The sequence below is a fragment of the Halomonas sp. EF61 genome (assembly GCF_040147045.1).
Taxonomy (GTDB): domain Bacteria; phylum Pseudomonadota; class Gammaproteobacteria; order Pseudomonadales; family Halomonadaceae; genus Halomonas; species Halomonas litopenaei.
Genome location: NZ_JAMSHM010000002.1, coordinates 858,793 through 916,463, shown reverse-complemented (window position 1 = coordinate 916,463; position 57,671 = coordinate 858,793). Strand labels below are relative to the sequence as shown.

Genomic DNA, 57,671 nt, shown 5'->3' with positions numbered 1-57,671 from the left:
GGTCGGGGTCGGGCATGGCGACGATCATGACCGCGCCGATGCCCTTGCCGTTGCCAAGCAGCCGTTCGAAGTGACGCTCGGCGCCGTTGGAAAAGCGCAGTTCGAGTTCCTCGACCCGGAACAGACGGCTCTCGGCGACGGTCTTGCGTGAGAGGATGCGGGGTTTTTCCGGGGAACTGTCGTCCATGGGGGCTCCTGGGCGGTGGGATGGGCTGGTGGATCGCGTAATGAATAACGCAACGAATAGCGCAATGACTAGCGTAATGAACATGGGGTTGGCGGCGTCGCGGGACATCCGCCGTCCGCACCGGGCCGAGACCAGGCGCAAGCGCCCGGGCTGCGAGCCCGAATGCCTTTGAGGTACACTAACACGTTACTCAGGTGTCGGCGGACGTTCGCCGGCGCAGTGGAACAAGCATTGAGCTGGTGATGGCGGGAGATGAGGTAATGCTCGATTGGGACACCATCGATACCGTGCTGCTGGACATGGACGGCACCTTGCTGGACTTGCACTTCGACAGTCATTTCTGGCTGGAGCATCTGCCTCGCCGCTACGTTGAACTGCACAAGCTGGATGAGGCCACCCAGGAAGTGGTGCGCGCGCGGATCATCCGGGAGCAGGGCACCCTCAACTGGTACAGCCTGGCCTACTGGAGCCGCGAGCTCGACGTGGATATCGTCGCGCTCAAGCGCGAGGTCCAGCATCTGATCGGCCTGCGCGGCGATGCTCTGGACTTTCTGGGCTGGCTCAAGAGCGCCCATCCGCGAGTGGTACTGGCGACCAATGCCGATCGCGAGAGTCTGGCGCTGAAGCTGCCGCTGACGGGCCTCGACGACTACCTGGACGCCATCGTGTCGTCTGCCGATATCGGCGAGCCCAAGGAAGAACAGGCGTTCTGGCATGCGCTCAACGAGATCGAACCCTTCGACCGCGAGCGGACCCTGTTCATCGACGACAACGCGGTGGTGCTCGAAAGCGCCCGCGAGTACGGTATTCGCCATCTGCTGGGGATCCGCCAGCCGGACAGCCGGCGGCCGGAGAAGTCGCTCAAGGACTTTATCGCGCTGGACCGTTTCGCCGATATCATGCCCTCGGCGCCGCAGACTCCGGAGGCCCCCCGTGGATAGCGTCAGACTCGACAAGTGGCTGTGGGCGGCACGATTCTTCAAGACCCGCGCCCTGGCCAAGAAGGCCATCGAGGGTGGCAAGGTCGAGGTCGACGGGGCCAGGGCCAAGACCAGCAAGTCGGTGAGCCCCGGCATGTTGATACGTGCGCCTCAGGGCTGGGATGTGTGGGAGGTCGAGGTGCTCGAGGTCAGCGAGCAGCGTCGTGGGGCGCCGGAGGCGCGGCGGCTGTACCAGGAGACCGAGCAGAGTCGAGAACGTCGCGAGCGCGAGGCCGATCAGCGCCGCCAGGCCAACGAGGTCTTCAAACATCCGCTCAAGCGCCCCGACAAGCGGGCGCGCCGCGATATCAAGCGCTTCCAGCGCGAGGGCGGCTCCTGACGGCGCGCGTCTCGCTCATCCCAGCGCCCTCGTCGAACACCCTTCTTCTTTTCGTCAGACGCGCGCCCGCCGGGGCGCGCCCAGCAGAGATCGTTTTTCATGGCTGATCAGATCCAGCGATTCATTATCGATGACACCAACGTCCGCGGCGAAGTCACCCGCCTGTCCGAGGCCTACGACGAGGTACTGAAGCGTCACGAGTATCCGGCCGCCGTCAATCGCCAGCTCGGTGAACTGCTGGCGGCGGTGGCTCTGTTGACCGACACCGTGAAGCTTGACGGCACCATGACCCTCGAGGTGCGCGGCAGTGGTGACGTCTCCTTGATGATGGCGGAGTCCAATCCTGGTGGTGAGCTTCGCGCCATCGCCCGCCTCGCCGAAGATGCGGCACTACCCGGCGATGAGGCCGGCTTTCGCGAGCTGGTGGGAGAAGGCCAGATCGTGATCACCCTCGACCCCAAGGAAGGGCGGCGCTATCAGGGTATCGTCGGCATCGAGCACGATCGCCTGGCCGGCTGCCTGGAAGCCTACTTCACCCAGTCCGAGCAGCTGCCCACGCGGCTGTGGCTGGCGGCGGACGGTGTCAGCGCCGGTGGCCTGCTGCTGCAGCGACTGCCCGACGAGTCGCTCAATCAGGATGACGACGCCTGGGATCGCGCCTATCACTTGGCTGCCACCCTCAGCGAACAGGAATTGCTGGAACTGGATGCGGCAACTTTGCTGGTGCGGCTGTTCCATGAGGAGCCATTGCGTACCTTCGAATCCAAGGCGTTGCGTTTTGGTTGTACTTGTTCTCGTTCGCGCATCGCCGGGGGACTGATGTCGCTGGGGCACGAGGAATTGCGTCAGATCGTCGCGGAGCAAGGTACGATCGAGACCCAGTGTCACTTCTGCAACACTCGCTACGCCTTCACCGCGGCCGATGTCGAAGCCTTGATCGAGGACCCCAGCGACGGCAGCCCAACGGTGCATTGAGCGGTTGCAGCGTCCAGGCCCGAGCCGTCTCGCTGGCATGAATGGCAGGCTCGAGGTTATCGGGGCTGCGGTGGTGGTTGCAGGTTTGTAGTGGAATGACAGGAAATGCACCAAAAAAGCCGAAATGTTGTAATTAAACTACAATAACGTCTTGAAAAATGGGCATTTCCTGTCTCGGGGTTTTTTGCCATAATCCCCGCCGATCCCGGACGCGTCGTCAGTCGAAGAAGACGGTCGAACCGCGTAGTCGACTCGCCGGATCCCTTGCGCCGTTCGCCCTGTCGGATGGCGCCAGTCCACGAGAGAGAAGCCGAAGGCCCAGGAATCCTATGACCACCACCACGCAGTCTTCTACCGTTCACGTCAACCTCAGCACTGCCGAGCTCATCGAGCGTGCGGTGGCCCAGGGCGAGGGCCGACTGGCCTCCCACGGCGCCCTCGTGGTCAAGACGGGTGAACGTACCGGGCGCTCCCCCAAGGACCGGTTCATCGTCGACGAACCGTCCACCAGCGCCCAGATCGACTGGGGCAGCGTCAACCGTCCCTTCGACGCCGAGCGTTTCGATGCACTGTGGGAGCGAGTGGAAGGCTACCTGGGCGAGAAGGACAGCTATGTCAGCGAGCTTCACGTGGGCAGCGATCCGACCCACTACCTGCCGGTTCGTGTGACCACCGAGACCGCCTGGCACAACCTCTTTGGCCGCACCATGTTCGTGCGTCCCGAGGCCTACAATCCGTCACGCAAGGACGAGTGGGAAATCCAGAATGCCCCGCACTTCGTGTGTGAGCCAAGCCGTGACGGCACCAACTCCGATGGCTGCGTGATCATCAACTTCGCCAAGCGCCGGGTGCTGATTGCCGGCATGCGTTACGCCGGCGAGATGAAGAAGGCCATGTTCTCGGTGCAGAACTTCCTGCTGCCCGAGGCCGACGTGCTGCCCATGCACTGCAGCGCCAACGTCGGCGAAGACGGTGAGACCACCCTGTTCTTCGGCCTGTCCGGCACCGGCAAGACCACCCTGTCAGCGGACCCGGGTCGCTACCTGATCGGCGACGACGAGCACGGCTGGGGCGTCGGTACCGTGTTCAACTTCGAGGGTGGCTGCTACGCCAAGTGCATCGACCTGTCGGAAAAGAACGAGCCGGTCATCTGGAACGCCATCAAGTTCGGTACCGTGCTCGAGAACGTGGTGCTCAACGATCGTCGTGAGCCGAACTACGCCGACGACAGCCTGACCCAGAATTCCCGCGCCGCCTATCCGCTCGAGCACGTCGACAAGCGTGTGGCCGAGAACCGCGCCGGCGAGCCCAATGCCATCGTCTTTCTGACCTGTGACATGAGTGGCGTGCTGCCGCCGGTGTCGGTGCTGTCTAAGGAAGCCGCCGCCTATCACTTTCTGTCCGGCTACACCGCCAAGGTGGGCTCCACCGAGATGGGCTCTTCCAGTGGTCTGGAAGCGACCTTCTCTACCTGCTTCGGTGCGCCGTTCTTCCCGCGTCCGGCCCGCGAGTACGCGGATCTGCTGATCAAGCGCGTGGCCGAGAAGGACGCTCAGGTCTACCTGGTCAACACCGGCTGGACCGGCGGTGCCTATGGCGAGGGCGGCTCACGCTTCTCCATCCCGACCACCCGCGCCATCATTCACGCGATCCAGACCGGCGTGCTGCGTGACGTCGAAACCCGCCACATCGACGGCCTGAACCTGTCGGTGCCGGTGTCCGTGCCCGGCGTCGACTCCAGCCTGCTGGATCCGCGTCAGACCTGGGAAGACCAGGCAGCCTACGATCGCAAGCGCAGCGAACTGGCGGGCAAGTTTGTCGAGAACTTCAAGAAGTTCGACGGCGTCAGCGACGCCATCGTCAAGGCAGGCCCGAGTCTGGTCTAGGCGGCTACGGGCCTGGTCTAGGCGGCTCCGGGCCTGGTACAGGCCGAGGGCCAAGTTTGTCGGGCTGACATACGGCCAAGAAGTTCGACGGCGTCAGTGACGCCATCGTCATGGCGGGCCCGAGTCTGGTTTAACCTGCGGGTTGCCAACGCAGTAAACGACTGAACCTTGCCGCGAGGCAGGGGTCGAGAAGAGGAGAAGGCGATGGCCTTCTCCTCTTTTTTTGCGCTTGTTCCAGCGCCTTGCCGTCGATAGTTGGCGAAGGACCGGACGGACAGCGACGATTGAGTGTAAGGAAGGGGAGGGGCAGACCGACCCAGCACAATCCTTGACGCAGGAGACTCTACAATGAAACGACGCAATTTCCTCGCGCTGCTCGGGCTCGGCGGCCTCGCCAGCATGGTGCCGGCGGTGGCCAATGCCCGCCCGGAGCTGGAGCTTTCGCCAAGTCCCGATATCGAGCCGCTGGAATTGAGCGAGAGCGAATGGCGTGAGCGCCTGAGCCCGGCCCAGTACGATGTGCTGCGCGAGGCAGGGACCGAGCCGGCAGGCTCCAGTCCGCTCGACGGCGAGAAGCGTGAAGGCGAATTTCGCTGTGCCGGTTGTGATCTGTTGTTATTCACCAGCGCCATGAAGTACGACTCCGGCACCGGCTGGCCGAGCTTCTACGAGCACGTGGAGGGCCACCTGCTGACCAGTGTGGACTACAAGATCCTGTGGCCGCGTACCGAGTACCACTGCGCTCGCTGTGGTGGTCATCAGGGGCACGTGTTCGAGGATGGGCCCGATCCCACCGGTCTGCGCTGGTGCAACAACGGGGTCGCGCTCAAGTTCGTTCCGGCCTGAACGAAAAGCTGCCCGGGGGATGACGCCGGGCAGCGGGTGGCGGCGGCGCAAAAGGGCGCTTTGTGATACCTTGGCCGGATCACAGACGTCGTATTGCCAAGGATTTCATGGACGCTACAGCCAAGATCATTGCCCGCCTGGCCGAAGAACTGGCGGTCAAGGCCCCTCAGATCTCCGCGACCGTCGAGCTGCTGGATGGCGGCGCGACGGTGCCGTTCATTGCGCGCTATCGCAAGGAAGTGACCGGAGGACTCGACGATACCCAGCTGCGCAACCTGGAAGAGCGCCTGGGCTATCTGCGTGAACTGGAAGAGCGCCGCACCACGGTGCTTGCGGCCATCGACGAGCAGGGCAAGCTCAGCGATTCGCTGGCCGCCAGCATCCAGGCCGCCGATACCAAGCAGCGCCTGGAAGACCTCTACCTGCCCTATCGCAAGAAGCGCCGGACCAAGGCACAGATCGCCCGGGAAGCGGGTCTCGAGCCGCTGGCCGACGCGCTGCTGGCCGATCCGACCCTCGACCCCGAGACCGAAGCCGCGGGCTACCTGCGGCCTGCCGAAGGCGAGACGCCGGCGATCGAAGACGCCAAGGCGGCGCTCGATGGCGCCAAGCAGATCCTGATGGAGCGCTTCGCCGAGGACCCCGAGCTTGTCGGACGCCTGCGCGAGAGACTGTGGAGCGAGGGCGAGCTGTCCAGCCGCGTGATTGCCGGCAAGGAGCAGGAGGGCGCCAAGTTCTCCGACTACTTCGAACACGACGAACGGCTCGCCAAGGTGCCTTCTCACCGCGCCCTGGCGATGTTCCGTGGCCGTAACGAGGGTGTGCTGGCGCTGGCGTTGCGCCTGCCTGGCGAAGACGAGGCGCCGGTGCACCCAGCCCAGGTCGCCATCGCGCGTCACTTCGAGATTCGCGACGAGGGGCGCAAGGCCGACCGCTGGCTGGCCGAGGTGGTGCGCTGGACATGGCGGGTCAAGCTCTACACCCATCTCGAGACCGAGCTGATGGGGCGTCTGCGTGAGCGGGCAGAAGGCGAGGCCATCGACGTCTTCGCCGCCAACCTCAAGGATCTGCTGCTGGCGGCGCCGGCCGGCCCCAAGGCCACGCTGGCCATCGATCCCGGCCTGCGCACCGGCTGCAAGGTGGCGGTGGTAGATGCCACCGGGCAGTTCCTCGAGCAGGCCACCATCTTTCCCCACGCCCCGCGCAATCAGTGGGATGCGTCGCTTGCCGAACTGGCGAAACTGGTCAAGAAACACGGCGTCGAGCTGATCGCCGTAGGCAACGGCACCGCCAGCCGGGAGACCGATCGGCTGGCCGGGGATCTGCTCAAGGCGATGAAGGATCTCCGGTTGTCGAAGGTCATGGTCTCGGAGGCGGGGGCCTCGGTGTACTCTGCCTCCGAGTATGCCTCCCGCGAGCTGCCTGATCTCGACGTGACCATTCGTGGCGCGGTGTCGATCGCGCGCCGCCTGCAGGACCCCCTGGCCGAGCTGGTCAAGATCGAACCCAAGTCCATCGGCGTCGGCCAGTACCAGCACGACGTCTCCCAGGTCCAGCTGTCACGCAGCCTCGAGGTGGTCATCGAGGACTGCGTCAACGCGGTGGGGGTCGACCTCAATACCGCCTCCTCGGCGCTGCTGTCGCGGGTGGCGGGGCTCAATCCGGGGCTGGCCGAGAACATCGTCACCCAGCGCAACGCCAAGGGCGCCTTCCGTGATCGCCGTGATCTGCTCGAGGTGTCACGGCTGGGGCCCAAGACGTTCGAGCAGTGCGCCGGCTTCCTGCGCATCATGAATGGCGCCAATCCGCTGGACGCCAGCGCCGTGCACCCGGAGGCCTATCCGCTGGTCGAGCGTATCGCCGAGCGCAGCGGGCGCGAGCTGTCCGGGCTGATCGGCGACAGCGCCACGCTGAAGGCGCTCAAGCCCAGCGAGTTTGCCGACGAGCGCTTCGGGGTGCCCACCGTCAGCGATATCATCGCCGAGCTCGACAAGCCTGGGCGCGACCCTCGCCCCGAGTTCCGTGCAGCGCAGTTCCGCGAGGGCGTCGAGACGCTCAAGGACCTTGAGCCGGGCATGGTACTGGAAGGTACCGTGACCAACGTCACCCACTTCGGTGCCTTCGTCGATATCGGTGTGCATCAGGACGGTCTTGTGCACATTTCAGCGCTGTCGGACCGCTTCGTCGAGGATCCACGCACCGTGGTCAAGGCGGGCGACATCGTCAAGGTCAAGGTGATGAACGTGGATCTGCAGCGCTCGCGTATCGGGCTGTCCATGCGCATGGACGATACGCCCGACAGCGCCGACGGAGGTGACGCTCGCCAGGCCCCCAGACGTCGCGAAGGCGGTGGCAAGGGCAAGGGCCCTCGGAGCCAGCAGGGTCGCGGTCAGGCAGGCAAGGGAGGGCGCGACGAGGCCGCTCCCATGGGCGCCCTGGGTGCCGCTCTGCTCAAGGCGAAGCAGGGTCGTTCTTGAAACCTGCCAATGGAACGCCATAATCTGTCGACCTTATCCAGCGATCTCGACTGTCGACCTTCGCTGTCGACCGTATCTGTCGACTGAAACAACGGGCGCCTGAGCGCCCGTTGCCGTCGCCGCCATTCGAAGCAGGCCCCCGGGCCCTTCCACGACACGGGGTGTTCACCTTGTCCACTCAGCTTTCTTCGCTCCTCGAACGCCTGCGCGGCCCGGCGGCCGCACGACGCTTCGGCCGCCTGCGCCGCGGCATTGAAAAGGAGGGGCTTCGGGTCGACGACCGCGGCGTGATCGCGGCGACCTTCCATCCCCGGGCGCTGGGCTCCAAACTGACCCACCCCCATATCACCACGGACTACTCCGAGGCGCTGCTGGAGTACATCACGCCGGTCTACAGCCGTCCCGACGAGGCGCTGGAATTTCTGGCCGATCTCCATCGCTACACCTATCGCCATCTGGACGGAGAGTGGATCTGGCCGGCCAGCATGCCTTCCCGGCTCAATGGCAACGACAGCGTGCCCATTGCCGACTACGGGAGCTCCAACGTCGGCACCATGAAGCATGTCTATCGTCGCGGCCTGGACGCTCGCTACGGGCGGATCATGCAGTCGATCGCCGGCATCCACTACAACGTGTCGCTGCCCGACGACCTGTGGACGCTGCTGCAGACCCTGGACGAGCAGGAGCAGGTGTCCATGGGCGAGTACCGCTCGTCGCGCTACTTCGGACTGATCCGCAACTTCCGGCGCCATAGCTGGCTACTGCTGTATCTGTTCGGTGCATCGCCCGCCATCGACGACAGCTTCCTGGATGATGGCGAGATCCCCGAGGGGCTGGAACGCCTCGGCGAGCGCACCCTGGTATCTCGCTATGCGACGAGCTTGCGGATGTCCGATCTGGGCTACCAGAACAAGGTGCAGGATCAGCTCAAGATCTGCTTCAATTCGTTGTCGAATTACGTCAACACCCTGCGCCATGCCATCGCCACCGGCTGGCCGGACTACGAGGCGTTGGGTGTGCGTGATGGCGATAGCTGGCGTCAGCTCAACGCCAACATCCTGCAGATCGAGAACGAGTACTACAGCGATATCCGTCCCAAGCGGGTCACCCGTCACGACGAGACACCGAGCCAGGCCCTCGAGGCCCGCGGTGTCGAGTACATCGAGGTCCGCTGTCTGGATATCGATCCCTTCGCTACCCTGGGGATCGATGCCGCCCAGACCCGCTTTCTCGACACCTTCCTGGTGTGGTGTCTGCTGTCCGACAGTCCCTGGATCTCCGACGAGGAGTGTGACCACCTGGACGACAATCGTCGCCTGGTGGTGGAGCGCGGTCGCGAGCCCGGGCTCGAGCTCAATGACCGAGGCAACCGCCGCGGTCTGGTCGACTGGAGTCGTGCCATCGTCGCCGAGATGCGCGAGGTCGCCGCGCTGCTCGACCAGCTCGAGGATGGCAGTCCCCACCAGCAGGCGGTGGACGCGATCGCGCCGCGCATCGATGATCCGTCGCTGACGCCTTCTGCTCGCGTGCTGGCGCGCCTCGAGGACAACGGTGAGGAGTTTGTCGAGGCCATGGTCGCCATCGCCCGTGAGCAGGCCGCTGCGCTGGCTGACGAGCCGCTCAACCGGTGTCGTGCGTCCATGCTGGAAGACCTGGTCGAGACCTCTCATCAGCAGCAGCGGGAGATCGAGGCATCCGACACCAGCGATTTTGCTCAATTCCTGAGCGACTATTTCAGCCGAGCCCGGGAGACCCGGGCGTTGGCACCCACGGATCAACCGACCCATAGCGGAGAGGGCCTGAAATGAGCGAGTGGAGCCTGCGGCAGTGGAGCCTGGCGGGACTGGGCTTTTGCGTGGCAATGATGGCCGTCGCCCTGGGGCTTGAGCACCTGGTCGGGCTCGAGCCCTGTCCGCTTTGTGTGTTTCAGCGGGTGGCGGTGATCGCGGCAGGGCTGGTGTTTGCCGTGGCCGCGTTGCATGGACCCCGTGGTGCATTCGCCACAGTGGCCTACAGCGGTCTGGCGGCCCTGGCGGTGCTGTCCGGGATCGCTGTTGCCGGGCGTCATCTGTGGCTGCAGTCGCTGCCGGCGGATCAGGTGCCGAGCTGTGGCCCTGGTCTTGACTACATGATCGATGTGCTGCCGCTGCAGAAGGTCATCGCCTCGGTGTTGTCCGGCTCCGGCGAGTGCGCCGAGGTCGGCGCTACCCTGCTCGGGCTGTCGCTGCCAGGCTGGACGTTGATCGGCTTTGTGGTACTGCTGGCGGTGCCGGTGGGCATGCTCACAACGCTGCGGGCCACGACCAGCGGCTATCGCTGGAACGGCTGAAGCTTGGCGGTAGAGGCGTGCTCTGCGCCGTTTTGCTGTCGGTGATGACGGCCAATCAGGTACTTGGCATGCATTCGTTGACAGGGGCGGCGGCACGAGGGAGTCTGTTCATCCGCCTGGATTCGGGGTGAGGCAGTGCTAGGGAGGCCGCCATGTTGGAAGATTGCAAGACCGCTCGCGAACGCTGGGGAGGCGTCCATCGACTGATCGACCGCTGGCTCGAGCAGCGCGAGGGTTTGCTCGTTGTCTTGAATGAGCTCGAACAGTCATGCGATGCGGATCTGGAAACCATCACCAAGGAACGCATCGACACCTTCAGCGAGACGCTGATGGACTACATCAGCGCCGGCCATTTCGAGGTCTATCCGCAACTGAGGGAAGAGGCGCGTGCCTTCGATGACACGTCGGCACTGAATATCGCCGATCGTCTGCTGGAACGCCTCGAGATGTCCACCGAACTGGTGCTGTCCTTCGACGAGGACTACTCTACTCCGGTGCGCTGCCAACGCTTTCTGCCGCGTTTGCCGGCCTGGCTCGAGCGTCTGAAGAAGGGCCTGTCGGAGCGCTTCGGCCTGGAAGATCAGCTGATTGCACGGCTCCACGACGAGCACGCCCCCGCCGAAGGCATCTCCTGACAGGGGGTGCCGGCGGTGAAGGAGGGTAGTGAGGGCGGACCGTGAGGGCGGACAGTGAGTGAGAGGGTTAGTGAGAGGGTGAGTGAGCGCGCAAGGCCAGCGCGGTGCCTTGATCGCCTTCGATAACACCGAAGGCTTTGGCGGCGTCGTTCGCACCAGGCCGCCGATTTTGCCCGCTCCCGATACTCGAGGATCCGACACTTCTGGATCTGGCTCTTGAGGGGCCGCCACGTCAGGTCGTCCAGGCGGACGTGTCTGGCGACAGCCAAGGTCGGCGGTGCGAAGCCAGGTCAATTGCGTCGGGCCAATTGAGTTTTGTGCACTGCAAGCATAAGATTTTCCGCGTCCTGAACGCCGCCCGAGGCAGCCAAGGTGTCGGCCGACGTCTGCAAGATGCCGCCCGGGCCCCTTCACGGCGACAATCCCAAGGAGCCATGATGAAAGACCCCGTACGTATTGCCATCACCGGTGCCGCCGGTCAGATCAGCTACTCTCTCGCCTTCCGTATCGCCGCCGGCGACATGCTGGGCCCGGACCAGCCGGTCATCCTGCAGCTGCTCGAGATCACTCCGGCCATGGAAGCGCTGAATGGCGTGGTGATGGAGCTCAACGACTGCGCCTTCCCGCTGGTTCAGGACATCGTCGCCACCGACGATGCCAACGTGGCCTTCAAGGACGCCGACTTCGCCCTGCTGGTGGGTGCCCGTCCGCGCGGTCCGGGCATGGAGCGCAAGGACCTGCTCGAGGCCAACGCCGCCATCTTCTCCGCCCAGGGCAAGGCCATCAACGACAACGCCAGCCGTGACATTCGCGTGCTGGTGGTGGGCAACCCGGCCAACACCAACGCCCTGATCGCCTCCTGCAACGCGCCGGACCTCGACGCCGGTCAGTTCACCGCGATGATGCGTCTGGACCACAACCGGGCCAAGACCCAGCTGGCGCAGAAGGCCGGCAAGCACGTCACCGACGTCGACAGCATGATCGTCTGGGGTAACCACAGCGCGACCCAGTACCCGGATCTGTCCCACTGCAAGGTGGACGGCAAGCCGGCCTTCGACCTGGTCGAGCGCGACTGGTACGAAAACGACTTCATCCCGACCGTGCAGCAGCGTGGCGCCGCCATCATCAAGGCGCGTGGTGCATCCTCCGCTGCCTCCGCCGCATCCGCCGCCATCGATCACATGCGTGATTGGGCGCTGGGCAGCGACGGCATCGTCAGCATGGGCATTCCCGCCGACGGCAGCTACGGCGTCGAGCCGGGCATCATGTATTCCTACCCGGTGGTGTGCAAGGACGGCAAGTACGAGATCGTTCAGGGTCTCGAGGTCGACGAGTTCAGCCGCACCAAGATGAAGGCGACCGAAGACGAGCTGCGCGAAGAGCGCGCTGCGGTCGAGCACCTGCTGGGCTGATATCGGTCTCGCAAGGCCCGACAGGGCCTTGCACAGCATCGCCGGCACGTCGACCAGCGGTCATCGTGCCAACGAAGAACCCCGCCACATGTGGCGGGGTTCTTTTGTGGATGGCGTCGGCGTCGTGCGAGGGGGTTTGGTTCAACCGCGCTTGGCTCAACCGCGCAGGGAGATGATCTTCCAGCCCTTGGCCTCGGCGACTTCGCGCAGCGCCGGGTCCGGGTCCACCGCGACCGGATGATCGACCTGCTCGAGCAGCGGCAGGTCGTTGTGGGAGTCGCTGTAGAACCAGGCGCCGTCGAGGGTGTCGTCGCGCTCAGAAAGCCACTGTTCCAGGCGGGTCACCTTGCCCTGCTGAAAGCTCGGCACGCCGCTGACCCGGCCGGTGTAGCGTCCATCGACGAGCTCCGGTTCCACGGCGATCAGGTCATCGATGCCCAGGCGTTCGGCGATGGGGCCAGTGATGAAGCGATTGGTGGCGGTGATGATCAGCAGGGTGTCGCCCCGCGCGCGGTGGCGGGCGATCAGTTCCTCGGCCTGGGGCAGGATGGCGGGCTCGATCTTGCTGGCCATGAACTGCTGATGCCAGGCGGCGAGCTGTTCCATGGAATTGTCCGCCAGTGGCTTCAGGGCCACCTCCAGGAAGGCCATCATGTCGAGACGACCGGCATCGTAGTCGGCCTTGAAACGGTCATTGGCCTCGCGATAGGCCACCGCGTCCACGGCGCCCTGCTCGAGCAGAAATTCGCCCCAGGCATGGTCGCTGTCGATCGACAGCAGGGTATTGTCCAAATCGAAGATGGCCAGACTCAAGGTGTGTCTCCCGGCGCTTGGGTGAGGCGACCTCCCGGCCCGGCGATCTGTGTCGGAGTGGCCAGCAACAGGCGTACGTCATGCCCATGGGCCCCTGGCCCGGGAAGGCCACAAAGGGGGCGATTATGTCAGAACCTCGGCAGGGGTTCGAGATGTCGTATTGATGCGCTTCGAGCCATTGTGGAAGAATGCAGTCAATACCGATTGGAAAGGTGAAGCCCGTGATCGACGCAGACGGCTTTCGCCCCAACGTTGGCATCATCATCGTCAACGACCAGGGGCAGCTGCTATGGGCGCGTCGGGTAGGGCAGAACGCGTGGCAATTTCCCCAGGGAGGCATCAAGTCAGATGAGACGCCCCAGCAGGCTTTGTTCAGAGAGCTCCACGAAGAAATCGGCCTGACCGCCGAGGATGTGGAGGTACTGGCCTGCACCAGGGGGTGGCTACGCTACCGCCTGCCGCGACGCATGGTTCGCACACATTCGCGCCCAGTGTGCATAGGACAGAAACAGAAGTGGTTCCTGCTGCGGATCCGCTGCCAGGAAAGCCGCATCTGTGTGGATGGCACCCCCAAGCCCGAGTTCGATGGCTGGCGTTGGGTCAGTTACTGGTATCCGCTGGGGCAGGTGGTACCGTTCAAGAGGGAGGTCTACCGCCGAGCACTACGTGAGCTATTGCCTCGCGCCCAGAGCCTGGCGCTGGAGAAGGGATGAATCCAGCGCCCGCGGCAGCACATCAGCCACGTCGGCGAGAGGCCGGTGGCGTTGCTGCCTCCCACTTATCGTTCGGTCGCCCCATGGCCGGACCAGTACAAGAACAGGGGTGAGACCTTTCCATGCTCAAGGTCCTGCAACGAATCATTCAGGAGGTCAACAGCGCGCGCAGCCTGGACGCGGCGCTGGCGACCCTGGTGCGCCGGACACGCAAGGCGATGCAGACCGATGTCTGTTCGTTCTACCTGTTTGACGGCGAACGCGATGCGCTGGTGCTGATGGAGACCATCGGCCTGAGAACCCAGGCGGTGGGCCAGGTGGCGCTGCCGGTAGGGGAGGGGCTGGTCGGCACCGTGGCCCGCCGCGAGGAACCGCTCAACCTGGAGGACGCCCAGGCTCACCCCAGTTTCCGTTACTTCGAGGCCACCGGTGAAGAGCGCTACTCGAGCTTTCTCGGTGTGCCCATCATCCATCAGCGCCGCATGCTCGGTGTACTGGTGGTGCAACAGGCAGAGCGTCGTCGCTACGATGAATCCGACGAGGCCTTCCTGGTCACCATGGGCGCCCAGCTTGCCGGCGTGCTGGCCCATGCGCTGGCTACAGGTGGGCTGACCTGCCCGGCCTTTCCCGGTGTCCAGGCGACCTTCATCGGGGTCGCCGCCTCACCCGGCATGGCCATCGGCGAGGCGGTGGTGCTGTCACCGCCGGCCGATCTCGACAGCGTGCCGGATCTGGTGCCCACCGACGTCGAGTTCGAGATCGCGCGGCTCAAGGACGCCATCGCTCGGGTGCGCGAAGAGATTCGTGCCGCCGGCGAGCGGCTGGCCAATCGTATCTCGGCCCAGGAGCTGGCGCTGTTCGACGTCTATCAGCAGATGCTCGGCGAGGCGGCGCTGTCCCAGGAAGTCGAAAAGCGCATCCGCGAGGGCCAGTGGGCGCCTGGCGCCCTGGCCGACGTGGTGCGCCGCCATGTGCAGTATCTGGAGCGGGTGGACGACGATTACCTGAGAGAGCGTGCCGCCGACGTGCGCGATCTCGGACGTCGAGTGCTGGCCCATCTGCAGGAAGAGTCGCCGCGGTTGCCTGAACACTACCCCCAGGGGGCCATCCTGATCGGTGACGAGATCAGCGTCGCGCTGCTTGGCGAGGTGCCCCGGGACCGACTTGGCGGACTGATCTCGGTACGCGGGTCGAGCAACTCCCATGTGGCCATCATCGCCCGTGCCATGGGTATTCCGCTGGTGTCGGGGATGATCGACCTGCCGTTGCCGCGACTCGACGGCGCCCCTCTGGTGCTGGATGGTCACCGAGGGCGCGTGTTCGTGCGTCCTGGTCCGGAGCTGGTGGCCCATTACCAGAGCCAGATCGACGAGGAGAAGGCCCTGGCGGCGCTGCTCGAACACGAGCAGGACCTGCCCAGCGTGACCCCGGACGGCCACGCCATGACGCTGATGGTCAATACCGGACTGACCGTCGATACGGTCGCATCGCTCAAGACGCGTATCGGCGGGGTTGGCCTGTATCGCACCGAAGTACCGTTCATGATCACCGAACGTTTCCCCGGCGAGCAGGAGCAGACCCGGCTGTACAGGGAGCAGCTCGAGAGCTTTGCCCCGCTTCCGGTGGTGATGCGGACCCTGGATATCGGTGGCGACAAGGACCTGCCGTACTTCCCCATCGAGGAGGCCAACCCCTTCCTCGGCTGGCGCGGTATTCGCGTCACCCTGGATCACCCCGAAGTGCTGATGGTACAGCTGCGCGCCATGCTCCGGGCCTCCCAGGGGCTCGACAACCTCGAGCTGCTGCTGCCCATGGTGACCAATGTCGATGAAGTCGATGACACCCTGAAGCTGATCGAGCGAGCGATCATCGAGCTGGGCGAAGAGGGGGTGGAAGTGCGCCGGCCGCGCCTCGGGGTGATGCTCGAGGTGCCGGCGACGCTCTACCAGCTCAGGGCACTGGCGGCGCGGGTCGACTTTTTCTCCGTGGGCAGCAACGACCTGACCCAGTACCTGCTGGCGGTGGATCGCAACAACCCGCGGGTCGCCGACCTCTACGATTCCTGTCACCCTGCGGTGCTGTCGGCGCTGCATCGCCTGGCCGCCGAGAGCAGCGAGCTGAACGTGCCGACCTCGGTGTGTGGCGAACTCGCCGGCGACCCGGCTGGTGCGCTGCTGCTGATGGGCATGGGCTTCCGGGTGCTGTCGATGAATGGCCCCAACCTGCCCCGCGTGCGGGCGGCCATTCGTCGGGTATCGCGGGAGGCGGCAGCCGAGCTGGTGGAGCAGACCCTTGCGCTGGATACGCCAGCCGAGGTGCGCGCCCACCTGGCGAGCCGCATGCAGGCCTGGCAGCTGGCTCATCTGCTGCCGCCCAGGGATTGAGCGAGACAGCGGCCGTCAAGGATGGCCGCGCGCCTTGGCATCTCGCAGCGTGGCCAGCGATGCTTCAGCCGTCTCGTTCGATGGTCAGCGCCAGCCGAGTCTCGTCCTGAGGCCGCCCGCCCGGGCCGAAGCGCCGTTCCGAGATGTCGAAACGCTCGCCGTTCACGTCTCGGTGCAGCGTCAACTCGCTGGTGGCACGGGTGCCGTAGTCGTCGCCGACGATAAAGGCTGGTGACAGGAAGCGTTCGAGCTCCAGCCCCACGCCGGTGTCCGGCAGGCTACCGTCCGGTGCAGGGCCGCGGTCGAGGAAGCCCTGGCGGGCGCTTGCCAGGGAGGCGTGTCTGGCCTCGGCGATGTCTTTGGCCAGGGCGTTGCGCACCTGGACCAGCTTGGGCCAGGGGGTATCCAGAGAGGCGTTGGACAGGCCGTGCACTCCGGCCTCGACCGCCTGCAGCGCGCAGCCGTGGCGATGCCGCTCGAGGTGCCACAGCCGCTTGCCGTCGCCGATCAGCAGATTGAAGCCACCGTAGCGCAATGCCTCGCCCGCACTCTGGCATTCGAGCCAGGCCTCGAGGTCATCGGTTTCAAGGCCACGGCGCACCAGCAGGCCGCGGCTTTCGCTCGGTTGCGGTGGTATCAGTTCCGGGTCGCGAACATTGGTGATGGCGGCGAAGCGGCCGCGACGATGGATGCCGAGCCAGGTCCCGCCGGCCTCGAGGTCGCGACCGGCGACCAGTCCCGGGGCATCCGGCCAGGCGGCCAGGGGCGCGGTGGGGCGCGAGTGGACTTCGTCGCGGTTGGCGATCAAGGTGATCGGCCGCGCACTGTCCGGGGCGAAGTGAAAGGCAATCAGGCACATGGGCGCAGCGTAGCCGGATTTTCTGCCCAGGGGAATCCGGGGCGAGCCTACAACTGTGCCACCATGACAGGCTGCGGCCGGCAACGTACACTCTTGGCTTCTTCATTCAACAGGATGGAAGATGGAAGGCGACGATAGCAGGGATCGCTTTTGGCGCAGGCTGGTGATTCCCATCCTGTGGCCAGTGGTAGCCGCCCAGGGGGTGCTGCTGGCGCTGTGTCTGGTGCTGGGCGCCTCGCTGCACTGGCTGATGCCCGCCGCCGCCGGCTGGAGTACCACCCTGTGGATCGTCATGGGGTTGCTGGTGGGCACCACGCTCAACATCCTCGTTTTCCTGGTGCTGCTCAAGCATCGCCTATCCCGCGCTCAGCGTGACTTCGACAGCCTGCTCGAACGGGTCGAGAGCCAGTTGTCGCCACAACTCGATGGGCGGCACGAAGCACCCTCGCCGGAAGACTCGCTGATGGAGCGAGTCAGGAGGCTGCTCGAGGCCATCGACGCTCGACCGAAGGCAGGCCAAAGACGGCGCGGCAGTCCGCCTGACGTAGAGAGCAGTGATGCGGTTTGGCTCGAAAGCCAGGGGGAAGTCAGAGGAGATATCGGAGTAGATAGCCGAGCAGATAGCCGAGCAGAGAACACGCCGGATTCGCTGGGCGAGCCCAGCGACTGGGAGCACGAAAGCCGGCGCCTGGCCGCGGCGCTGTCCCGCGCCAGAGAAGAGTCGCGTCTGAAGTCGAGCTACCTGAGCCACGTCGGCAAGGCATTGGCGCCCTTGATCGCCGAGCTCGATCAGCTGATCAACCGGGCCGGAGACGGCGCCGAGCCCGAGGCGTTACGCCGACTGAGCGATATACGGTTGTTGCTCGACAACCTCGAGGACGGCGCCGACACGGCGCCTGTGGCAGAGCCTTCCGAGGCATCGGCCGACGAAGCGACACCCAAGGTGCTGATCGTCGACGATGGTCCGGTCAACCTGATGCTGGCGCGGGAGGTTCTCGAGCGCCGAGGCGTCGAGGTGGTGACCGCGACCCGCGGAGAGGAAGCGCTGGAGCGGCTGGCGGCGGTTGCCGTCGATCTGGTGCTGATGGATATCGTGCTGCCGGATATCGACGGCGTCGAGACCTGCCGTCGTCTACGCGCGATGGAGGCGGCGGATTCGGGCCGCCCGCGTGCGGTGGTGATCGCCCTGACCGCCAATGCCAGCGACCAGGACCAGGCGCGCTTTCAGCAGGCCGGCATGGACGCCTGGCTGGCCAAGCCCTATCGTCCCCAGGCGCTGCTCGAACTACTCGATCACTGGTTGCCGCTGCCGACGAGGTCGGTCTGATGCTGGCGTCCCTGGTCTCCTATCTGGCGCTCGGTACCGCGGCGGGCTTCCTGGCCGGTCTCTACGGTGTGGGTGGCGGGCTGATCATCGTGCCCAGCCTGATGGCGGTATTCGCGCTGCAACAGGTGTCCGGCGAGGTGGCTATGCATCTGGCGGTGGGGACCTCGCTTGCGACCATCGTGATCACCGGCGCCTCGTCCGCCTGGGGCCACTTTCGCCGGGGCAGCATTCGGCGTGACTGGTTGGTAGCGCTGCTGCCGGGGCTGGTGATGGGCGCCGTGCTCGGGGTGTTCGTCGCCGGCGCCCTGTCGGGCGGCCTGCTCGGCACGCTGTTCGGCGTCTTTCTGCTGCTGGTCGCCGCCAAGCTGGTGCTGGGGCGCTCGCCCAAGGCGGGGCGTCAGGCACCCGGGCGTGGCAGCATGGTCGTCGCCGGCGGTGTCATCGGTGGCGTCTCTGCCCTGTTCGGTATCGGTGGGGGGACACTGAGCGTTCCCTGGCTGATTCGCTGCGGTGCCAGCATGACCCAGGCGGTCGGTACCTCGGCGGCCTGCGGACTGCCCATCGCCCTGGTCGGCGCCGTGACCTTCATCGGCGTTGGCCTTGGTGATCCGCGGCTGCCCGATGGCGCCTTCGGTTTTGTCATGCTGCCGGCGCTTTTGGGGATTGCCCTGACCAGCGTTCCCTGTGCGCGGCTTGGTGTGCGACTGGCGCATCGGTTGCCCGCTCGGGTGCTCAAGCTGTCGTTCGCGCTGTTGCTGACGGTGGTGGGGCTCGGCTTCCTGCTGTAGCGAACCGTCGCCGCCGCTTGCTGTCCTATTGCCGCTGTGGCGTTTTTCTGGCGGTCATCCGCTTGTATAGCGCTACGTTACTCTCTGGTCACCTCGGTCACTTTCAGGAAATCTACCGACTATGCTGTCTTATCCCCAGATCGATCCCGTTGCCATCTCGCTGGGTCCGCTCCAGGTCCACTGGTATGGACTGATGTACGTGGTGGGCTTTGTCGCTGCCTGGTGGTTGGGCTGTCGGCGCGCCCACTGCATCGGCCTGACCCGGGACGACGTGGGCGACCTGCTCTTCTACGCAGCCCTCGGCGTGGTGCTCGGCGGACGCCTTGGCTACGCGCTGTTCTACGGGCTGGATCAGTGGCTCGCGGACCCGCTGTGGATCGTCAAGGTGTGGGACGGCGGCATGAGCTTCCATGGCGGCCTGCTCGGGGTGTTGCTGGCGGCCTTGCTGTTCGCCCGGCGCAAGCACCTGGCGTTCTTCACCCTGACCGACTTCGTCGCGCCGCTGGTGCCGATCGGCCTGGGGGCTGGGCGTATCGGCAACTTCATCAATCACGAACTGCCGGGCCGCGTCACTGACCTTCCCTGGGGCATGCCGTTCCCTGGCTACGGCCCCGAGCCGCGTCATCCTTCCTCGCTGTACGAGGCGCTGCTCGAAGGCCTGGTACTGTTTGTGGTGCTGTGGTGGGTGTCGAGCACACCGCGACGTCGCGGCCTGGTCTCTGGTCTGTTCCTGTTGATCTACGGCTTGAGCCGTTTCGCCGTGGAGTTCGTGCGTCAGCCGGACCCGCAGCTTGGCTTCATTGCCCTGGGCTGGGTCACCATGGGCATGCTGCTTAGCCTGCCGATGATCCTGTTCGGCGTGCTGTTGGTGGCCTGGTCTCGCCGCCAGCCGGTGGATGCCAGTACCGCGCCTGAGGCCGGCTAGGCGCTGACGATCCGCCGATGCATGATGCGGCCGCCTTGGCCGGGCCCAGTTGGTCACGCCCGAGAGGCGGCGTCACGCAGACCGGGCCCCAGTGGCCGCGCCAAGCTGGCCGCGCCAAGCTGGCCGCGTCTGGCATCGAAGCATGCCGAGCAGTACAATTGCCGGTTTTTCTGGTTTCGAGAAACCGTCCCGAATCCGTCACGACCAAGCGAGTGAATCCCGATGCCTGTTGATAGCGCTGCCGAAGCCACCGACCTTCCCGCCCTGGAGCAGCCGTATCTGGATTTGATGCGCAAGGTGCTGGACGAAGGTATCGAGCGTGACGACCGCACCGGCGTGGGCACACGCTCGATCTTTGGTCATCAGATGCGCTTTGATCTGTCCCGTGGCTTTCCGCTGGTGACCACCAAGAAGCTGCATCTGCGTTCGATCATCCATGAGCTTCTGTGGTTTCTGAAGGGCGATACCAATATCGCCTACCTCAAGGAAAACGGCGTGCGTATCTGGGACGAATGGGCCGACGAGAACGGCGACCTCGGCCCTGTCTATGGCTATCAGTGGCGTAGCTGGCCCGATCCTCGCGGTGGCAGCGTCGATCAGATCGAGACACTGCTCGACCAGCTTGCCACCAATCCGCGCTCACGGCGGCTGATCGTGTCCGCCTGGAACCCAGCGCTGGTAGACGAGATGGCACTGCCTCCCTGTCATTGTCTGTTCCAGTTCTACGTGGCCGACGGCAAGCTGTCCTGCCAGCTCTATCAGCGCAGTGCCGACATCTTCCTTGGCGTTCCCTTCAATATCGCAAGCTACGCGCTGCTCACTCGGATGATCGCCCAGGTGGCGGGTCTTGCCCCCGGTGATTTCGTTCACACCCTGGGGGATGCCCACCTCTATCTGAACCATCTCGAGCAGGCCGAGCTGCAGCTGAGTCGAACGCCCACCCGGGCGCCTCGCCTGGAGCTTGAGCCGTCGGTGGATAACCTGTTCGACTTCCGTTTCGAGCACATCAGCATCCACGATTATGAACCCCATCCCCATATCAAGGCCGAGGTAGCGGTATGAGCAGCGCCGACAATGCCCACCACTCGAGCGAAGGCCAGGACCTGGCGAGGCTCGACACCTTCGTGCCGGTGGCGATGATCGCCGCCATGTCGCGTAACCGGGTCATCGGGGTCGACAACCAGCTGCCCTGGTACCTGCCGGAGGACCTCAAGTTCTTCAAGCGCATGACCCAGGCCAAGCCCCTGGTGATGGGACGCAAGACCTTCGAGTCCATCGGCCGTCCGCTGCCTAACCGGCTGAATATCGTGGTCACCCGTGACACCTCCTTTCATCACGATGGCATCAGGGTCTGTCACGACCTGGCAAGCGCCATCGAACTGGCCGACCGCCAGGCCACCATCGAGGCCGCCGAAGAGATCATGGTCATGGGCGGGGCTCAGATCTACGCCCAGGCCATGCCGATCGCATCGCGGCTCTATCTCACCGAGGTGGATGTCGATATCGAAGGTGACGCCCACTTCCCGGCGCTTGAGGGCGACTGGCAGGAAGTCGCCAGCGAAGCCGGCTCGCCGAGCGAAGGCCAGCCCGCCTACCGCTTCGTTCGCTACGAGCGTTCAGCCGAGGCCTGAAGCGCCGCTTGCGTGGTTGCGGATTTGCGGTAGTCGCCACGCGACGAAATTGGCGTCTTGCAGGTGACACGATGAGCGTCGCCGAGCGGCGACAATTGCGACATCGCAAGCCCTGGCACAGACTGTGGCGACAACCCTGACAACAGCAGGGCGTGACCGGAGTCACCCCTGCAACGCGGCATTTTGCTGAGCCTGGAGGAGTCGACGTGATCGAGACACACGCAGAACACCCGTTGGAGGCGCTCGAGCAACGCACGGCGACGCTATTGGACGGACTGCGTGAGGGGCGTCGGCGCGAGCGGCAGCTGTCCAGCGAGCACCAGCGTATGGCCGACGAGCGCCAGAGCTTGATGGAGGAGTGCGAACGGCTGGCGTCCGAACGAGAGCGATTGAGCGCTGAGCTGAACGCCGAATTGACCGCCGCCCGAGAACGTCAGCGTGAGCTCGAGTCGCAGCTTGGCAGCGCCGTTGAACGCAGCGGTCAGCTCGAGACGGAGCTTGAGGCACTGCGCGCCGAGCGTCAGGCGCTGTTTGAAGAAAACAGCGAACTGACCGAGGAAAATCGCGAACTCGACGAACAGAATCGTGAACTCGAGGCCCACAACGCCAGGCTGCGTGAGCGCGTCGAGCATCCCGAAGCGGAGCCTCAGTCCCCCGCCTTTATTCGCCCCAAGCGACGTGCCCAGGGGCTGGCTGCATTGATGCAGCATCGCCCGCGTCATGCCAGTGGTGATCAGTCAGCCGACGAGACAGACGATCGGACGACTGAACAAGCAGCCGACCAGGCGTCTGACCAGACAGCGGCTTCCACAGCCGTTGAGCAAACCGAACGAATCGAGCAAGCCGACAAGACATCTGCCGAGCACAGCGGTGAGCAAGCCCCTGTCCAAGCCTCTGACCAGGCCGCTGAGCAAGCCCCCGAGCAAACTCCTGACCAGGCCGCTGGGCGAGTGGGCGGGCCTGCCGACGAAGTCGCTCCGGCAACTATGGCTAGCGAGGCGTCCCCGGAACCGTCCACTGACGCGACGGTGTCATCCGACGCCTCTCGGTCGCAGCCAAGCCAACAAAGCCAAGGGGCGCCTTCCAGGGACGCTGACCTCCAGGGTGATACATCCGAAGCGACAGCCTCCGACGAGGCTGGCCGCCAGGGGGATCTGGCCATCGACAAGGCGCCGTCTCCCCAGGCGCTGTTGGGTGAGTGGTACCAGCGCTATGACAAGACCTTCTTCAAGGGCCACACCCGTCCCTTGAAGGTGGGCATCCACGAGGACCTGGCGGCCAGCGAGCCCTGGCCCGAGAAGCTGGTGCGGCGGGCCCTGGCCTGCTACGTCAACCTGCCGCGGTATCTCAAGTCGGTCAGGGAAGGCGCCGAGCGTATCGATCTGCAGGGCGCGCTGGTCGGGGCGGTCGATGCCCAGGCCGCCGAACACGCCAAGCGCAAGCTGGACCGCCTGCAGGCCGAACAGCAAGGGCGCGGCAAGGTGTCGCAGCGGCGCAGCGGCCAGGGCCGGCGGCGCGCTGGCGCTGGCAAGGGCAAACAACCCCAGGGGGCATCAAATGCCGACCCGCAGCCCCATCGGGAAGTCGAGAGTGAACAGAGCAGCCGCACGGCGATGTCACAGGGGCGCGCCCCGCATCTCCACCAGCCGCAGAACGAGTCCAGGCACCAGCCTCATGGCCACGACAGCGAGGAGTCGCGTCTGCAGCGCAAACTCGACGCCCTGATGGCCCGCCACAATAGTAGTCACTGACCGCGCTCCCTGGGTGTGGTCGTTGTCTGGGCGCTTTATGCATGGTCCTCATATGCGGTCCTCAATTGTGCGGTCCTTATGGGCCGCCGCCGCCGTTGACGACTGTCGACAGTGTTCAACCCAGCTGACTTGAAAGCGTCACATCAGCGGGGCATGATGTAGTCGCTATGCCCGGCGCAGCATTCTATGCAGAATCGGTACGAGGTTAGCGAACAATGTTCGTTAAGTCGGTTTTCCGGTTCCAGCGCTGGCGGCGCCTTCGCAGGGATCGGTGTCGAATCGAGGGGCAGCGGGAACGAAAACAGTGTTTTTTTCTTGTTGCGCTCCTGAGAATCCCGGTATATGGTTGCCCTTGCGAGCATTGGACTATAACAAGGCTTCGCCGCTGTCAGGCTCGCTGCCTCGGTTCCCTGCCAGGAACCACAAGGCCAGAAAAACGAGCCGGCAATGACCGGCAAGCCAAGGCTGCCAAGCGCAGCAACGATCGAAACAGCAAGCTAGTCAAAAGGAACTCAGCAATGAAAAAGACACTGTTAGCGACTGCCATCGCCGGTGCTGCCGCCTTTACCGCTGCAGGCGCCCAGGCTGCCACCGTCTACAACCAGGACGGCACCAAGCTCGACATCTACGGTAACGTCCAGCTGGTCTACGCGACCCAGAAGGATGACGAAGGCGAGCGTCGCGACGAGATCGCCGACAACGGCTCCACCTTCGGCTTCGCCGCTGAGCACGTCATCTACAACGGCCTGATCGGCTACGCCAAGATCGAAATCGACGACTTCAAGGCCGACGAGATGAAGGTCGCCGGTCGTGATGCAGGCGACACCGCCTACATCGGCCTGAAGGGCAACTTCGGTGACGCGCGCATCGGTTCCTACGACTCCCTGCTGGACGACTGGATCCAGGATCCGATCTCCAACAACGAATACTTCGACGTTTCTGACTCCAACACCTTCAAGGGTGCTCCGGGTCAGGAGTTCTCCGACAACGACGTCATCGTTGGCGATCCCGAAGGCGACAAGGTCACCTACACCTCTCCGGTCTGGGGCGGCTTCCAGTTCGCTCTTGGTACCCAGTACAAGGGTGACAACGAGTCCGAGAACCTGAAGGATTCCGGTGAGGCTTCCATCTTCGGTGGTCTGAAGTACACCGTCGGCGGCTTCTCCATCGCCGGTGTCTATGACGATCTCGGTATCTATGACATCGATTCTGGCAACGGTCTGTTCGTTGTGGATCCGGACACTGGCGACGTCATTGATGCTGGTGCACTCGATGACTTTGATCTGGGTGACCAGTACGGTGTGACTGCTCAGTACCAGTGGGACAGCCTGCGTGTCGCCGTCAAGTACGAGCGCTTCGAGTCCGACAACGACCTTCTCCGTGACGCTGACTACTACGCCATCGGTGCCCGCTACGGCTACCTGAACGGCATGGGCGACGTCTACGGCTCCTACCAGTACGTTGATCTGGGTGGAGATGGTTTCGGTGACGGTGATTTCGACCTCAGCGACCTGCCGAACGACGAAGACAACGACGACGACAACTACAACGAGATTGTCGCCGGCGTGACCTACAACATCTCCGACGCCATGTACACCTACGTGGAAGGCGCCTGGTACGATCGCGATGCCAACGAAGGTGACGGCTACGCTGTGGGTCTGACCTACCTGTTCTAATCCGACAGGTTTGACCCCCTAGCGTTGGAACGCTATAAACGAAAGCCGATCCTCCGGGATCGGCTTTTTTTCTGCACTCTATCGGCAAGCATGTGAGGATCCATGAAAGACGTCACCCTACCCGCGGCGCTGCTGGCGCTTGGCGTTGCCTTGGGCAGCTCTACTGCCCTGGCCTACGACAGCGCTGTGACCGAGCGCTTTCGCGAGGAGAACCGCCAGCTCGATCTGACCGGCTTCTTCAAGCCGGAAAGCGACGCGCGCAGTCAGACCTTTCTGTTCGGGTCCCCCCATGCCCACGACTTCGAGGTGGAAGAAGAGGGTGTCTATCGCTTCGAGAGCCGCGTCAGCGCAGGCTACGAAGACAGCTACCAGATCGATGCGGTATTGATGGATGACGCCGGCAACGTGATCGCCCGGGGGCAGGGCTACGGCCAGGATGGTGGTCTCCAGTTGGAGAGTCGCCTGACGCCGGGTACCTACGAGTTACAGGTCAAGGGCACCCGCTTTGGCCGGCGCGGGCGCGCCGGCGACGGGTACAGCATCGCCGTGGTGGGCCTCGATGAGAGCGGTAATCGTATCGCGGTGGATGATGGAGTGGGACTGCAGTTCACCGGCTCCGATCGTGACGGCAATCAGAGCGCCTTTGTTACCAGTAGCGACGCCGTGGTCACCCTGGGTAGTCAATCCGGTGCCACCGGGGCCGCCGCGACTCAGTCTGCCGCGGCCCAGTCCTCCAGCGCAACAGCGACTTCTGCGTCTGCCTCCTCCGCAGCGGCAGTAGGCGAAGTGGCCTCAAGTGCTGGTGCCTCGGCGGCCGGTGCCACAGCAGGTGCAGCCGCCGGTGCGGGCGCGGCAGCCAGCGTCAGCGGTAGCGCAGCGCGCAGCGATAACCCGGACGAGCAGCAGGTGCAGAGCGTCAAGACCGACGTCAAGATCCGCGCCCGTGGCGAGGTGCTGAGCTTCAACGTGGCCGAGCCGAGCAGTGTGCGCATCACTACCTCGACCTTCCCGCCGGGCGACGAAGACACCTATCGCCTGACCATGGAGGTGGCCGATTCCTCCGGGCGTATCGTCGCCGAGGGCGAAGGCCAGGGCTTCAACGGCAACGTCGATCTGACCACCCAGCTGGACCCGGGCATGTACCATATCCGGGTCGCCGGTCAGAAGTTCGGCAACGCCCAGGACGGCCCCAACAACTACGAGCTCAAGGTCGTGCTCGACAACTGATATCGCGAGCGACGTATCGTCGCGAGTGGTGACAACAGGACGGGCCCTTCGGGGCCCGTTTTTTGTGCAAGACGTTGGTCTCTGGCCGGTGGGGTCGCCCGACAAGCCGAACGATGCCACCACGGTGGACACAAAAAAATACCCCCGCCTTTAGGCGGGGGCATGGGGACGTGCTGTGACGGGATTGGTCAGCGGGTGGCACTTCTCGCCTGGTGGCAAGATGGGTCAGTCACCGATTCTGGCGATGGCCTCACGCACACCGGCAGCGTACTCCGGGTGGCACTTCTCGAAGTGGCCGAGCTGACGCTCCTTGATAAAGTCCGGGACACCCTGCATATGCCGGGCGATATTGCCGAACAGTCGCTCCCGCTGCTCCGGGCTCATCAATTCGAACAGGGCGCGAGGCTGTGCGTAGTCGTCATTGCCTTCGCGGTGGTCGTAGCGCCAGGCGTCGCCTTCCAGCGGCAGCGGCGGTTCCACTACGCTCGGGTCCTCGGTCGGTCCATCGAAGGAGTTGGGCTCGTAGTAGGCGTCGCCGTTTTGCTCTCCGTTGGCGAAGAAGCGCATCGGGCCGTCCTTGTGGTAGTGGTGGACCGGACACTTCGGCTGGTTGACCGGCAGCGCCTCGTAGTGGGTGCCGAGGCGGTAGCGGTGGGCGTCGGCGTAAGAGAACACCCGTGCCTGCAGCATCTTGTCCGGCGAGAAGCCGATGCCCGGCACCTTGTTGGACGGTGAGAAGGCAGCCTGCTCGATCTCGGCAAAGTAGTTGTCGGCGTTGCGGTTGAGCTCGAAGTAGCCGACCTCGATCAGCGGGTAGTCGCCATGGGGCCACACCTTGGTCAGGTCGAAGGGATTGAACGGCGCCTGCCTGGCCTGTTCCTCGGTCATCACCTGGATAAAGAAGTTCCAGCGCGGGTAGTCGCCGTTTTCCAGGGCGTTGTAGAGGTCTTCCTGGGTGGTCTCGCGGCTCTTGCCCACCACCTGTTCGGCCTCGGCATCGGTAAAGTGCTTGTGACCCTGGGCGGTGCGGAAGTGGAACTTGCACCATACCCGCTGGTTGTCGGCGTTGATCAATGAATAGGTGTGGGAGCCGTAGCCATTGATGTGACGAACGTCGGTGGGCAGGCCGCGGTCCGACATCAGCATGGTCACCTGATGCAGTGACTCCGGTGACAGCGACCAGAAGTCCCAGGCCGCGGTGGCCGAGCGCATGTTGGTGCGCGGGTGGCGCTTCTGGGTATGGATGAAGTCCGGGAACTTGGACGGATCACGGATAAAGAACACCGGCGTATTGTTGCCGACCACATCCCAGTTGCCTTCCTCGGTGTAGAACTTCAGGGCGAAGCCGCGCACGTCACGCTCGGCGTCCGCCGCACCCTGTTCGCCGGCCACGGTGGAGAAGCGGGCCAGCATCGGCGTCTGGCTACCCGGGGTGAAGACCTTGGCCCTGGAGTAGCGGGTGATGTCCTGGGTGATGGTCAGGGTGCCGTGGGCGCCCCAGCCCTTGGCGTGGACGGTGCGCTCGGGGATGCGCTCGCGGTTCTGGTGAGCGAGTTTCTCGAGAAGCTGGTAGTCCTCGAGCAGCAGAGGTCCACGGGGGCCCGCACTCAGGCTGTTCTGGTTGTCACCGATGGGGGCACCGGCGCTGGTGGTCATTGTCTTGCGGGTCATGTGGCGTCTCCTGCTCTTGGTCTGGTCCGATATAAGGTATAGACCGCTGTCGACGAAGAACAATCGAACCTTTCTATTTCGTTTATAGGAAATGGATGTTTAGCGTTACTATTTATGCTATTCACGATGCATGTAACGTATTTCGCACCACCGCCACCGGCGGTTCGACCCTGAAGGAAAGCCTTCGTGCCCAAGCTGTGCAGATTTGTCGCTTCGCTCTCGCTGCAACTGAGAATGATGACTGGCCTGGCGATGACCTGGGTTGTCGTGGTGACGATCCTGCTGGCGTGGGGCTGGTACACCGGCAAGGACCTGGTGCGTGAGGTGAACTTTTCTCACCTGCGTTACGAGACGCATCTAATCGCCGATGAGGTGACCGAAGAGATCGAGACACGCCTGGCGATGCTTGAGCGGGTGGCGTCCAGGCACCCGAGTGGCGCGTTGCTCGACCCCGGCGGTGGGGTGTTGAAGGAAAACAGCGTACTGCTCGAGCTGTTCGACGGCCTGGTGGTATTCGACGGCGACGGCAGGGTGGTCACCGATTGGCCGGTGACACCGGGGCGCGAAGGGCTCGATATCAGCGATCGCGAGTACTTCAGTTTTTTGCGCGAGGTCGGGCGGCCCTACGTCAGTGACCCCATCTATGGGCGTATTACCGGGCTTCCGCTGGTGCTGTTACTGGTGCCGCTGAAGGGCGACGATGGTCGCTTCATGGGGGCTTTGGGAGGCGTGGTCGAAGTTCACTCGGGCGGTATCTTCCGACGCTTGAGCCGGGTCCGGCTGGGTAACGAAGGCTACGCAGCCGTGTTCAGCGCCTCAGGGCAGGTGCTCTATCACCCTGACCGCCAGCGCGTGATGGGGACGCTGGGAGACCTCTCCCACAACCCGGCCCTGGACCTGGCCCTCGATGGCTGGGAGGGCGAGCGTTTTGGACCTACGGTAAATGGCGAAATGACCTTTCAGGCATACCGGCAGGTGTGGCCGGCGGACTGGATCGTCGGCGTGTTCTTGCCGGAAGGCCAGGTATTGGCGCCCTTGTGGGGCTTGCTGAAACGCCTCAGCTGGGTCGGGGTGGGTATCGCGCTATTGCTGCTGCCACTTCTTGGCTGGATGGTGTGGCTGCTGCTGCGGCCGCTTTACCAGTTGCAGTCGCAGATCGCCCAGGTAGGCAAGGGGCTGCGTGGTCGCGTCGTGCTGGGTACCGAGATGAAGGAATTGACCCAGGTGGCCGAGGCTTTCAATGCCGTGGAGGTCGAGCGAGAACGGGCGCTGAATGATTTGCGCGGACGTCAGGCGTTCCTCGACAGCGTGCTGGCGTCCTCGCCGGTGGGCATGTTCGTGACCGACACCCAGGGTCGCATCACCTACATGAATGACGCCCTGGCCCAGTTGACCGGTCGTACCATGAAAGGGCAGGACCGCTATGGTTGGGTCCAGGCGATCCATGCCGAGGATCGCGATGCGGCGATCGAGCTGTGGCGCTACAGCATGGCCTCAGGGAAGGACTTTCTGCGTCAATACCGCTACTGGCGGGCCGATGGCGAGCTTCTATGGCTGGAGGTTCACGCCAGCCAGGTCGCCATCGATACCGAGGTGATTGGCTTCGTCGGTACCGTCAAGGACATCACCGCCCGTCGTCAGCAGGAGGCAATACGTCAGTGGGAGGCCGAACACGATCCCCTTACCGGCCTCTTGAACCGACGAGGCTTCGAGCGTCGCCTCGAAGAGGCCATGGCGGACTGGCGCAAGATGGCCAAGCCCTCCGTTCTGATGCTGTTCGACCTGGATCGGTTCAAGCCGATCAACGATGAGGGTGGCCACCCGCTCGGTGACGAGATGCTGCGTCGCATCGCTCGGGAAGTCGGCCGCTGTGTTCGTAGCAGCGATCACGTGGCTCGCCCGGGCGGCGATGAATTCGCGGTGCTGCTGCCAAGTTGTACGCTGGCCCAGGCGCAACGTATCGGCGAAGACATCCTGACAGCGATCAATGACACCTGTGTGGTCCACGAGGGGCGTGAATACCATGTCACCACGAGCCTCGGCATCACCGAGTTTCGTGAAGGCGATGCCGATATTCACACTCCCATCGAACGTGCTGATGCGGCCAGCTATGCGGCCAAGCGCCAGGGGCGCAATCGCCTGGTGGTGGACGAGAGCGAGGCGTAAGGCCGGCCGCACCGACGACACCACCGACGTCCCCACCGCCAACTTTCAGTCTGTCGCATCAGCGCCTGGGCGTCGTCGGTCGACGACCGATGACCCCCAGGCACTTTTTCATCCAGGCCGAAGGGGGCAGGGCATCTTCAGGGATGCTATTGATTGCCGCGTAGCTGGCGCTCCAGCTGTCCCAGCCGTGGGTCGTCCGGGCGCAGTCGGCGCAACTCGGCCAGGGCCGACAGCGCCTGGGGGATGCGCCCGCTGGTGGCGTTGACGTAGACCAAGGCGTAGAGCAGGTCGGGATCACCGGGTGCCTGCCGGCGTCCCTGCTCGAGCGCCGCCAGGGCCTCGTCCTTGCGTCCCAGGCGGTCCAGCATCAGTCCGCGGTTGTAGTGGGTGCGGGCGTGGTCCGGGCGCCATTCGGCGGCCTTCTCGAGCCAGGACAGGGCCTCTTCCATCCCACCCTCCTCCTGCATCCCTCCATCCTCTGCCAGCGACAGCGCCAGCAGGTAGGCCAGGTGGCCTCGATCCGGCGCGGGCATGCCATCGAGGGCGATGCCGTCCTTCAGCAGTGCTCGGGCGTCCTGTTGGCGGCCTTCGGCGCTGAGCTGGGTGACCAGGTTGGCGCGGGCCGGCAGGAAGTAGGGGTCCATCGCCAGCGCCGCACGATACTGTCGCTCGGCTTCGTCCTCGCGTCCGGTGCGCGCCAGCAGTACCGCCAGGTTGAGGCGGTTGCCGGGCAGGTCGGCGTTCTGCTCCAGGCGCCGCTCGTAGTCGCGACGTGCCTCCAGAAAGGCTGCACGACGCTCTTGTGGCATGACCATCAACGAGGTGCCGGCCAGCGCCTTGACCGCCTCGTCGCGGACCGCCAGGCGTTCGTCATCGATCAGTGGAAGCAGCAGCTCGACCCTGGCGCCTTCGGGGGCCTGGGCGAATACTGGCGCTGCGGCGGCGCGGACCAGTGGGGACTCGTCCTTTAACGCCTGCTCAAGCGTCGGCAGGGCGTCGCCGGCAAAGGGGGTGAGCTCGTCCACCGCGGTGGCGCGCACGATGTCCGGAGTATCGTCATCCTCGATCAGCGCCTTCAGATAGTCCGGCGCTTCAGGGCGGCCCAGGCGGGCCGACTGAAGCGCCACACCGTAGTGGGAACGACTGGCGCTGCGGCTGTCGTCACCGAACCACTCACGAATCTGCGCCGCGGCGTCGGCGGGCGACAGGTCCTGGTGGCAGCCGGTGCAGGCGTCGGGGCTACCGGTGGCCTCGGCGAGATCCGGGCGGGGCACCCGGAAGCTGTGGTCGCGACGCGGGTCCACCACCATGTAGGTGGTCTCGGGCATATGGCAGCTCACGCACTGGGCGCCTTCGCTGCCGGGGGTATGGTGATGGTGCTCGGGACTGTCGTAGTTGTTGCGCTGCATGGTCGGGAAACGCGGCGGAGGCGCCGGGTTGTGGCACTGCAGGCACAGGCCGTTGCCCTCGATCTTTACCTCGCTGGTATGCGGGTCATGACAGTCCACGCAGCCGACACCCTGCTGGTACATGCGGCTCTGGGTGAACGAGCCATAGACGTAGACCTCGCCCTGTATCTGGCCGTCGGCGTGGTACATGCCCTCGCCCAACAGGCTCGGCAGGGCGGCATCGGTCAGCGGAGCACCATGCACCGGGCCCGCGCCCAGCATCTGGCGACGACTGTGGCAGCGAGCGCACTGCTCGACCAGCTCGGGGGCATCCATTTCGGCGAGATCCAGGGCAAGGCCCATATCGCCGCTTGAGGCGGGAGAGGATTCGGGAGCGTCTTCGTCGGCCTGCCACCGGGCCGCCCAGTCCAGGTGATCCTGGGCGGGGCCGTGGCAACTCTGGCAGCCGACACTCTGCTCGTGCCAGGTGGTGGCGAAGCTGTCGCTTTCAAGATCGTAGTGCTTCTCGAGGTTGGTCGAGTGGCAGTCGGCGCACATGGCGTTCCAGTTCTGGTAGCGCCCGCGCCAGTGCAGGGGGTCATCGGGGGTAAACGCCTGGCCCGGGTAGAGCGAGAACCAGCGCTGTCCACCTTCGTCGGCGGGGCGCGAGTCCCAGGCGATGGTCAAACTCTGCAGTCGTCCCCCTGGCTGCTCGACTAGATACTGCTGCAGCGGGCGTACGCCGAAGGTGTGGCGGATCTCGAAGGTCTCGGCGGGGTCCTGTGGGCCTTCCAGGGTCGCCAGGAAGGTATCGCCTCGGCGGTGAAAGCGTGCCTTGACCTCGCCATCCTCGAAGCTGGCTTCGTCGAAGTCGCCCAGTACGTTGTCGGGGGTGGCGTCGCGCAGCGCCCAGGCGTGGTCGGAATCCTGCCATGCCTGGGTCTCGGCCTCGTGACAGGAGGCGCAGCTTCCTTCGGGGGCGTAGCCCTTGGCTTCGGTGGCCGTCGTCGGGGGCGTTCCCTGAGGCGTCTGGGCAATGCTCTCCGGTGCGGCCAGCAACCCCGCCATCAGGGCCATGGCAAGCGCTGGTGCCGATACCATCGAAAGCGCTGGTGCCAGCGTCGACCAAAGCGCTGGTGCGGGCCCTGTGGACTCGACGCTCGGAAGGAGCGTCGCAAGTCGAGCACGCAGGCATCGAAGAAAGGATAAACGGCCAGGTTCACGCATTACGTCGGGTCACTTGTGCAGTCGGGTTCAACGCCGTCAGGCGGTCGTGGGCAAGCTGTCGGTTTGCGGGGCGCGATGATGCAAGTTCTCGCGCACTTGGCAGGGCCTGTGCCAGGCGTTGCCAGAGGGATTCTTTACTGTCCATGCCATCGCCGCCGCCATTGCCATCGCCATTGCTGCCGCCGTCGCCATCGCCACCAGTATCGCGAAAACCTGCCGCTGGCTTGGCGATCTCGCGGTCGGGACCGAGGCAGGCGCGACACAGGGCGTCGAGTTGGTTGGCAAAGCGGGCGCGCGCCTCGCTATTGCTGTCCAGATGGGGTTCCAGGGCCTCCCAGTGTCGGCGCACCGCGACCAGGTCGCGGGCATCGAGGGATCGCTTCAGGCGCTGAAGCCCGGCCACGCCGCTGGCCTCGCGACGCTGGCGCTGTTGTTGCTGGTGATGTTGCCAATGCGCACGCACCTTGGCACCGATGGCAAGGCGCCGCCACAGCCAGGTGGCGAGCGACACCAGCAGCACCAGTCCCAGCAGCCAGGGCAAGACGCCGAGAACGAGGCGCGACCAGTCCTCTGCGCTGCGTGCGGCGCGGGGCGCCGAGACGCTGACCTCGATCGGCGCAAGCTCTGCCTCCGCCAGGCTGTCGCTCTCGGGATCGTACCAGCGCAGCGAGACTCCGGGCAGAGAACTCTTGCCACCGGTTTCTGCCACATAGGTCACGCGGTCGGTACGGGTGCCGCCATCGCTGGACTCTTCAAGGCGTGGTGTCTCGGGATAGACCCCGAGCGGGGCCATTGCTGTCTCGTCGCCTGCCTCCTTGGCCGTTGCAGACAGCAGGTCGGGCAGCAGCAGGGCGCTGCCGCCGCTCAGTCGCGCGGTGACCGTGCGGGTGACGCTGTCGCCGGCCTCGAGCTCGATGGGGCCGCTGTCGTCGTCGGCATCGTCTTGCTCAGGTGACTGTCGGTCGTCGCCCGCGTTTTCTGTGTCGTCAGCATCACCATCGTCTCCCTTCTGGCCCTGCGCCTGCTCTCCGTTCTTGCCATTCTCTCCGTTCTTGCCGTTCTTGCCGTTCTCTCCGTGCTTGCCCGCTCGCACGATCTCGAGCGTCTGGGTCAGCTCGATGTCGCGGGCCGACAGATAGGGCTCGAGTCCCTCGGCGGCCTCGGGCAGCTGGGCCGTCAGGGTCACCGGTGGCAGGGTGAGGCGTTGCTGGGTCGGGGAGTTGTCCTCGGGAGAGGCATAGGTGACCTCGAGGCTGCCGCTGCCCAGTTCGAAGCGTCCGGCGGACAGTGGCGTCAGGCGATAGCGGCGCGAGACACCGGACCAGGTCTTTCCATCGACGCGCTGGCTGGTCGGGGTGGTGGCGCGATCGCCCAGGGTCACCCTGAGCCCCGGCTGGTCCAGGCTCGGAAAGGTCACCGGCTCAGGCATCCAGGTGGGTACCAGCACCTGGACACGCAGCTCGGCGCTGTCGCCGGGCGCCAGCTCCTGCGGCTCGAGCTCGACCGTGAGCCGGACCGGGGGCGAGCTGGTATCCGCCGCTGTCGCTGCGGCCGAGCAAAGCGTCGACGTCAGCGCCAGCGACGACAGCAGCAACGACAGCAGCATGAGCCCCGCCAGACGCGGCGCACTCTTGCCAGGGCGCGAGGCGCGGCTGACTCGACGTGGGTTCATGGCGCCGTCTCCCTGTCGTTGTCGCTATCACTATCAGAGCTAGCGGGAGCCTGCGCCTCGATGGCGAAGCGCTGGCGCAGGAAGTCGCTGGTATCGGTGTCCAGGGTCTCGATCCACTGCTCGGCGGTGATCTGCTGGCCAGGTTCCTCCACCGGCTGTTCGGTGTCCTCACCCCGGGCCTCTTCATTGTCGAATACCACGTCGTCGGCGCCGATGCCGAGCTCCTCGCCGGTATCGGACTGCTCACGGGTGTCCTCGACGTAAGCGAGAATCTCCCTGGCCAGTTCCAGGTTGCGTTGACCTTCGGGATAGTCGGGGTCGCGCGCGAGCACCGTCTCGAAGGCGTCGATGGCGGGGCGGTACTGACGATTCTTGATCAGCGCCAGCCCCTGGGTGAAGGCGGCATCGGCGCTGTCGAGCCGGTCGAGCACCTCGACCGCCGCCTGGTACTGGCCATCGCGGTAGAGCGCATAGCCGAGCCAGGCCGGATCCTCGAAGTGGCGGGCCGCACGGCCGTAGTCGTTGCGTTCGGCCCACCATCGGCCCTGCTGATCCGGCGTCAGAAAGGCGTCCGCGAGGCCCTGGGTCAGCCTTCCCGCCAGGCTGGTGTCGAGGGTCTCGGTGGCCCGGGACGCCTCCTGGGCCAGGGCCGGCGTGACGGGCCCGGCCCACAGCACCGGCAGCAGCGCCAGGCCGGACAGGCCGAGCTGCCAGCCGCGGCGAAAGCCCAGTAGAGCGAGCAGTGCCGCCGGCCAGGCCAGCCATACGCCGCGATCCTCCCAGGCCAGGCGGTCGTCATCGCGTAGCGCCTGCTGGTAGGTGGCGGCCAGACGGCGGGTGATCTCGTCCACGTCGGCGTCGTCAACGCTCAGCCCCACGCGGGTCGCGCCTGCCACCGACGCCGTGCTTGTCCCGGAGCTTCCGGGAGCGTTCATGTCCAGCACCAGCAGGGTGTCATCCTCGCCGAGACCGGCCGTGACGGAACCCTGGGCGGTGACGCCGTCGCTCACCAGCAGTACCGCGCCGGGAAGCCCTGCGTTGTCGCGTCGAGCCCCGTCGAGCACGCTGGCGGCAAGCGCCAGCGCTTGCCCGGCGGCGTCGCCCTCTTCCGGCATGACGTCGCTGGAAAGCCCCTCGAGGTAGGGCGTGACCAGCGCCGGGTCGTCGGTCAGCGGCACCACCTGGTGGGCACTGCCGGCGTAGGCGATCAAGGCGGTACGGGCGCCGTCGCGACGCTCGAGCAGGGTCTGGATCTTGTGCTTGGCGCGCTCCATGCGGCTTGGTGGCACGTCGCTCTGGTCCATGCTGGCGCTGACCTCCAGCACCACCACCAGCGGGGCGCTCTGGGCGATCAGCGGGTTGGGCATGCGCGTCCAGGCGGGACCGGCAACGCCCAGGATCAGCAGGATGGCGAGCAGCGCCAGGGTGTCCAGAGGCCGCAGTCGGCGGCGGTCGTGCCCATCGGCACGCAGGGCAGATGCCAGGTGGGGAGCAAAATGGTCACCGCCGATGTCCGCCGAGGGGATCCGTCGGCGCCACCACCACAGCACCACCACCAGCGGCAGCAGCAGGCACCACAGTGGGCGCAGCAGGTGCAGCGCGGAGAGCCCGTCGAGCCACTCGCTCATGGTGTGCCCTCCTGCGCGTTGTCTCCGCGACTGGTACTCCGCTTCTCAGTGGCGTCTGTCCGGGCATCTGCCTTCCCGCCAGGGGGAGCGCCAGCCGTCCGCGAGCGGGCCAGCTGCCGGCGATCCAATACCAGCGTCAGCAGCACCAGTACCGCCGCCAGCGCGAGCGGCCAGTGACTCAGCGAGCGGTGCTCGCGATAGCTATGGGTGGCGACCTCGCGCGGTGCCAGCTCATCGATACGCGCGTAGATGGCGGCAAGCGCCTGCTGGTCGGTGGCGGTGAAGAAGGCGCCATCGGTGGTCTCGGCAATGGCCTCGAGGGTTTCGCTATCGACGCGGTTTTCGCCGCTGCCCTGGGGGTCACCCATGGCGATGGTGATCACCCGCACATCGCGCTCGGCGGCGATGGAGGCGGCGTTGATGGGGCTCATGCGGCTGCCGGTGTCGGCGCCGTCGGACAGCAGGATCAACAGCCGCTGTTCCACGTCGCTTGCCTCGAACTGGCGGATGGCCAGACCCATGGCGTCACCCAGCGCGGTATGCGGGCCGGCCATGCCGACCTCGGTCTGGTCGAGCAGCGTGGTCAGCGTCTTGAGGTCCTCGGTCAGCGGCGCCTGGACGTAGGCCCGCGAGCCAAACACGATCAGCGCCAGACGCTCGCCCTCGCGATCGGCGACGAAGTCGGCGATGACCTCCTTGACCGCCGCCAGGCGCTGGCGGGGCTCACCCTCGGCATCGATCAGGTCGGACTCATCCATGCTGCCGGAGATGTCCACCGCCAGGATCAGGTCGCGGGCGGCGCTCTGCCAGACGATGGGTTCGCTGAGTTTCTCCGGACGGGCCAGGGCCAGCACGATCAGTCCCCACACCAGCGGCTGTGTCAGCCGAGCCAGCGGCGAGCGCTGGCGGCCGCGCGGAACCGAGACACCGGCGGCCTCCACCAGTCGCTGAAAGAACGGCAGGCGCAGCGCTGCCAGCCGTTGGCGGTGGGCTGGCAGCAGCCAGTAGGCCAGTAACGGCAGCGGCAGCAGGGCCAGCGCCCAGGGCGTCGCCAGTTCGATCATGACGCCGACTCCTGGGGAATATCGCGACGGTGGTGGCGGATCCAGCGTCGGCTCAGTGCCACGAGTTCCGCCGATGGGGGATTGGTGCCGTCTGTCGGGGTGGCCCGGTAGGGCGCCGTGGACAGCTCCTGGCCCAGCGGGCCGTCGAAATGCGGGGTGCGTCTGTCGCCCAGGCTTGCATCGAGAAAGCGCCACCAGCGCTGGCCGGTCAGGCCGGCGACACGCTCTCGCGGATAGGCAGAGAGGGCGGTCCGCCTGAGGATCTCCGCCAGGGCGATCGCTCCTTCGTCATCCAGGCGCTGGCCGAGCTCGATCAGGGCGGCGCGGCGATAGGCATCGGCACGCCAGCGCAGATACCGACGGATGCCCCATAGCGCCAATAGCGCCACTATCACGACGGCCAGCAGCGACCAGCCCCAGGTCTGGGGTATCCAGGGGATCGCAGGGGGAACCGGTGCCTCGGACAGCTGATCGATCAGGTCGGGCAACATCACGATATCGTCGTTGCTCGCAGCGGTACTCATCGCGGCCCCCCTGTCGCCGGGTCATCGCCAGCGTCTGAACCAGCAGCACCCTCGGACGGCAGCCCCAGTAAGGTACGCAGCTGGGGCAGGGTGGGGGAGCCCGCAGACAGCGACGCCAGGCCTACGCCAAGCTGTCGTGACCAGCGCTCAAGCTGCTGGCGGCGCTCCCTGGCCACGCTTTCCAACGCCCGGCGCTGATCGGCGTCGGAGGTATCAAAGCGGGCGTGGCGTTGACCGTCGGTGGCCACGCAGGCGAGGTCGTCAGGCAAGCGCTCGGACAAGGGGTCGCTGACCGCCACCAGCATCAGGTCATTGTGGCGGCGGATGGCGCCGAGCAGTGCTTCGGTGCGCGGGCCCGGAACGTCGAAATCGCTGAGCAGGATGATCAGGTGGTCACGGCTGGCCAGGCGTGCCACCGACGTCAGTACCTGATCCAGCGAGGTCGGCGCGGGTGCCTTGCGCTGTGGATGCAAGGCCTGGTTGGCCTGGGCCAGGGCGCTCAGGTAGCGCATCAGCTGGGCCCGGGAGCGACGCGGTCGGAACTCTTCGACGGCCTCGTCGCTGACCACGATGCCGCCCACCCGGTCGCCCTGCTCCAGCACAGCGAAGCCCAGCAGCGCGGCGGCTTCGGCGGCGGTGACCGACTTCATGGCGTGGCGGCTGCCGAAGAACATCGACATGCGCTGGTCGACCACCAACAGGGCGGGGCGATCGCGCTCTTCGGTGAACACCCGTACATGGGGAGTGCCGGTGCGCGCGGTGACCCGCCAGTCGATGTTGCGCACGTCGTCCGATGGCTGATAGTCGCGTAGTTCAAGGAAGTCCAGGCCGCGCCCCCGGAGGTGCGAGCCATGGCGGCCATTGAGCACGCTGCGAGCCGGCTGGCGCGGCAGCAGTCGCAGGCGGCGGCCCTGGGGTTCCAGGGCCGTCAGCTGGGCCAGGTCCAGGTGCACGCGCGGATCCAGCGTGGTTCGCTCCGTGGAGCCGGGCACCGTCCGGGAAGCCGGGTGTCTGGCGAATGGCAGGCGCATCGATACCTCTTGTCCAGGGATCCGTCCCTTGCCGGGGCGAGGCTCACGCCGTGGCGAAGTCTGGCGGCTAGAAGGCGTGTACGGACCGGGTCCAGGCCTCAGGGGAGCGCCACGCAGCCAAGCAGGGTGGCGACCGCGTCGTCGGCGCTGAAGCCCTGGCCCTGGGCCTCGAAGCTCAGCCCGATGCGGTGGCGCAGCACCTCCGGAGCCACCTGCTGGACGTCCACCGGATCCACGTAGTCGCGGCCTTCGAGCCAGGCGTGGGCGCGGGCGCAACGGTCGAGCGCCAGCGAGGCGCGCGGGCTGGCGCCGAGTTCGATGTAGCGGGCCAGGTCGTCGCTGAAGTCCGCCGGGTGACGGGTGGCGTCCACCAGCGTGGCCATGTACTGCTCCATCGGCTCGGCCACGTGCAGGGCGGCGATCTCGCGGCGGGCGGCGAAGATCGCCTCCTGGGCCAGGGCCACGGGGACCTGAGCAGGAGCGTCGCCGGCGGCCGGGCTTGCCTCGCGATTGTTGGCCTGCTCTTCCTGACGCACCAGGCGAATCACCTGAACCTCTTCCTCGCGGCTGGGGTAGTCGACCCGCACATGCATCATGAAGCGGTCCATCTGCGCCTCGGGCAGCGGGTAGGTGCCTTCCTGCTCGATCGGGTTCTGGGTGGCCAGCACCATGAACAGCTCCGGCATCTTGTGGGTCGTGCCGCCCACCGTGACCTGGCGCTCCTCCATGGCCTCGAGCAGGGCCGACTGCACCTTGGCCGGGGCGCGGTTGATCTCGTCGGCCAGCACCAGATTGGCGAACAGCGGGCCCGGGTGAAAACGGAATACCGCGCCTTCCTCGCCCTGATGGTAGACCTCGCTGCCGGTCACGTCGGAAGGCAGCAGGTCGGGCGTGAACTGGATACGACTGAAGTCGGCCTCCAGGTGGCGTGCCATGGCCTTGACCGCGCGGGTCTTGGCCAGTCCCGGCAGGCCTTCGATCAGCAGGTTGCCGCCGGCCAGCAGGCCGATCACCAGCCGCCGAATGACGTCGCGCTGGCCGATGATCGACTCGCCGATGGCGGCCTCGAGTCCCTTGATGTCGTCGTTGAGGCTCATGGTTTCTCCGGGTAGAGGCGTTGCCAGTCGCGGGCCATGTCGATCAACTGCCAGTCGCGCGCTTCAGCCTGTTCCAGGCCATCGGCCAGGCGTCCGATATGGCTGTCGCTGTCGTAGGCGACCTCGCGCTCGCCATCGGTGTGGTGAACCAGCACGCCAAGGCGCGGGCCTTCGCCCTCGGTGGTCCAGATCAGCATCGGCACGTCGCCGTCTGAGTTGCCCACGGCGAGAATCGGGCGCTGGCCCAGATGGCGGTTGATCGATATCACCTTGCCGGGGCCGTCATCGAGCCAGATGTCGCCGCCGCGCTTGTAGAGCTGCGGATCGTCCTCGAGATCGACCAGTTCCATCTCGCCGGTACTGCCGATGATGTTCTGGGGCGGCACGCCATAGACGTCGCTGGCGAAGACGCGCATGAACTCGAGCCCGCCACCGGAGACGATGTAGGTCGAGAAGCCGTGGTCGCGCAGATAGCCGAGCAGTTCGAGCATCGGCTGGTAGACCATGTCGGTGTAGAAGCGGCCGGTCGCGGGGTGGGTGGCGTTGGCCAGCCAGTCGCTAACGTCCTGCTGGAAGTCACTCAGCGACAGGTCCTGGTGGGACAGCGACAGCAGCGCCTGGATGCCTTCCTCGCCTGCCTCCAGCAGGGTGTCGATGTCACCTTCGGCGGCGGCCTTCTTGAGCGGCGTGTCGAGCGCCTCGGGGTCGGCCTCGCTGGCGCGGTCCAGGGCGTAGAGCAACTGGGTGTAGGCGGGCTGCTCACTCCACAGGGTGCCATCGTTGTCGAACACCGCGATGCGTCGCTCCTGTGGCACGAAGTCATCGTTGTCCGGATCGCTGGTGGACTCGACAAAGTCGACGATGGTGCTCTTGCTGTGACCGGCATTCCAGGAAGGCAGCGGGTCGGCCAGTGCCATCGCAGGAAGCAGAGACAGCAGTACCGCGGGCAGCAGCGTTGCCAGTGACTGTCGTTGGAGGATGCTCGGATTAGGGGGATTCATGCACTCGGTTCCTTGAGAGAATGGAAGGGGCTCTTCGACCCGTCTTTTTTCACCGACGAGCCGCCCCCGGGGGAGCGGCTCGTGGCGTTCAAGCCGGCGTCAGTGAACGCTGGCAGGCTGTTCCAGGGCTTCCATTACCTGATCCAGACTGAAACTTGCTGCCTTCATGCGTGGGGGAAACTCCTTGAAGGTCTCCAGGAAGTTTGCCACATAGGACTGGGCGGGAAGAGCCAGGAAGGAGTGATCCAGCAACCAGTCATAGTAGGTGTTGGAGGTCAGCTGAGCACGCTCGTAGGGATCGCGGCGCAGGTTGAACATCAAGGGGACACGCAGCGGGGTGAAGGGGTTAGCCCACACTTCGAAGGTACCCTCGATGCGCTGCTCCATGAACACCAGCTTCCAGTCATCGTAGCGCAGCGCGGTCAGGTCACCGTCATCGGAGAAGTAGAACACTTCATGACGGGGGCCTTCCTCACTTTCCCCGGTGAGCAGGGGCAGGAAGTTGTAGCCGTCCAGATGTACGTTGTACTCGCGACCGATGGCCTGAACGCCACCCTCCAGCAGGTCCTGCTTGATGGAATCGTTGCCGACGGCGGCCATGAAGGTCGGCATCCAGTCCATGTGGTGCATGACCTCGTTGGAGATGGAGCCTTCCTCGATCTGACCTGGCCAGCGGACCATGGCGGGTACCCGCCAGCCGCCTTCCCAGTTGGTGTTCTTTTCACCGCGGAATGGCGTCATGCCAGCGTCGGGCCAGGTATTCATGTGCGGCCCGTTGTCGGTGGAGTAGAACACGATGGTGTTGTCGGCGATGCCCAGCTCGTCAAGCTTGTCGAGGAACTGGCCCACGTGCATGTCGTGCTCGACCATACCGTCGGCGTATTCGTTCTGACCGGAGATACCGCGCAGCTCGTCCTTGACGTGGGTACGGAAGTGCATGCGGGTCGCGTTCCACCAGACAAACCAGGGGGTGCCCTCGGCGGTCTTGCGCTCGATGAAGTCTAGCGCCGCGGCGGAGGATTCTTCGTCGATGGTCTCCATTCGCTGGCTTGTCAGCGGTCCGGTGTCCTCGATCTGCCCGTCGGCGCTGGACTTGATCACCCCACGGGGGCCGAAGGCTTCGCGGAAGGTGCGCCCGTCCGGCATTTCCATGTCGGCGGGGTAGTCCGGGTGCTCGGGTTCTTCCTCGGCGTTGAGGTGATAGAGGTTACCGAAGAATTCGTCGAAACCGTGATTGGTCGGCAGGTGTTCGTCGCGATCGCCCAGGTGGTTCTTGCCGAATTGGCCGGTGGCGTAGCCTTCGGCCTTGAGCAGGGCGGCGATGGTCGGGTCCTTCTCGCTGATGCCCTGAGCGGCGCCTGGTAGACCCACCTTGGATAGCCCTGTGCGAAACACGCTCTGGCCGGTGATGAAGGACGAGCGGCCGGCGGTGCAGGACTGTTCACCATAGTAGTCGGTGAACATCATGCCTTCGTCGGCGATGCGGTCGATATTGGGGGTCTGGTAGCCCACCAGACCGTGGGTGAAGGCCGAAATATTGGACTGCCCGATATCGTCGCCCCACAGCACCAGGATGTTGGGTTTGGACGAGTTTCCGTTGTCCTGCTGCTGGGAGTCATTCTCCTGGGCAAGCACCGACGTGGACATCGTCATGATAAGGCTGGCCGCTAGATAACCGCTCCAGCGTTGCGCTCTGTTGCGATAAGGACTGAATGCGAACACCGTCTGTCTCCCTGACCCGGTCACGTACCACGATGACCAGTGATTTGACGCGATGAGAGGCTCCGAGGGAGCCCGATCGCTCGAGTATAGGAGGAGTTGTTGACGATTCAGTGCAACAGAAGAGGTAAGGCGGGGGAGGATAATCAGGGTAGGGAGATAAAGCGTCTCATTGCGGCGAGAAAGGCCGATGTTGGCGGATGTTTCGCGCCAAATACAAGGAGTTGCTGGATTGTCGTATTTTTGTAAAAAAGTGTTCTGATGACGCGGTCGACGTCGGTATAGAAATTGGAAGGGCGTCGAACGAAAGGTCAGATAGAAAGGATAGACAGAAAAGCCCGACAGAAAGGCCAGAAAGAAAAGCCAGGCAGACAATATGCAGGAAAGACAATCGATGGCGCGCCCGGGAGGATTCGAACCTCCGACCACCTGATTCGTAGTCAGGTACTCTATCCAGCTGAGCTACGGGCGCGCAGATGCCGCAGGGGATGCGGCGTCGAGAGGCTGCGCATGGTAGAGCAAAGAATGTGATTTCGCAAGGTGTCTTCGGGAGGCAGTACCAGGCCCGGCCTGCGGGACTGGCCGCCGAATCAAGTAGCGGAGCTGCTTGATCAGGAACCAATCAACCGATCCGCCAACTTGCCGATATCGTCGATGCTGTAGTCCGGTACCGGGACGCCGTCCGCCGGCAACAGGGCGTTGTAGGGTCGGAGCACCAGCGCGCCCTGCCAGCCGGCGGCCTGGGCGCCGATGGTATCCCACAGGTGGCAGGCAATCAGGCACAGTCTAGATGGCGGTGTCTGCATGGCCTCGGCGACCTGGGCGTAGGTGTCCGGCGCGGGCTTGAACTTTTTGACCTGGTCGACGCTGAATGAGCGTTCGAAATACTCGGCCAGTCCTGCCTTTTCCAGCGGCGTGGGGCCAGCGCCCGGTGCCGAGTTGGTCAGGGTGACCAGGCGAAAGCCGGCCTGGCGAAGCCGCTCGAGTGCCGGGGCCACGTCGGGGTGCGCCGGCATGGAGCCGATGCGCTCACCCAGTTCGTCGAGATCGTTCTGCTCGAGGGTGACCCCGTGAATCTCGGCGGTCATGCGCAGGGCGCCTGCGCCGAGCTGACCGAAGGGCGTATAGAGTCCCGACAGGGTCATCGACTGGGAGTAGAGGATCAGTTGGGCGAACCATTCGCGCAGCATCGCCGGGTCGCCGAACAGCCGATCGAACAGCGGCTCAAGGTGGGTCAGGTCGAGCAACGTCTCGTTGACGTCGAAGACCAGCACGTCGGGGCGTTCTGGGGCAGTCATGGCGTCTCCTTGATCGAGTCCGTCGCGATCGACGGGGCCTTCGGTGGCCTCGGCCAGTCACCACGACCAGTCACCTCGACAGGACGCCACAGAGGCGTCCTGTCGATAGGGTGGTCGTTACTCGGCCTTCTTCCAGTCGAACTTGGCGAAGGGTTCGTCCACCGGGGTGTTGGCCAGGTGATTGGTGTAGTTGCTCATGACCTTCTGGGACAGGGCCAGGATCACTTCGAGCACCTGGCGCTTAGTGTAGCCGGCGTCGAGGAAGGCCTGCACGGCGTCGTCATCGACGTTGCCACGTTCGCGCACGACCGACAGGGTGAAGGTACGCAGCGCTTCGAGGCGCTCGTTGGGCAGCGGGTCTTCGTTGCGCAGGGCGTCGGAGACGGCGTCATCCACTTCCATCTGCTTGGCGATGGCGGTGTGGGCCGGCACGCAGTAGTGGCAGTTGTGCTCGACGTTGATGGTCTGCCACACCACGGTGGTTTCCTCGGCATCGAAGGAGGAATCCAGGAATAGCTGGTGCAGGCGCTGGTAGCCTTCCAGCAGGCCCGGTGCCTCGGCCATGACCGCGTGCAGGTTGGGGATCATGCCAAAGGCGTTGACCGAGTTGTCGAGCAGTGCCTGGCTCTCTTCGGGGGCGCTTTGCTTGTCGTGGAGGCTAAAGTCGGTCATCGGGTTCTCCTGTGTGATGGCGCCTGTGGCAAGGCCGCAGACCGTTGCAGACCGGGGCGTTGCACGCGCCATTGATTCCGAATTTTTTGAGCGATTGCTCAAAATTGGCCGCCAGCAGGCCCTGCTGAAAGCCGTTCGGGCATACTCTAGCTATACCTGAGCGATCACTCAAGTTAAAATTTGAGCAGTTGCTCAATTTTCTGAAGGCCGTACCGGCCACGACACCGGACCCATCCATGCCGCGCGCGACACTACATAACCGTCAGGATTCGCTGGAACGTGCCCTGCACCTGTTCTGGCAGAAGGGGTTCCACGCCACCTCGCTCAAGGACCTGGAACGCACCCTCGATATGCGGCCGGGCAGCATCTATGCCGCCTTCGGCAGCAAGGATGCGTTGTTTCAGGAGGCGCTGGAACGCTATGCCCGGCTCGGACTGGTCGAGCTCGAGCGTACCCTGGCCGAGTACGACTCGCCCTTGTCGGGGCTGGCCGCCTACCTGCGCAAGCTGGGCTGTCTGCGGGACCAGGAACTGCCCAGCCGGGCCTGCATGCTGGTGAAGAGCCTGCTGGAGCTGGGCGAGCGAGAGCAGGCGGCGCTGGGCAAGGCCGAGGCCCTGCTCGAGGCCATGGAAGCCTGCTTCGTCGAGCAGTTTCGCGCCGCCAAGGACGCCGGCGAGCTTGAACCGAGCGCCGACCCGGTGCGCCTGGGACGGCGGCTACAGGCCGAGGTGATGGGCCTTCGCGCCTACGCCCAGCGCGAGGTCGATAGCCAGGCGGTGCACGCCCTGGCGGACGATATGGCCCGGTCGATCGAAGCGCTGCGGCTTCCCTGATGGAAGCGCTGCGGCTTCCCTGAACGCGGCGCGCCTGTTCTGATGCACGTCCGCCAATGGTGGGCCGCCTGCCGAGTCCGACGCAGGTAACGCCAGACTCGGCAGCGGGCAGGGCCTCAGGAGGCGGAAGGTGATGTCGCCTCGGCTGTCGCGGTATCGCTATCGCTATCGCTATCGGTATCGCTATCGCTATCGCCTGAGCGTGGCCGGCGACGTTCCACCAGGCGACGCACGCCCACATAGAATAGCGGGGTCAGCAAGAGCCCGAACAGGGTCACCCCGATCATCCCGTAGAACACCGCCACGCCCATCGCCTGACGCATCTCGCTGCCGGCGCCGGAGGCCAGCATCAGCGGGATGACGCCAGCGGTGAAGGCCACCGAGGTCATCAGGATCGGCCGCAGGCGCAGGCGGCAGGCGGTCAGCACGGCGTCCAGTCGCGACTGTCCCTGGCTCTGCTGCTCGCGGGCGAACTCCACCAGCAGGATGGCGTTCTTGCAGGCCAGCGCCACCAGCACGATCAAGCCGATGCGGGTGAAGATGTTGTTGTCGCCGCCGGTCAACCACACACCGGCCATGGCCGACAGCAGCGTCATCGGCACGATCAGGATGATCGAGAACGGTAATGACCAGCTCTCGTACTGGGCCGCCAGCACCAGGAACACCAGCAGCACCACCAGCGGGAAGACGTAGATCATGGTGTTGCCCGCCAGCACCTGCTGGTAGGTGACCTCGGTCCACTCGTAGGCCACGCCGGCCGGCAGGGTGGCGGCCAGCACCTCCTCGATCGCTTGCTTGGCCTGGTCACTGGACATCCCCGGCGCCGGCGAGCCGTTGATGTCGGCGCTGACGAAGGTGTTGTAGTGCATGACCCGGTCCGGCCCGGTGGTCGGGCTGATCTCGACGAAGCTGCCCAGCGGAATCATCCGGCCGTCGTTGCTGCGCACCTTGAGCTGGCGGATGGCCTCGGCGTCCAGGCGGTATTCGGCGTCGGCCTGGGCGCGCACCTGGTAGGTCCGGCCGAAGCGGTTGATGTCGTTGACGTAGAGCGACCCCAGGTAGATCTGCAGGGTGTCGAACACCGCGTCCAGCGAGACATTCATCACCAGCGCCTGCTCGCGGTCCACCTCCACGTCGTATTGCGGCACCTGGATGCGGTAGCTCGAGTAGACACCGGCCAGCCGCGGGTCCTGGTTGGCGGCGCCGACCACCGCCTGGGTCGCCTCGAACAGCCCGTCGAAGCCGACGTTGCCGCGGTCCTGCAGCTGCAGCTTGAAGCCCCCGGTGGTGCCAAGGCCAAGGATCGGCGGGGGCGGGAACACCGCCACGTAGGCCTCGTCGATCTGGGCGAACTGGGCATTGAGGCGGGCGGCGATGGCGCCGGCCGAAAGCTCCGGCGACTGGCGCTCGTCGAAGGGCGCAAGCGGGGTAAAGACGATGCCTGAGTTGGAGGCATTGACGAAGCCATTCACCGAAAGACCGGGGAAGGCCACGGTGTTGGCCACGCCCGGCGTTGCCAGGGCGATCTCCTGCATCTCGGCGAGCACCTCGCTGGTGCGCTCGAGGCTCGCGGCGTCGGGTAACTGGGCCATGGCCACCAGGTACTGCTTGTCCTGGGACGGAATGAAGCCGCCGGGGACCTCCTGAAACAGCTTGCCGGTGAGTCCCAGCAACGCCAGGTAGCCGAGACCGACGATCAGCCCGAAGCGCAGTAGGCGACGAATCAGCCCGGTGTAGCCCCGCGACATGGCAGCGAAGGCGCGGTTGAAGGGGCTGAACAGCCAGCGGCCGAACAGGGCGTCGATCAGCCGGGTCAGCCAGTCGGGCTTAGCCCCGTGGGGCGTGAGCAACAGCGCCGACAGCGCCGGTGACAGGGTCAGCGAGTTGAACGCCGAGATCAGCGTCGAGATGGTGATGGTCAGCGCGAACTGCTGGTAGAACTGGCCGGTCAGGCCGCTGATGAAGGCGGTCGGCACGAATACCGCGGTCAGCACCAGGGCGATGGCGATGATCGGCCCGGTGACCTCGCTCATGGCGATGCGGGTGGCCTCATAGGGCGAGTGGCCGAGTTCGATATTGCGCTCGACGTTCTCCACCACCACGATGGCGTCGTCCACCACGATGCCAATCGCCAGCACCAGGCCGAACAGCGACAGCGTATTGATCGATACGCCGATCAGCTGCATCACCGCGAAGGTGCCGATCAGCGAGACCGGCACCGCGATCAGCGGAATCAGCGAGGCCCGCCAGGTCTGCAGGAACAGCACCACCACGACCACCACCAGCAGCACCGCCTCCAGCAGCGTATGCACCACCGCCTCGATGGAGCCGCGCACGAACACCGTGGGGTCGTAGACGATGTCGTAGTCGACGCCGTCGGGGAAGGTCTCGGCGGCCTCGGCCATATAGTCGCGCACCCCGTCGGACAGGGCGATGGCGTTGGAGCCCGGACGCTGGAACACCGGCAAGGCCACCGCGTCCTTGCCGTCGAGCTGGGCGCGCAGGGCGTACTGGTCGGCGCCGAGCTCCACCCGGGCGACGTCGCCCAGGCGGGTGATGCGGCCGTCGTCGTCCACCCGGATCACGATCTGGCGAAATTCTTCAGGCGAGGACAACCGTCCCTTGACGTTGAGCAGACGCTGGAACTGGCTCTCGCGCGGGGCCGGCTGGGCGCCCAGGCTGCCGGCGGCGACCTGCTGGTTCTGCTCACGCAGCGCCGCCACCACGTCGCTGGCGCCGAGGCCCCGGGAGGCGATGGCGTCCGGGTCGAGCCACACCCGCATGGCGTACTCGCCGGCCCCGAACAGGCCGACGTCACCCACACCCTCGAGGCGTGCGATGTCGTCCTGCAGGTTCAGCCGCGCGAAGTTCGACAGCCACAGCTGGTCGTAGCGCCCATCCGGTGAGGTCAGGTGGACCACCATGGTCAGGTTGGGCGACGACTTCTCGGTGGTCACCCCCAGCGCCTGGACCTCCTGTGGCAGGCGAGGCGTGGCGCGGGCCACCCGGTTCTGGACGTTGACCTGGGCCTGGTCCAGGTCGGTGCCGAGGGCGAAGGTCACGGTCAGCGTCAGGTTGCCGTCGGCGGTGGACTGGGAGTCCATGTACAGCATGCCCTCGACCCCGGTGATTTCCTGCTCCAGCGGGGTGGCCACGGTCTTGGCGATGACCTCTGGATTGGCGCCGGGGTAGTTGGCCTTGACCACCACGGTGGGTGGCACCACCTCGGGGTATTCAGAGACCGGCAACTTGAACAGCGCCAGGCTTCCGGCCACCACGATCAGGATCGACAGCACCGCAGCGAACACCGGGCGTCGGATAAAGAAGTTCGACAGGTTCATGTGCGCGCAGGCTCCTGGTCGAGGTGCTTGGCGTCGGCGGCCAGCGTGCCCGCATCGCCAGTGGTGTCGCCCGAGGCGGCATCGGTAACCGGGCCGGGGGCCAATTCAGGGACAGACGCAGTGGGGGAGCCGGGCGCTGCGTCGAGGCGTTCGGCCAGGCGACGGGTACGCTCTCGCAGTTGCTCCAGCGGGGCGCGGTCGGGGCCGTCGACCAGCGCAGGAGAGATCGCCATGCCGGGGCCGAACTTCGAAGGACCGGCGGCGACCACAGACTCACCGCCCTCGAGCCCTTCGCTGATCTCGCGCCAGGCCCCGAAGCGGGCGCCGGTGGTGACCTTGCGATAGGCGAGTTTGCCCTGTTCGTCGGCGACCAGTACAAAGTTGGCGTCGAGGTCGGTGCCGACGGCGCGGTCGGGCACCAGCACCCCATCGCGATGGCGGGCGGCAGCGATTCGCACCCGGGCGAAGGCGCCGGGGCGCAGCGATGGATGCCCGGCGTCGAAGCGAGCGCGCACCCTCAGGGTGCCGGTGGCCTCATCGACCCGGTTGTCGATAAAGTCGAGCTCGCCCTGGTAGGCGAAGTCGTCCTGGCCGGCGAGCTGCAGTTCTACCGGCCAGCCCTGATCGGCGGTGATCTCGGCAAAGTCGCGGTTCCAGCTGCGCTCGTCGATATCGAAGTAGGCGTCGACCTGGTCGGTGCTGACGATGGTGGTCAACACGCTCTGGCCGGCGCTGACTACGTTGCCCACCGTCAGGTCGGCGCGGGAGACGCGACCGTTGATCGGCGCGCTGACCTCGGCGTGGGCCAGATCGAGACGAGCACTGTCGAGCTGTGCCTGCAGCGAGGCGACCTCGGCATTCTGGGCCTGGGCACTGGCGCGCCGGGCTTCGGCTTCCTCGCGGGCCATCAGGTTGCGCCCGACCAGCTGATTGGCACGGTTGGCCTCACCGTTGGCGCGGGCCAGCTCGGCCCTGCCCCTGGCAAGCCCCGCCTCCAGCTCACGCACCCGCGCCTCGAAGGGCGCCAGGTCCAGGCGAACCAGCGGTTGGCCCTGTTCGACCAGGGAGCCTTCCTCGAACAGAATCTCGGCCACCTGACCGGTGACCCGGGGACGCAGGGTGACACGCTCGGGAGCCTCGAGGCGGGTAGTGTAGCGATACCAGTTCGAGACCGGCTGACGCACCGCCTGGACCACCTCGACCCGAGGCGCGGGCGCAGAGCCCGCGCCATCGGAAGCGTCACCCGGTCCTCCCTGGCCTTTGCCGGGTTGGCAGGCCGCCAGCAACAGCGCCAGGGCGGCGAGTCCCAGGCCATGGGCCAGGCGACGTATTGCACGAGGTGTCTTACGCGGTGTTGTACGACGTGCCGTGCGACTCGCCTTGCGATGTTCGGTGCGGCCAGCGCTATCGGCACCCCCTCGAGCAGGCAGGTCGTCAGACTCCGAGGGCGATACGGCAAGCGCAGGGGAGGGGGCAGGCGACACCACCTGGGGGTCGCACGGGGGGCGTTGGTCGGACATCTGGCGACTCCTGAGCAAAAGGTTCGCCAGTGTAATCCTCGATCGAGACTTGTATTAGACCGGTTGGTCGCACATTATTGATGCCAAATATGCACGCATCTGTGCGCTTGTACCTTCTGTGGAGACCTTCATGGACCAACCGAGTCGTCTGCTGCTGCTGGTCGATGTGGCCGAGCTTGGCAGCTTTTCCGAGGCCGCCAAGCGCCGCGAATTGGATCGCTCGGTGGTGTCCAAGCATATTGCGCGCCTCGAGCAGGAGCTGGGGGTGCGCCTGCTCAATCGCTCGACGCGCTCGCTGTCACTGACCCAGGCGGGGCAGGCCATGGTGCAGCAGGGGCGTGAGCTGCGTGACTGGATGTACCATACCCAGGCGCTGGCGGAGAACCTGCAGCAGATGCCGAGCGGACGGCTCAAGGTGAGCGCTCCGGGCATCCTCGGCCGCTGCTTGGGCTTCGAGGCCATGCGACGCTTTCGTCAGCACTATCCCGATGTGCAGGTGGACCTGCAGTTGGAAGAACGACGGGTCGACGTGATCGGTGAAGGCTACGACCTGGTGCTGCGGGTCGGCGACCTGAAGGACTCCAATCTGGTGGCCTCGCCACTGGCGCCCAATCATCTGTTGATCGGCGCCAGTCCCGCCTTTATCGAGCGCCATGGTGAGCCACGAGACCTCGCCACCCTGGCCCGGCTGCCGGCGTTGACCTTCAGCTCACAGCAGTTCCAGCTCGACTATCTGCCTTACCTCGATGACCAGGGGCGGGAGCAGAAGCTGTCGCTCAATAGCCAGGTGCGCACCAGCGAGGCCGAGGTGATCAAGCGTGGGGTGATGGAAGGCATGGGCATCGGGGTACTGCCGGCCTTCGCCATGTACAACGAGGTCAGCGACGGACGCATCGTGCCGCTGATGACCGACCTGGCACTGCCGGAGTTCGGCGTCATCACGCTGCTCTATCCCCACCGCGAGATGCCGCTGCGTACCCGGCGCTTTATCGAGATTCTGCGCGAGATGGTCGGCTCGCCACCCCAGTGGGAGGCACGCATCCCCGGCTTTGCCGAAATGTACGGCAAGGGCGCTGGTGGGATGGGTCTGGCGTCCTGAGTGTGGCAAGGGTGACGAGCCGGCTGTTAGTCGCACGTCGCTGCACGGTGAGCCTAGCCAGCATCGAAGGCCGGCAACACCTCCTCGGCCAGGCGATGCAGGGTCTCTTCCACCGGCGCCTGGTTGCGGCGCAGGTTCAGGCCGATGTGATTGACGCCGGCGGCCTGCATGGCCTCGAGCTCGGCGATCAATCCCTGGCTGCCGACCCTCAGCCCGAAGCGGTGGCGGCGAGGCGGTTCGTCCGCGCGCTCGGCCAGGTCCAGGTGCAGGAAGCTGACGTAGGGCTTGTCGCCGGCCATCTCGCGCCACAGGCCGACCCGACGGCGGTGGTCCTCCGGCGTGCCGGGGTAGGCCAGCCAGGCATCCATGTGCTGACCGACCCAGTCCGGGCGCTGCTGGGCCAGACCGGCCACCAGCAGGGGCGGTGGCGTCGCCATCGGCAGCAGCGCCTGGCCGGCGTCCAGTCGCGCATCCTGATCGCCCCTCAGCACCGCGACGGCGTCGCGAAAGGCCTCGCCGCGCTGCTCGAAGGGTATGCCGAACAGCGGATATTCCACCGGACGGTCACCGCTGGCGACACCCAGCAGCAGCCGGTCACCGCTGAGCTGTTGCACGCTGGCGGCGGCCTTTCTGACCAGCCAGGGCATACGCAGCGGCAGCACCGTAGCGGCGGTGCCCAACAGTGCGCGCTGCGTGGACGCCGCCAGATAGCCCAGGTAGGTGAACATCTCGAACACCTGACCGGCGTCGCCAAAGTGCGGGTCGTAGAGCGGTACATCGCGTAGCCACAGCGCGCGAAAGCCGAGGCGATCGGCCAGCTGGACACGGTTAAGGTGTTCGCTCAGATCGGGGACGCCGAAGGCGCGACCATCGCGCAGGCGGGCGGCTTCACCGGCGGGGCTCCAGTCATTGTCCAGCGCCAGCTCCAGGCCCAGGGTCAAGGGGCCACTGGTCAGTCGTTGCAAGCTCATCTTGGCTCCTGCCTCGAGGGGAGGCGTATCAATTCGATAGAACGCTAGGCGCTGTCCGAAAAGTCGACGAGCGAAGGTTAGACAAGGCAAAAATCGGTGAGAAAGCGCAGTTTACGGGGTGTAAATGAGCATTTTGATCCGATTTTTAACGCCGTATTACCGAGCGCAGGCACTTTTCAGACAAGCCCTAATCGTTGTAATGGAGTGTGGCGCCGTCAGGGGCGGGGAAAAAGCGGCTCGCGGCGGAATCACTTTTTCGTTTGCGGCAACAATCGACACGAAGCATCCGATGATGCTGGCGCAGGCACGGGGCAGGGCGACACCATTGAACCGACACGGTGAGTCCTGCTTCACTAGGACAATGGTATCGGCGATAGAGGTATCGCCGACTGGGGCCGGCTCAGGGAAGGGCAGCGGGCGATGCCACGGCGCAACGGGAGGAAACAATGAAAGACGAGACAACCCAGCAGGTCATCCTGGCCGGAGAGCCGATCGAAGAGCACCAGGGCCACTATTCCGACGAGCGCTTCTGGGCCAAGGTCGGGCGCTACGCCAAGGCCGCCGGCGAGGTCACCCTGTCCCGGGCGCTGACGCTCTATTACGCCGCCCGGGACAAGGACACCCCCGTGTGGGCCAAGACCACCATCTACGGTGCGCTCGGCTACTTCATCTCACCGCTGGACGCCCTGCCGGATCTAACCCCGCTGGTCGGCTACACCGACGACATGGGCATGCTGGCGGTGGCGCTGATGACCGTGGCGGCCTACGTCAAGGACGAGCACAAGGACAGGGCCAGCGCTACCTTGAAGCGCTGGTTTTCCTGATCAGCTCTCGACGTCCACGACCACCTTGCCGACGGCCTTGCCCGAGGTGAGGTGGGCGTAGGCCTTGCCGACGTCGGCCAGGGCGAAGCGGTTGTCGTCCACCAGCGGCGTCAGTGCCCCCGAATCGATGATCTCGGCAAGCGTCGACAGGATGTTGCCGTGCACTTCCCGGCCGACGTTGTGGATCATCGGAATCAGCATGAAGATCACGTGCAGCGAGGCGCCCTTGAAGTGCGCCGGTGTCATGTCCAGTTCGGCCAGCGACATGGTCGTCGCCACCTGGCCGTTGAGCTTGACCGCGTTGAAGGAGTTGATCAGGTTGGGGCCGCCCACGCTGTCGAAGATGACGTCGAAGCCGGCACCATCGGTGTGCTGGTTGACGTAGTCATCGACGCTCTGGGTCTTGAAGTCGATGGCGGTGGCACCGAAGCCTTCGATCAGTTCGCGCTGATGCTCTCCCGAACCGGTGGCGTAGACCTCACACCCCAGATGGCGGGCAAGCTGCACCGCCACATGGCCGACGCCACCGGCGCCGCCATGCACCAGTACCTTATCGCCGGTTCCTGCGCCTGCGCGGGTCAGGCCCTCGTAGGCGGTGATGGCGACCAGCGGCAGGGCCGCGGCGTCACGCATCGACAGGGAACGCGGTTTGTGCGCGATCAGTCGGGCGTCGGCGAGCATGTACTCGGCCAGACTGCCCTGCAGGTCGGTGAGCCCGCCGGCGCAGCCGTAGACCTCATCGCCCGGGGCGAAGCCGGTCACGCCTTCGCCGACTTCCTCGATGGTGCCGGCAAAGTCCATGCCGAGCACGGCGGGCAGATCCGGCGCGATCGGCAGCTCCTCCTGGCCCAGCTGACGGATCATGGTGTCGATGGTGTTGACGCTGGTGGCGGCGATACGCACCACCACCTGACCGGCGCTGACCTGGGGGCGAGACAGGGTGGCGGATTCGAAAGGCGCGTCCTCGCCGTAGCGGTTGAGGACCATGGCGGACATCGATGAGGTGGACATTGTCGGTCTCCTGTAGAGGGTGTGAATCGATGCCTACAGGATTGCCGATGCCGCCTTGGAAAAAAACGCCATGACCCGGGAATCAGTTTCTGGAAATCGCTGACAGTGCGCGCCGGCTACGGCGTAGTAGGGCGTAGTGCTGTCAGTGCCTGTCCCAGATCGGTGGTGTGCCGATCTTCTCCAGCAGGAAGTCGATGAACACCCGGACCTTGGCGGTCAGCACGTTGGCTTTCGGGTAAACCAGCCAGATGGCGGAATGATCGTCGACCTCGTGGTCGGGCAGAACCCTGACCAGCGTTCCCTGCTCCAGGTCCTTGTGGATGCTCCACAGCGCATGCATGGTGATGCCGGTGCCCGCCACCGCGGCCACCCTCATGCTGGCGCCATCGTCGCAATAGACGCGGGGCTTGGCCCCGGCCGGGGGAAAGGTGTGAGGGGTGCGCATCCCGTTCTTTGATAACGCCCGCGGCGTGCCACCCTGAAAGGCCACCAGCCGATGGCTTTGCAGGTCCTGCGGCGTCCTCGGCACGCCGTGGCGGTTCAGGTAGTCGGGGGAGGCACACAGTACGCGCTTGTCGTCGGCCAGCTTGCGTGCCTTGAGGTTGCTGTCCTCGATCGGATAGTTGCGCAAGGCCAGGTCAAACCCACCCTCGATCAGGTTGGTCTGGGTATCCGACAGTCGCAACTCCAGGCTGACGCTGGGGTAGCGTTCGAGAAATTCCGGCAGGATCGGTGCGACATAGAGCTGGGCGAAGGTGCTGGAAGCGGCGAATCGCAGGCGCCCGGTCGCCTCTTCGCTGTCCTTGCCGAGGGCGGCGAGCCCGGCGTCCTCCTGGGCCAGCATCTCCTTGGCGAAGGGAAGAAAGGCCGCCCCTTCCTGGGACAACGATACCTTGCGGGTAGAGCGATGTAGCAGGTCGGCGCCGACCTGATGTTCCAGCTTGGATAGTCGAGCGCTGGCGACCGCCGGCGCGATGCCGAGCTGGCGTCCCGCCGCGCTGATATTCAGCGTCTCGGCCGCCAGTACAAACAGGCGTAGTCCATCTGTGTCCATTCACTAGGCTCCCGGTGACGTTGATGGCCTCGGCACCAGCTTAAGGCAAGCGCCACGCCGCAGATAGCGCGGTTCGCTGCAGGGCCGAGGCAAGGGCTTGAAAGGACCGCGTCGCGGTGGTGCTCCGGCGATGCCTTCACCGTGCGCAGCGCCCCCCGGCCGGGCCGGGCGGCAGCACCGAGCGGCCCCCGGGGCAGAGGCGCGGTATCGAGCCTGCACGAATCTTTCCAGGAGGCCGGGAGGCCGGGGGCACGGCGAACGCGAGGCGTCAGCAGGTCAGCGTGAGGCGAAGTCGAAGCTGCCATCCGTGCGCACGTAGAACAGGCATTCGGCGTCCGAGGTGCAGGTCAAGAGCGGAGCCGAGTCGTCATTCGCGCTGAAATAGCTGCCAGAGGGAAGCGGTGACGAGCCCTGAATATCGGCCCCGCTCAATTCGGCGTCGCCCCGGATGACAACCGCGCGCAAGGTATCACCGTCCCCGCTGATGGTCCCCGAGGCTCCTGCCGGGATCTTCAGCAGGGAGCCGTTGGCTTCTTCGGGCGCGGTGCTTCCCCAGAGAAAGGCCACTTCGGCGCCATTTTCCTGCGACTGGCCGGGTACCTCGAGCCAGTTGATGGCATCGGCATGCAGCCAGACCATATTGCCGGCTTCCAGGTTGACGGGCTTCTCGCCATTGTCGAAGGCCTGGTCCGAGGGCTGGACCAGGTAGGGGCCCTTCAGAATTTCCAGAAAGATGGTGGCGCCTTCTTCGGCGATGGCGGAGGTAATGTGGTCCTCGCCAGCCGGCTGTGTCCAGAACGACCCCGGACCCATCCACATGGTGGCGGCATCCGGGTCATCATTGTGCACGGCACCCTCGATGACGACCGCACGGTAGGTGATGTTGTGAATATGTGGGGGCGAGGCAAAGCCTTCCTTGAACTCGATGATGGCGCCACTGGGCACATCTTTGGTGATGTCGCCCCACAGCACGCTGGCCTGGGGACTGGCGTCGCCTCTGGCAGGGTTAAGTGGCTGTGGCGTCACCTCCGAGCGCAGCACCACCTCGGTGGCGGCGGTGGCCGGGCCGGCGATCGAGAGCGTCGCCATCGCGACGCCGGTGGCAAGCAAGGGAAGAGCAGATAAGCGCATGGGGTCACTCCTGAAAAGACGCTGGATGGACGGCAGGGGCCGGATCTTCGGAATGCGAGGGTCGGCAACCGAAGCCTCGTTCAAGGCACCGCAGGGAGGAGCATGGTTACCGGCCCAGCAGTGAGGCGAAGAACGGTATCGGCTGGGGGTGGGGGGATAAACCGCCTATATTCGAAAAATAAATCCGGAGAATCCGAATAATGCTCGTTCACAACATGCGCCTCTTTCTGACCATCGTGGAGAAGGGCAGCCTGGTGGCGGCGGCCAGAGAGACGGGGCTTTCCAGTACCACCGTGTCCGAGCGCCTGGCGTCGCTGGAGCAGTACTTCGGCGTGGTGCTGATCAATCGCACGACCCGCTCCATCAGCCTCACCGAAGAAGGCCGTACTCTGGTCGAGGGCGCCAAGCAGGTGCTGGCAGAGCTTGAGGAGCTGGAATCTCGCATTCGTCATGGCGCCCAGACCCTGTCCGGGCCGATTCGCATCAGCGTGCCCATCGACCTGGGCCGCGGGGTGGTGTCCCAGGTGATGGCGAACTTTGCCCGCGAAAACCCGGACGTATCGCTCGAGCTGTCGCTGTCGGACGGTTTCACCGATATCGTCGGTCAGGGCTTCGATCTGGCGCTTCGGTTCGGGCAAGTGCTGGACAGCAGCCTGCGCATTCGCCAGCTGGGATCGTTTCGCCGGATCGTCTGTGCAGCACCTTCCTACCTGGAGCGTCATGGCGTTCCTGGCACTCCCACGGAACTCGCACAGCACAACTGCCTGGTGATGCGTTTTGGTGCGGCGCTGGACAACGTCTGGAGCTTTGGGCCTGAGGACGCACCGCAGCAGGTGACGGTTAAGGGCAATCGGATCGCCAACGACGGCTCACTGGTGCGCCAGTGGGCGGTGGAAGGTCATGGCATCTGCCTCAAGTCGGAGCTGGACGTCCAGGAAGACCTTGAACAGGGGCGGCTGGTGCCACTGCTCGAGGACGTGGCGGCGCCGCCCAAGCCCTTGCAGCTGATGTTTCCTCCCGCTCGCGACCAACCCCGGCGGGTGAAGGCGTTCGCCGAAGCGCTCTGCCAGGAGCTATCTGTGAGAGAGCAGGCCGTCACGGCCCGAGAGAACTGGTAAAGAGAGCTGGTAGAGGGAACTGGCAGAGAGCAGGCAGAGAGAACCGGTAAAGAGAGCTGGTAAAGAGAGCTAGCAGAGGGAACTGGTACAGAGAGCTGGCACTGGCGGGCGTCTTGTCGGGGGAGAGAATGTGAGGGAAGTGCCTGAAAGGGCAAAAATTGGTCCCCATTATACGGATTTTGCGAATTCTGAAACCGGAAAGCGGCCATTCTGAAGCCATCTCGACTGGGCTAAGTTGGTCCGAGTGTCATCGAGCTGAATGGTAGCCACGGGAGGCCGGCGTGCAAGGCGCAGAATGGCTCGACCATCCGCAGTGCCAGGCCGGCGACGGATTCATGAATCTGTCCGAGGGGATTGTCATGCAGTACAGAAATTTCACCACCTTTAACGTATCGGTACGCCGAGGTGCCGCCTGGGTGACCTTCCTGGATGCCCCGCTGGACCCGAGCG

Annotated in this window: 47 protein-coding genes and 1 tRNA gene (2 of these 48 only partly in view); 26 read left to right on the top strand and 22 right to left on the bottom strand. The window is 65.2% G+C overall.

Annotated features, from left to right (window positions below):
• On the bottom strand, positions 1–187 hold the 5' end (the start) of the coding sequence (gene nudE, locus NFI08_RS12905; RefSeq protein WP_045993076.1) for an ADP compounds hydrolase NudE. 398 nt of this gene lie to the left of the window's left edge; 187 of the gene's 585 nt are visible here — the first part of the coding sequence; its start codon is at positions 185–187; the stop codon falls past the left edge of the window.
• 260 nt (positions 188–447) lie between these two features.
• On the opposite strand from nudE, the gene yrfG reads away from it, so the two are divergent.
• From yrfG to NFI08_RS12855, 10 genes are all read left to right on the top strand, one after another.
• A complete protein-coding gene (gene yrfG, locus NFI08_RS12900) occupies positions 448–1,128 on the top strand; it encodes a GMP/IMP nucleotidase (protein WP_045994132.1) in 681 nt (226 codons plus the stop codon).
• Positions 1,121–1,507, top strand: coding sequence for an RNA-binding S4 domain-containing protein (locus tag NFI08_RS12895; RefSeq protein WP_108131399.1), 387 nt, complete (start codon positions 1,121–1,123; stop codon positions 1,505–1,507). The genes yrfG and NFI08_RS12895 overlap by 8 nt, the downstream gene beginning before the upstream one ends.
• Before the next feature lie 99 nt (positions 1,508–1,606).
• Positions 1,607–2,482, top strand: a complete 876-nt coding sequence (gene hslO, locus NFI08_RS12890; RefSeq protein WP_108131400.1) for an Hsp33 family molecular chaperone HslO — start codon at positions 1,607–1,609, stop codon at positions 2,480–2,482.
• A 329-nt stretch (positions 2,483–2,811) separates the two neighbouring features.
• The gene (locus NFI08_RS12885) at positions 2,812–4,368 is read left to right on the top strand and encodes a phosphoenolpyruvate carboxykinase (RefSeq protein ID WP_349589828.1); all 1,557 of its coding nucleotides are present in this window, start codon (positions 2,812–2,814) and stop codon (positions 4,366–4,368) included.
• 348 nt (positions 4,369–4,716) lie between these two features.
• A complete protein-coding gene (msrB, locus tag NFI08_RS12880) occupies positions 4,717–5,214 on the top strand; it encodes a peptide-methionine (R)-S-oxide reductase MsrB (protein WP_045994136.1) in 498 nt (165 codons plus the stop codon).
• A gap of 107 nt (positions 5,215–5,321) precedes the next feature.
• Complete coding sequence (locus NFI08_RS12875) at positions 5,322–7,691, top strand: Tex family protein (protein ID WP_286986154.1); 2,370 nt, start codon at positions 5,322–5,324, stop codon at positions 7,689–7,691.
• 161 nt (positions 7,692–7,852) lie between these two features.
• Positions 7,853–9,499 carry a glutamate--cysteine ligase gene (gene gshA, locus NFI08_RS12870; protein WP_485477624.1) on the top strand — a complete coding sequence of 549 codons (1,647 nt, stop codon included), beginning with the start codon at positions 7,853–7,855 and terminating at the stop codon, positions 9,497–9,499.
• On the top strand, positions 9,496–10,020 hold the full coding sequence (locus tag NFI08_RS12865) for a disulfide bond formation protein B (protein ID WP_108131401.1): 525 nt from the start codon (positions 9,496–9,498) through the stop codon (positions 10,018–10,020). Before gshA ends, NFI08_RS12865 begins: the two co-directional genes overlap by 4 nt.
• A 152-nt stretch (positions 10,021–10,172) precedes the next feature.
• Entirely contained in the window at positions 10,173–10,655 is a 483-nt protein-coding gene (gene rsd, locus NFI08_RS12860; RefSeq protein WP_045994140.1) for a sigma D regulator, read from the top strand.
• A 437-nt stretch (positions 10,656–11,092) separates the two neighbouring features.
• Positions 11,093–12,067 carry a malate dehydrogenase gene (locus NFI08_RS12855; RefSeq protein ID WP_045994141.1) on the top strand — a complete coding sequence of 325 codons (975 nt, stop codon included), beginning with the start codon at positions 11,093–11,095 and terminating at the stop codon, positions 12,065–12,067.
• A 156-nt stretch (positions 12,068–12,223) separates the two neighbouring features.
• On the opposite strand, the gene NFI08_RS12850 is transcribed toward NFI08_RS12855, so the two are convergent.
• Positions 12,224–12,880, bottom strand: a complete 657-nt coding sequence (locus NFI08_RS12850; RefSeq protein WP_045994142.1) for a histidinol-phosphatase — start codon at positions 12,878–12,880, stop codon at positions 12,224–12,226.
• Positions 12,881–13,101: 221 nt separating this feature from the next.
• On the opposite strand from NFI08_RS12850, the gene NFI08_RS12845 reads away from it, so the two are divergent.
• Entirely contained in the window at positions 13,102–13,593 is a 492-nt protein-coding gene (locus NFI08_RS12845) for an RNA pyrophosphohydrolase (protein ID WP_045994143.1), read from the top strand.
• Between the two features lie 122 nt (positions 13,594–13,715).
• On the top strand, positions 13,716–15,977 hold the full coding sequence (ptsP, locus tag NFI08_RS12840) for a phosphoenolpyruvate--protein phosphotransferase (protein WP_286986156.1): 2,262 nt from the start codon (positions 13,716–13,718) through the stop codon (positions 15,975–15,977).
• A gap of 64 nt (positions 15,978–16,041) precedes the next feature.
• Here the strand turns inward: ptsP and NFI08_RS12835 are convergent, their stop codons facing one another.
• Entirely contained in the window at positions 16,042–16,836 is a 795-nt protein-coding gene (locus NFI08_RS12835) for an NRDE family protein (RefSeq protein WP_286986157.1), read from the bottom strand.
• A gap of 121 nt (positions 16,837–16,957) precedes the next feature.
• Here NFI08_RS12835 and NFI08_RS12830 point away from each other — a divergent pair, with 121 nt between their 5' ends.
• The 8 genes from NFI08_RS12830 to NFI08_RS12795 all read left to right on the top strand — a co-directional run bounded on the left by NFI08_RS12830 (position 16,958) and on the right by NFI08_RS12795 (position 26,161).
• The gene (locus NFI08_RS12830) at positions 16,958–18,163 is read left to right on the top strand and encodes a response regulator (RefSeq protein ID WP_286986158.1); all 1,206 of its coding nucleotides are present in this window, start codon (positions 16,958–16,960) and stop codon (positions 18,161–18,163) included.
• Positions 18,163–18,951, top strand: coding sequence for a sulfite exporter TauE/SafE family protein (locus NFI08_RS12825; RefSeq protein ID WP_286986159.1), 789 nt, complete (start codon positions 18,163–18,165; stop codon positions 18,949–18,951). Before NFI08_RS12830 ends, NFI08_RS12825 begins: the two co-directional genes overlap by 1 nt.
• A gap of 121 nt (positions 18,952–19,072) precedes the next feature.
• The gene (lgt, locus tag NFI08_RS12820) at positions 19,073–19,876 is read left to right on the top strand and encodes a prolipoprotein diacylglyceryl transferase (RefSeq protein ID WP_286986160.1); all 804 of its coding nucleotides are present in this window, start codon (positions 19,073–19,075) and stop codon (positions 19,874–19,876) included.
• 222 nt (positions 19,877–20,098) lie between these two features.
• Complete coding sequence (locus tag NFI08_RS12815; protein ID WP_045994149.1) at positions 20,099–20,938, top strand: thymidylate synthase; 840 nt, start codon at positions 20,099–20,101, stop codon at positions 20,936–20,938.
• Complete coding sequence (locus NFI08_RS12810) at positions 20,935–21,507, top strand: dihydrofolate reductase (RefSeq protein ID WP_286986161.1); 573 nt, start codon at positions 20,935–20,937, stop codon at positions 21,505–21,507. Before NFI08_RS12815 ends, NFI08_RS12810 begins: the two co-directional genes overlap by 4 nt.
• A gap of 206 nt (positions 21,508–21,713) precedes the next feature.
• Positions 21,714–23,258 (top strand): ProQ/FINO family protein, encoded by a 1,545-nt coding sequence (locus NFI08_RS12805; RefSeq protein ID WP_349589816.1) that lies wholly within the window; start codon positions 21,714–21,716, stop codon positions 23,256–23,258.
• A 518-nt stretch (positions 23,259–23,776) separates the two neighbouring features.
• The gene (locus NFI08_RS12800; RefSeq protein WP_286986163.1) at positions 23,777–24,934 is read left to right on the top strand and encodes a porin; all 1,158 of its coding nucleotides are present in this window, start codon (positions 23,777–23,779) and stop codon (positions 24,932–24,934) included.
• Between the two features lie 102 nt (positions 24,935–25,036).
• Positions 25,037–26,161 carry a hypothetical protein gene (locus NFI08_RS12795; protein WP_286986164.1) on the top strand — a complete coding sequence of 375 codons (1,125 nt, stop codon included), beginning with the start codon at positions 25,037–25,039 and terminating at the stop codon, positions 26,159–26,161.
• 225 nt (positions 26,162–26,386) lie between these two features.
• Here NFI08_RS12795 and NFI08_RS12790 read toward each other — a convergent pair whose 3' ends face one another.
• A complete protein-coding gene (locus tag NFI08_RS12790; protein ID WP_222515570.1) occupies positions 26,387–27,832 on the bottom strand; it encodes a catalase in 1,446 nt (481 codons plus the stop codon).
• A gap of 186 nt (positions 27,833–28,018) precedes the next feature.
• On the opposite strand from NFI08_RS12790, the gene NFI08_RS12785 reads away from it, so the two are divergent.
• Positions 28,019–29,998 (top strand): sensor domain-containing diguanylate cyclase, encoded by a 1,980-nt coding sequence (locus tag NFI08_RS12785; protein ID WP_311767521.1) that lies wholly within the window; start codon positions 28,019–28,021, stop codon positions 29,996–29,998.
• 146 nt (positions 29,999–30,144) lie between these two features.
• Here NFI08_RS12785 and NFI08_RS12780 read toward each other — a convergent pair whose 3' ends face one another.
• The 12 genes from NFI08_RS12780 to NFI08_RS12725 all read right to left on the bottom strand — a co-directional run bounded on the left by NFI08_RS12780 (position 30,145) and on the right by NFI08_RS12725 (position 44,319).
• A complete protein-coding gene (locus NFI08_RS12780) occupies positions 30,145–32,487 on the bottom strand; it encodes a tetratricopeptide repeat protein (protein ID WP_185696365.1) in 2,343 nt (780 codons plus the stop codon).
• A gap of 118 nt (positions 32,488–32,605) precedes the next feature.
• A complete protein-coding gene (locus NFI08_RS12775) occupies positions 32,606–34,285 on the bottom strand; it encodes a hypothetical protein (RefSeq protein WP_349589809.1) in 1,680 nt (559 codons plus the stop codon).
• Positions 34,282–35,913, bottom strand: a complete 1,632-nt coding sequence (locus NFI08_RS12770; RefSeq protein ID WP_124802650.1) for a VWA domain-containing protein — start codon at positions 35,911–35,913, stop codon at positions 34,282–34,284. Before NFI08_RS12770 ends, NFI08_RS12775 begins: the two co-directional genes overlap by 4 nt.
• On the bottom strand, positions 35,910–36,977 hold the full coding sequence (locus NFI08_RS12765; RefSeq protein WP_349589806.1) for a VWA domain-containing protein: 1,068 nt from the start codon (positions 36,975–36,977) through the stop codon (positions 35,910–35,912). Before NFI08_RS12765 ends, NFI08_RS12770 begins: the two co-directional genes overlap by 4 nt.
• A complete protein-coding gene (locus NFI08_RS12760) occupies positions 36,974–37,501 on the bottom strand; it encodes a DUF4381 domain-containing protein (RefSeq protein ID WP_306169188.1) in 528 nt (175 codons plus the stop codon). The genes NFI08_RS12765 and NFI08_RS12760 overlap by 4 nt, the downstream gene beginning before the upstream one ends.
• Positions 37,498–38,532, bottom strand: a complete 1,035-nt coding sequence (locus NFI08_RS12755; protein ID WP_108131417.1) for a DUF58 domain-containing protein — start codon at positions 38,530–38,532, stop codon at positions 37,498–37,500. Before NFI08_RS12755 ends, NFI08_RS12760 begins: the two co-directional genes overlap by 4 nt.
• A 98-nt stretch (positions 38,533–38,630) precedes the next feature.
• Positions 38,631–39,629 (bottom strand): AAA family ATPase, encoded by a 999-nt coding sequence (locus tag NFI08_RS12750; RefSeq protein WP_349589802.1) that lies wholly within the window; start codon positions 39,627–39,629, stop codon positions 38,631–38,633.
• Positions 39,626–40,630, bottom strand: coding sequence for an HAD family hydrolase (locus tag NFI08_RS12745; RefSeq protein WP_213227633.1), 1,005 nt, complete (start codon positions 40,628–40,630; stop codon positions 39,626–39,628). The genes NFI08_RS12750 and NFI08_RS12745 overlap by 4 nt, the downstream gene beginning before the upstream one ends.
• 99 nt (positions 40,631–40,729) lie before the next feature.
• A complete protein-coding gene (locus NFI08_RS12740; RefSeq protein ID WP_108131420.1) occupies positions 40,730–42,283 on the bottom strand; it encodes an arylsulfatase in 1,554 nt (517 codons plus the stop codon).
• Positions 42,284–42,744: 461 nt separating this feature from the next.
• A tRNA-Arg gene (locus tag NFI08_RS12735) sits at positions 42,745–42,821 on the bottom strand.
• Between the two features lie 139 nt (positions 42,822–42,960).
• Positions 42,961–43,647: a haloacid dehalogenase type II gene (locus NFI08_RS12730; protein ID WP_213227635.1), complete on the bottom strand. Its 687-nt coding sequence runs from the start codon at positions 43,645–43,647 to the stop codon at positions 42,961–42,963.
• 117 nt (positions 43,648–43,764) lie between these two features.
• Positions 43,765–44,319, bottom strand: coding sequence for a carboxymuconolactone decarboxylase family protein (locus NFI08_RS12725; protein ID WP_108131421.1), 555 nt, complete (start codon positions 44,317–44,319; stop codon positions 43,765–43,767).
• A gap of 236 nt (positions 44,320–44,555) precedes the next feature.
• Between NFI08_RS12725 and NFI08_RS12720 the strand changes: the two genes are divergently transcribed.
• Positions 44,556–45,152: a TetR/AcrR family transcriptional regulator gene (locus NFI08_RS12720; RefSeq protein ID WP_213227637.1), complete on the top strand. Its 597-nt coding sequence runs from the start codon at positions 44,556–44,558 to the stop codon at positions 45,150–45,152.
• A 116-nt stretch (positions 45,153–45,268) separates the two neighbouring features.
• Here NFI08_RS12720 and NFI08_RS12715 read toward each other — a convergent pair whose 3' ends face one another.
• Together NFI08_RS12715 and NFI08_RS12710 are read right to left on the bottom strand one after the other, a co-directional pair.
• The gene (locus NFI08_RS12715) at positions 45,269–48,493 is read right to left on the bottom strand and encodes an efflux RND transporter permease subunit (RefSeq protein WP_349589795.1); all 3,225 of its coding nucleotides are present in this window, start codon (positions 48,491–48,493) and stop codon (positions 45,269–45,271) included.
• The gene (locus tag NFI08_RS12710) at positions 48,490–50,013 is read right to left on the bottom strand and encodes an efflux RND transporter periplasmic adaptor subunit (RefSeq protein WP_213227639.1); all 1,524 of its coding nucleotides are present in this window, start codon (positions 50,011–50,013) and stop codon (positions 48,490–48,492) included. Before NFI08_RS12710 ends, NFI08_RS12715 begins: the two co-directional genes overlap by 4 nt.
• A 130-nt stretch (positions 50,014–50,143) precedes the next feature.
• On the opposite strand from NFI08_RS12710, the gene NFI08_RS12705 reads away from it, so the two are divergent.
• A complete protein-coding gene (locus tag NFI08_RS12705) occupies positions 50,144–51,112 on the top strand; it encodes a LysR family transcriptional regulator (RefSeq protein WP_213227641.1) in 969 nt (322 codons plus the stop codon).
• Positions 51,113–51,165: 53 nt separating this feature from the next.
• On the opposite strand, the gene NFI08_RS12700 is transcribed toward NFI08_RS12705, so the two are convergent.
• A complete protein-coding gene (locus NFI08_RS12700; RefSeq protein ID WP_213227644.1) occupies positions 51,166–52,083 on the bottom strand; it encodes a TIGR03571 family LLM class oxidoreductase in 918 nt (305 codons plus the stop codon).
• 446 nt (positions 52,084–52,529) lie between these two features.
• On the opposite strand from NFI08_RS12700, the gene NFI08_RS12695 reads away from it, so the two are divergent.
• Complete coding sequence (locus NFI08_RS12695) at positions 52,530–52,907, top strand: YkvA family protein (RefSeq protein ID WP_045994728.1); 378 nt, start codon at positions 52,530–52,532, stop codon at positions 52,905–52,907.
• On the opposite strand, the gene NFI08_RS12690 is transcribed toward NFI08_RS12695, so the two are convergent.
• The 3 genes from NFI08_RS12690 to NFI08_RS12680 form a co-directional block, all read right to left on the bottom strand.
• Positions 52,908–53,918: a zinc-dependent alcohol dehydrogenase family protein gene (locus NFI08_RS12690; RefSeq protein ID WP_249742762.1), complete on the bottom strand. Its 1,011-nt coding sequence runs from the start codon at positions 53,916–53,918 to the stop codon at positions 52,908–52,910. It abuts the gene before it with no gap.
• 142 nt (positions 53,919–54,060) lie between these two features.
• Positions 54,061–54,972, bottom strand: a complete 912-nt coding sequence (locus tag NFI08_RS12685) for a LysR family transcriptional regulator (protein WP_045994729.1) — start codon at positions 54,970–54,972, stop codon at positions 54,061–54,063.
• Between the two features lie 276 nt (positions 54,973–55,248).
• Positions 55,249–56,103 carry a DUF4437 domain-containing protein gene (locus NFI08_RS12680; RefSeq protein WP_349589788.1) on the bottom strand — a complete coding sequence of 285 codons (855 nt, stop codon included), beginning with the start codon at positions 56,101–56,103 and terminating at the stop codon, positions 55,249–55,251.
• 200 nt (positions 56,104–56,303) lie between these two features.
• Between NFI08_RS12680 and NFI08_RS12675 the strand changes: the two genes are divergently transcribed.
• Together NFI08_RS12675 and NFI08_RS12670 are read left to right on the top strand one after the other, a co-directional pair.
• On the top strand, positions 56,304–57,221 hold the full coding sequence (locus NFI08_RS12675; RefSeq protein ID WP_349589786.1) for a LysR family transcriptional regulator: 918 nt from the start codon (positions 56,304–56,306) through the stop codon (positions 57,219–57,221).
• Between the two features lie 281 nt (positions 57,222–57,502).
• A protein-coding gene (locus NFI08_RS12670) for an enoyl-CoA hydratase/isomerase family protein (RefSeq protein ID WP_349589783.1) crosses the window boundary here: on the top strand, positions 57,503–57,671 show its 5' portion. 641 nt of this gene lie beyond the right edge of the window; only the first 169 of its 810 coding nucleotides appear in the window; the start codon lies at positions 57,503–57,505; the stop codon falls past the right edge of the window.

Bases quoted from the DNA above. Each gene is read 5' to 3' on its own strand.
- yrfG (WP_045994132.1), top strand. From the start codon at position 448: ATGCTCGATTGGGACACCATCGATACCGTGCTGCTGGACATGGACGGC.
- hslO (WP_108131400.1), top strand. From the start codon at position 1,607: ATGGCTGATCAGATCCAGCGATTCATTATCGATGACACCAACGTCCGC.
- NFI08_RS12885 (WP_349589828.1), top strand. From the start codon at position 2,812: ATGACCACCACCACGCAGTCTTCTACCGTTCACGTCAACCTCAGCACT.
- msrB (WP_045994136.1), top strand. From the start codon at position 4,717: ATGAAACGACGCAATTTCCTCGCGCTGCTCGGGCTCGGCGGCCTCGCC.
- NFI08_RS12875 (WP_286986154.1), top strand. From the start codon at position 5,322: ATGGACGCTACAGCCAAGATCATTGCCCGCCTGGCCGAAGAACTGGCG.
- NFI08_RS12865 (WP_108131401.1), top strand. From the start codon at position 9,496: ATGAGCGAGTGGAGCCTGCGGCAGTGGAGCCTGGCGGGACTGGGCTTT.
- rsd (WP_045994140.1), top strand. From the start codon at position 10,173: ATGTTGGAAGATTGCAAGACCGCTCGCGAACGCTGGGGAGGCGTCCAT.
- NFI08_RS12855 (WP_045994141.1), top strand. From the start codon at position 11,093: ATGAAAGACCCCGTACGTATTGCCATCACCGGTGCCGCCGGTCAGATC.
- ptsP (WP_286986156.1), top strand. From the start codon at position 13,716: ATGCTCAAGGTCCTGCAACGAATCATTCAGGAGGTCAACAGCGCGCGC.
- NFI08_RS12835 (WP_286986157.1), bottom strand. From the start codon at position 16,836: ATGTGCCTGATTGCCTTTCACTTCGCCCCGGACAGTGCGCGGCCGATC.
- NFI08_RS12830 (WP_286986158.1), top strand. From the start codon at position 16,958: ATGGAAGGCGACGATAGCAGGGATCGCTTTTGGCGCAGGCTGGTGATT.
- NFI08_RS12825 (WP_286986159.1), top strand. From the start codon at position 18,163: ATGCTGGCGTCCCTGGTCTCCTATCTGGCGCTCGGTACCGCGGCGGGC.
- lgt (WP_286986160.1), top strand. From the start codon at position 19,073: ATGCTGTCTTATCCCCAGATCGATCCCGTTGCCATCTCGCTGGGTCCG.
- NFI08_RS12815 (WP_045994149.1), top strand. From the start codon at position 20,099: ATGCCTGTTGATAGCGCTGCCGAAGCCACCGACCTTCCCGCCCTGGAG.
- NFI08_RS12810 (WP_286986161.1), top strand. From the start codon at position 20,935: ATGAGCAGCGCCGACAATGCCCACCACTCGAGCGAAGGCCAGGACCTG.
- NFI08_RS12800 (WP_286986163.1), top strand. From the start codon at position 23,777: ATGAAAAAGACACTGTTAGCGACTGCCATCGCCGGTGCTGCCGCCTTT.
- NFI08_RS12795 (WP_286986164.1), top strand. From the start codon at position 25,037: ATGAAAGACGTCACCCTACCCGCGGCGCTGCTGGCGCTTGGCGTTGCC.
- NFI08_RS12790 (WP_222515570.1), bottom strand. From the start codon at position 27,832: ATGACCCGCAAGACAATGACCACCAGCGCCGGTGCCCCCATCGGTGAC.
- NFI08_RS12780 (WP_185696365.1), bottom strand. From the start codon at position 32,487: ATGGTATCGGCACCAGCGCTTGCCATGGCCCTGATGGCGGGGTTGCTG.
- NFI08_RS12775 (WP_349589809.1), bottom strand. From the start codon at position 34,285: ATGAACCCACGTCGAGTCAGCCGCGCCTCGCGCCCTGGCAAGAGTGCG.
- NFI08_RS12770 (WP_124802650.1), bottom strand. From the start codon at position 35,913: ATGAGCGAGTGGCTCGACGGGCTCTCCGCGCTGCACCTGCTGCGCCCA.
- NFI08_RS12765 (WP_349589806.1), bottom strand. From the start codon at position 36,977: ATGATCGAACTGGCGACGCCCTGGGCGCTGGCCCTGCTGCCGCTGCCG.
- NFI08_RS12760 (WP_306169188.1), bottom strand. From the start codon at position 37,501: ATGAGTACCGCTGCGAGCAACGACGATATCGTGATGTTGCCCGACCTG.
- NFI08_RS12755 (WP_108131417.1), bottom strand. From the start codon at position 38,532: ATGCGCCTGCCATTCGCCAGACACCCGGCTTCCCGGACGGTGCCCGGC.
- NFI08_RS12750 (WP_349589802.1), bottom strand. From the start codon at position 39,629: ATGAGCCTCAACGACGACATCAAGGGACTCGAGGCCGCCATCGGCGAG.
- NFI08_RS12745 (WP_213227633.1), bottom strand. From the start codon at position 40,630: ATGAATCCCCCTAATCCGAGCATCCTCCAACGACAGTCACTGGCAACG.
- NFI08_RS12740 (WP_108131420.1), bottom strand. From the start codon at position 42,283: ATGACGATGTCCACGTCGGTGCTTGCCCAGGAGAATGACTCCCAGCAG.
- NFI08_RS12730 (WP_213227635.1), bottom strand. From the start codon at position 43,647: ATGACTGCCCCAGAACGCCCCGACGTGCTGGTCTTCGACGTCAACGAG.
- NFI08_RS12725 (WP_108131421.1), bottom strand. From the start codon at position 44,319: ATGACCGACTTTAGCCTCCACGACAAGCAAAGCGCCCCCGAAGAGAGC.
- NFI08_RS12720 (WP_213227637.1), top strand. From the start codon at position 44,556: ATGCCGCGCGCGACACTACATAACCGTCAGGATTCGCTGGAACGTGCC.
- NFI08_RS12715 (WP_349589795.1), bottom strand. From the start codon at position 48,493: ATGAACCTGTCGAACTTCTTTATCCGACGCCCGGTGTTCGCTGCGGTG.
- NFI08_RS12710 (WP_213227639.1), bottom strand. From the start codon at position 50,013: ATGTCCGACCAACGCCCCCCGTGCGACCCCCAGGTGGTGTCGCCTGCC.
- NFI08_RS12705 (WP_213227641.1), top strand. From the start codon at position 50,144: ATGGACCAACCGAGTCGTCTGCTGCTGCTGGTCGATGTGGCCGAGCTT.
- NFI08_RS12700 (WP_213227644.1), bottom strand. From the start codon at position 52,083: ATGAGCTTGCAACGACTGACCAGTGGCCCCTTGACCCTGGGCCTGGAG.
- NFI08_RS12695 (WP_045994728.1), top strand. From the start codon at position 52,530: ATGAAAGACGAGACAACCCAGCAGGTCATCCTGGCCGGAGAGCCGATC.
- NFI08_RS12690 (WP_249742762.1), bottom strand. From the start codon at position 53,918: ATGTCCACCTCATCGATGTCCGCCATGGTCCTCAACCGCTACGGCGAG.
- NFI08_RS12685 (WP_045994729.1), bottom strand. From the start codon at position 54,972: ATGGACACAGATGGACTACGCCTGTTTGTACTGGCGGCCGAGACGCTG.
- NFI08_RS12680 (WP_349589788.1), bottom strand. From the start codon at position 56,103: ATGCGCTTATCTGCTCTTCCCTTGCTTGCCACCGGCGTCGCGATGGCG.
- NFI08_RS12675 (WP_349589786.1), top strand. From the start codon at position 56,304: ATGCTCGTTCACAACATGCGCCTCTTTCTGACCATCGTGGAGAAGGGC.